This window comes from Capnocytophaga sp. oral taxon 326 str. F0382, from assembly GCF_000318295.1.
In the GTDB taxonomy this organism is placed as follows: Bacteria; Bacteroidota; Bacteroidia; order Flavobacteriales; family Flavobacteriaceae; genus Capnocytophaga; species Capnocytophaga periodontitidis.
Genome location: NZ_KB291394.1, coordinates 1 through 43,562 on the forward strand (window position 1 = coordinate 1; position 43,562 = coordinate 43,562).

The 43,562-nt window shown below is 39.0% G+C and carries 36 protein-coding genes, 1 tRNA gene and 1 pseudogene; 11 read left to right on the forward strand and 27 right to left on the reverse strand.

Translation table 11 applies throughout. From position 1 onward, the window contains the following. The first annotated feature begins 162 nt into the window (after positions 1 to 162). The 3 genes from HMPREF9073_RS04945 (at position 163) to HMPREF9073_RS04955 (ending at position 5,386) form a co-directional block, all read left to right on the forward strand. The gene (locus HMPREF9073_RS04945; RefSeq protein WP_009412902.1) at positions 163 to 1,806 is read left to right on the forward strand and encodes a von Willebrand factor type A domain-containing protein; all 1,644 of its coding nucleotides are present in this window, start codon (positions 163 to 165) and stop codon (positions 1,804 to 1,806) included. A gap of 185 nt (positions 1,807 to 1,991) precedes the next feature. Next, positions 1,992 to 3,995 (forward strand): hypothetical protein, encoded by a 2,004-nt coding sequence (locus tag HMPREF9073_RS04950; RefSeq protein ID WP_009412904.1) that lies wholly within the window; start codon positions 1,992 to 1,994, stop codon positions 3,993 to 3,995. Positions 3,996 to 4,075: 80 nt separating this feature from the next. Beyond that, positions 4,076 to 5,386, forward strand: coding sequence for a phenylacetate--CoA ligase family protein (locus HMPREF9073_RS04955; RefSeq protein WP_009412905.1), 1,311 nt, complete (start codon positions 4,076 to 4,078; stop codon positions 5,384 to 5,386). A 42-nt stretch (positions 5,387 to 5,428) separates the two neighbouring features. Here the strand turns inward: HMPREF9073_RS04955 and HMPREF9073_RS04960 are convergent, their stop codons facing one another. Then, positions 5,429 to 5,878 (reverse strand): thioesterase family protein, encoded by a 450-nt coding sequence (locus HMPREF9073_RS04960; protein ID WP_009412906.1) that lies wholly within the window; start codon positions 5,876 to 5,878, stop codon positions 5,429 to 5,431. Next, a complete protein-coding gene (locus HMPREF9073_RS04965; protein ID WP_009412907.1) occupies positions 5,853 to 7,109 on the reverse strand; it encodes an ABC transporter permease in 1,257 nt (418 codons plus the stop codon). Before HMPREF9073_RS04965 ends, HMPREF9073_RS04960 begins: the two co-directional genes overlap by 26 nt. Before the next feature lie 145 nt (positions 7,110 to 7,254). On the opposite strand from HMPREF9073_RS04965, the gene HMPREF9073_RS04970 reads away from it, so the two are divergent. Then, on the forward strand, positions 7,255 to 7,953 hold the full coding sequence (locus HMPREF9073_RS04970; protein WP_009412908.1) for a hypothetical protein: 699 nt from the start codon (positions 7,255 to 7,257) through the stop codon (positions 7,951 to 7,953). 137 nt (positions 7,954 to 8,090) lie between these two features. After that, positions 8,091 to 9,329 (forward strand): annotated as a pseudogene (gene mraY, locus HMPREF9073_RS04975) (phospho-N-acetylmuramoyl-pentapeptide-transferase). Positions 9,330 to 9,332: 3 nt separating this feature from the next. On the opposite strand, the gene HMPREF9073_RS04980 reads toward mraY, so the two are convergent. Continuing rightward, positions 9,333 to 10,004, reverse strand: coding sequence for an alpha/beta fold hydrolase (locus HMPREF9073_RS04980; RefSeq protein ID WP_009412911.1), 672 nt, complete (start codon positions 10,002 to 10,004; stop codon positions 9,333 to 9,335). A gap of 152 nt (positions 10,005 to 10,156) precedes the next feature. On the opposite strand from HMPREF9073_RS04980, the gene HMPREF9073_RS04985 reads away from it, so the two are divergent. The 3 genes from HMPREF9073_RS04985 to serC are packed head-to-tail and all read left to right on the forward strand — an operon-like array spanning position 10,157 to position 12,479. Further along, positions 10,157 to 10,438, forward strand: a complete 282-nt coding sequence (locus tag HMPREF9073_RS04985) for a GNAT family N-acetyltransferase (RefSeq protein WP_009412912.1) — start codon at positions 10,157 to 10,159, stop codon at positions 10,436 to 10,438. 27 nt (positions 10,439 to 10,465) lie between these two features. Further along, positions 10,466 to 11,431 carry a D-2-hydroxyacid dehydrogenase gene (locus HMPREF9073_RS04990; protein ID WP_009412913.1) on the forward strand — a complete coding sequence of 322 codons (966 nt, stop codon included), beginning with the start codon at positions 10,466 to 10,468 and terminating at the stop codon, positions 11,429 to 11,431. Further along, positions 11,418 to 12,479: a 3-phosphoserine/phosphohydroxythreonine transaminase gene (gene serC / locus HMPREF9073_RS04995; protein WP_009412914.1), complete on the forward strand. Its 1,062-nt coding sequence runs from the start codon at positions 11,418 to 11,420 to the stop codon at positions 12,477 to 12,479. Before HMPREF9073_RS04990 ends, serC begins: the two co-directional genes overlap by 14 nt. Positions 12,480 to 12,551: 72 nt before the next feature. Here the strand turns inward: serC and metG are convergent, their stop codons facing one another. The 24 genes from metG to dgt form a co-directional block, all read right to left on the reverse strand. Next, positions 12,552 to 14,618 carry a methionine--tRNA ligase gene (gene metG, locus HMPREF9073_RS05000; RefSeq protein ID WP_009412915.1) on the reverse strand — a complete coding sequence of 689 codons (2,067 nt, stop codon included), beginning with the start codon at positions 14,616 to 14,618 and terminating at the stop codon, positions 12,552 to 12,554. A gap of 75 nt (positions 14,619 to 14,693) precedes the next feature. Continuing rightward, positions 14,694 to 17,423 (reverse strand): PD-(D/E)XK nuclease family protein, encoded by a 2,730-nt coding sequence (locus tag HMPREF9073_RS05005; protein WP_009412916.1) that lies wholly within the window; start codon positions 17,421 to 17,423, stop codon positions 14,694 to 14,696. Positions 17,424 to 17,560: 137 nt separating this feature from the next. Next, the gene (locus HMPREF9073_RS05010) at positions 17,561 to 18,376 is read right to left on the reverse strand and encodes a hypothetical protein (RefSeq protein WP_009412917.1); all 816 of its coding nucleotides are present in this window, start codon (positions 18,374 to 18,376) and stop codon (positions 17,561 to 17,563) included. 31 nt (positions 18,377 to 18,407) lie between these two features. Next, positions 18,408 to 19,034 carry a rhomboid family intramembrane serine protease gene (locus tag HMPREF9073_RS05015; protein ID WP_009412918.1) on the reverse strand — a complete coding sequence of 209 codons (627 nt, stop codon included), beginning with the start codon at positions 19,032 to 19,034 and terminating at the stop codon, positions 18,408 to 18,410. Positions 19,035 to 19,285: 251 nt separating this feature from the next. Continuing rightward, entirely contained in the window at positions 19,286 to 20,764 is a 1,479-nt protein-coding gene (locus HMPREF9073_RS05020) for a YfcC family protein (protein ID WP_009412919.1), read from the reverse strand. Continuing rightward, the gene (locus HMPREF9073_RS05025; RefSeq protein WP_034555441.1) at positions 20,761 to 21,876 is read right to left on the reverse strand and encodes a hypothetical protein; all 1,116 of its coding nucleotides are present in this window, start codon (positions 21,874 to 21,876) and stop codon (positions 20,761 to 20,763) included. Before HMPREF9073_RS05025 ends, HMPREF9073_RS05020 begins: the two co-directional genes overlap by 4 nt. 10 nt (positions 21,877 to 21,886) lie before the next feature. Continuing rightward, on the reverse strand, positions 21,887 to 22,822 hold the full coding sequence (locus tag HMPREF9073_RS05030) for a hypothetical protein (RefSeq protein ID WP_009412921.1): 936 nt from the start codon (positions 22,820 to 22,822) through the stop codon (positions 21,887 to 21,889). Positions 22,823 to 22,883: 61 nt separating this feature from the next. Continuing rightward, positions 22,884 to 23,414 (reverse strand): hypothetical protein, encoded by a 531-nt coding sequence (locus HMPREF9073_RS05035; protein ID WP_009412922.1) that lies wholly within the window; start codon positions 23,412 to 23,414, stop codon positions 22,884 to 22,886. Positions 23,415 to 23,448: 34 nt separating this feature from the next. Further along, positions 23,449 to 24,474, reverse strand: coding sequence for an endolytic transglycosylase MltG (mltG, locus tag HMPREF9073_RS05040; protein ID WP_009412923.1), 1,026 nt, complete (start codon positions 24,472 to 24,474; stop codon positions 23,449 to 23,451). 75 nt (positions 24,475 to 24,549) lie between these two features. Continuing rightward, positions 24,550 to 25,038 (reverse strand): DUF4240 domain-containing protein, encoded by a 489-nt coding sequence (locus HMPREF9073_RS05045; RefSeq protein ID WP_009412924.1) that lies wholly within the window; start codon positions 25,036 to 25,038, stop codon positions 24,550 to 24,552. Between the two features lie 36 nt (positions 25,039 to 25,074). Then, positions 25,075 to 25,869 (reverse strand): Fic family protein, encoded by a 795-nt coding sequence (locus HMPREF9073_RS05050; protein WP_009412925.1) that lies wholly within the window; start codon positions 25,867 to 25,869, stop codon positions 25,075 to 25,077. 6 nt (positions 25,870 to 25,875) lie between these two features. Beyond that, the gene (locus HMPREF9073_RS05055) at positions 25,876 to 26,295 is read right to left on the reverse strand and encodes an HXXEE domain-containing protein (protein WP_009412926.1); all 420 of its coding nucleotides are present in this window, start codon (positions 26,293 to 26,295) and stop codon (positions 25,876 to 25,878) included. Continuing rightward, positions 26,282 to 26,695: an SRPBCC family protein gene (locus tag HMPREF9073_RS05060; protein ID WP_009412927.1), complete on the reverse strand. Its 414-nt coding sequence runs from the start codon at positions 26,693 to 26,695 to the stop codon at positions 26,282 to 26,284. Before HMPREF9073_RS05060 ends, HMPREF9073_RS05055 begins: the two co-directional genes overlap by 14 nt. Positions 26,696 to 26,853: 158 nt before the next feature. Continuing rightward, complete coding sequence (locus tag HMPREF9073_RS05065; RefSeq protein WP_009412928.1) at positions 26,854 to 29,088, reverse strand: polyribonucleotide nucleotidyltransferase; 2,235 nt, start codon at positions 29,086 to 29,088, stop codon at positions 26,854 to 26,856. 111 nt (positions 29,089 to 29,199) lie between these two features. Next, a complete protein-coding gene (gene rpsO, locus HMPREF9073_RS05070; protein WP_002677173.1) occupies positions 29,200 to 29,469 on the reverse strand; it encodes a 30S ribosomal protein S15 in 270 nt (89 codons plus the stop codon). Positions 29,470 to 29,569: 100 nt separating this feature from the next. Further along, positions 29,570 to 30,010, reverse strand: coding sequence for a dCMP deaminase family protein (locus HMPREF9073_RS05075; protein ID WP_034555433.1), 441 nt, complete (start codon positions 30,008 to 30,010; stop codon positions 29,570 to 29,572). Continuing rightward, positions 29,973 to 30,899 (reverse strand): bifunctional riboflavin kinase/FAD synthetase, encoded by a 927-nt coding sequence (locus HMPREF9073_RS05080; protein WP_009412930.1) that lies wholly within the window; start codon positions 30,897 to 30,899, stop codon positions 29,973 to 29,975. The genes HMPREF9073_RS05075 and HMPREF9073_RS05080 overlap by 38 nt, the downstream gene beginning before the upstream one ends. Beyond that, a complete protein-coding gene (locus tag HMPREF9073_RS05085; RefSeq protein ID WP_009412931.1) occupies positions 30,896 to 32,668 on the reverse strand; it encodes a long-chain fatty acid--CoA ligase in 1,773 nt (590 codons plus the stop codon). Before HMPREF9073_RS05085 ends, HMPREF9073_RS05080 begins: the two co-directional genes overlap by 4 nt. A 4-nt stretch (positions 32,669 to 32,672) precedes the next feature. Then, entirely contained in the window at positions 32,673 to 34,184 is a 1,512-nt protein-coding gene (locus HMPREF9073_RS05090; protein ID WP_369699433.1) for a beta-N-acetylhexosaminidase, read from the reverse strand. Positions 34,185 to 34,210: 26 nt separating this feature from the next. Then, positions 34,211 to 35,851 carry a hypothetical protein gene (locus HMPREF9073_RS05095; protein WP_009412933.1) on the reverse strand — a complete coding sequence of 547 codons (1,641 nt, stop codon included), beginning with the start codon at positions 35,849 to 35,851 and terminating at the stop codon, positions 34,211 to 34,213. 15 nt (positions 35,852 to 35,866) lie between these two features. Then, entirely contained in the window at positions 35,867 to 36,631 is a 765-nt protein-coding gene (locus HMPREF9073_RS05100; RefSeq protein ID WP_009412934.1) for an acyl-[acyl-carrier-protein] thioesterase, read from the reverse strand. A gap of 18 nt (positions 36,632 to 36,649) precedes the next feature. After that, positions 36,650 to 37,438: a Cof-type HAD-IIB family hydrolase gene (locus HMPREF9073_RS05105; protein WP_009412935.1), complete on the reverse strand. Its 789-nt coding sequence runs from the start codon at positions 37,436 to 37,438 to the stop codon at positions 36,650 to 36,652. 176 nt (positions 37,439 to 37,614) lie between these two features. Further along, positions 37,615 to 37,688: transfer RNA gene (locus HMPREF9073_RS05110), tRNA-Asp, on the reverse strand. A 145-nt stretch (positions 37,689 to 37,833) separates the two neighbouring features. After that, positions 37,834 to 39,177 (reverse strand): dGTP triphosphohydrolase, encoded by a 1,344-nt coding sequence (gene dgt / locus HMPREF9073_RS05115; RefSeq protein WP_009412936.1) that lies wholly within the window; start codon positions 39,175 to 39,177, stop codon positions 37,834 to 37,836. Positions 39,178 to 39,312: 135 nt separating this feature from the next. On the opposite strand from dgt, the gene HMPREF9073_RS05120 reads away from it, so the two are divergent. From HMPREF9073_RS05120 to HMPREF9073_RS05130, 3 genes are all read left to right on the forward strand, one after another. Continuing rightward, positions 39,313 to 41,460 carry a S46 family peptidase gene (locus HMPREF9073_RS05120; protein ID WP_009412937.1) on the forward strand — a complete coding sequence of 716 codons (2,148 nt, stop codon included), beginning with the start codon at positions 39,313 to 39,315 and terminating at the stop codon, positions 41,458 to 41,460. Between the two features lie 44 nt (positions 41,461 to 41,504). Then, a complete protein-coding gene (locus HMPREF9073_RS05125; protein ID WP_034555435.1) occupies positions 41,505 to 42,533 on the forward strand; it encodes a hypothetical protein in 1,029 nt (342 codons plus the stop codon). 162 nt (positions 42,534 to 42,695) lie between these two features. Continuing rightward, positions 42,696 to 43,556: a hypothetical protein gene (locus HMPREF9073_RS05130; protein ID WP_034555437.1), complete on the forward strand. Its 861-nt coding sequence runs from the start codon at positions 42,696 to 42,698 to the stop codon at positions 43,554 to 43,556. The last annotated feature ends 6 nt before the right edge of the window (positions 43,557 to 43,562 follow it).

Here is a 43,562-nt window from a genome sequence, read left to right on the forward strand (position 1 = left end):
ACTTTATTATAGGAAAAAGTTTAAACAGCTTCAAAATAATTCACTGTCAGGTGAAAATTTGTGATATAATAAAAAAATAAAGACTTTTATACACTCTCAAATTCGTGAAAATTCGTGGGAGATTTAATTACTTACGGCAACTCAGTTAAATAATACCTAAATATGAAAAAAAATATCACTCTTTGCCTTTTATCAACCTTGCTTTTAGCCAGCTGTTTCAATAGAAATAAATACTCTGAGAGTAGTGGAGAGCTCATAGGTCGTAGCCCAAGTCATCCAGCTGATAAACCTAAAATGGTTCGTAGCGATCAAGCGATGTCTGCAAAAGATATTAATTTAAATTCTAGAGTGAATGTTACTGAAGAAACTCCTTATTACTTCCCCGAATACCAAAAAGGAGAAACCTATAAAGAAATTAAAGAAAATGGTTTTGTAGAAGTGGTAAATCAGCCAGTTTCTACCTTTTCAGCCGATGTTGATAGAGCTTCGTATACCAATGTACGCCGAATGATAGGATATGGACAATTCCCTCAAAAAGATGCCGTGCGCATCGAGGAAATGATCAATTATTTTGATTATAATTATCCTCAACCTACTGCCGAAACAAAATCGCCTTTGCGTGCGTCAAGCGAATTAGCACCAGCTCCTTGGAACGACAAAAATCTCTTGTTGCGCATTGGCTTACAAGCTAAAAAATTGGATTTATCACAAGCACCTCCTTCTAATATCGTCTTTTTGATTGACGTATCGGGCTCAATGAGCGACCCTAACAAGTTGCCGCTGCTCAAATCGTCTTTCAAACTCTTGTTAGGTCAGTTAAAACCTACCGATAAAGTAGCTATAGTTACTTATGCCAGTGGTACAAAAGTAGCCTTGCCTTCTACAGCTGTAAAAAACAGAGAAAAAATAGTAAAAGTATTAGATGAGTTGGTGGCAATGGGCTCAACTTCAGGCGAAAAAGGAATACAACTCGCTTATGAAGAAGCCAAAAAATCTTTTATTAAAAAAGGAAATAACCGCGTGATTCTCGCTACCGATGGCGATTTCAATGTGGGGATTAACAACACTGAAGAACTGACTAAATTCATCGAAGAACAACGCGAAAGTGGTATTTATATGTCAGTTTTAGGTTTTGGTATGGGTAATTATCGCGATGATATGGCTGAAACCATAGCCGATAAAGGCAATGGTAACTACGCTTATATTGATGATCTCACCGAAGCTAAAAAAGTATTGGTAAATGAGTTTGGTGGTACGCTTTTCACAGTGGCTAAAGATGTAAAACTACAAGTAGAATTCAATCCTAAGTATGTGAAAGCTTACCGATTGATAGGCTATGAAAATCGTATGCTTGCTAAAGAAGATTTTACTAACGACAAAAAAGATGCTGGTGAAATAGGAGCAGGACATACTGTAACTGCTCTCTATGAATTAGTACCTTCTGATGGTAAAATAGCTCAAGATCTCCGTTACCAACATAAAACCCTTAACGATCAAGCAAATAGTGGCGAGGTAGCTTTCCTCAAAATACGTTATAAAGACCCTAAAGAAAAGGATGCTAAAAGTGTAGAAGTAACCGAACCACTGCCTTTCAACAACAAAAAACTCTCTGATACTTCTGTTGATTTTCGCTTTGCAGCTAGTGTAGCCGAGTTCGGAATGCTGTTGCGCGAAAGCGATAACAAGGCCAATGCTTCCTATGAACAAGTAGTAAAATTAGCTGAAGGAGCTACAGGTAACGACCCCGAAGGTTACCGCAAAGAGTTCGTGCGTTTAGTAAAAAGTGCACAACTATTAGCAAAATAATCAAAAAAGTATTACCTTTGCACCCTATTAGCTTTAAATACTGCAATGGAATAGTTTATCTTTATAAATATTCACTTTTGCAGCTTGTCCCCTTCGGGATTGTCGGCAATTGCCGAGTAAGTGAGTCGGGGGCTTTCTCTCTCTTATATAATTAAAATACAAATTTTTAAACTCTAAACAAAAAAGTGCAAACAGAAGAAAAAGAACTATACAGCTTCGCCGAAGCAGGCGATTGGACAAATTCCCTTTCTGATAACGAAATGGTACAACTTTTAGTAGAAACCGACTTCTCCCGCGAACAAACCGATGAGGGGCGCGACTACTGCTATTTCCTACATAAATACAGCAAAGTAGACGATAATAGTACTTCTGACTATACGTTGATGGCTTATACCCTTACCCAACCCGAAAACTTGGAACGCGCTTCAATGTACGATATGATACTCGAAGAAAATGAGTACTTTAGCATCCATCGCATCAGTGTGTATCGCAACGGTCAGCTTATTGACAAAACAGCCGATACCACTATAAAAGTATTGGACAACGAAGGGCAAAGTGGTCGTGGTATTATCAGCAGTTCTAAAAAGCTGAACTTCTCTATCAAAGACCTTCACCTCGACGATATCCTCATTTTGGAAGACACTAAAGAAAAAGTGTTTACTGAAAAAGAGTTTTTGCGCCGTGACTTTATGAAGTATGTATATGTAACTCCCGATACTTATTGGGCGTACGGCAAATACCACTTCAAGCTCATCAACAATCGCAACAAACGCGTGGCTTATAAAGATGTATTCTTCCGCGACGAGCAGGGTAACGTAATCCCAAGTCAGGTGAAATACTTAGCACAGGGTGAAGCATTTGAGATAGTACAAGAAAACTACATCAACCCAGTAGACCCTAACCGTGAAATCTTCCCTTTTATAGATTTCGCTACCGATAGTACTTGGAAAGACTTGTCTAACTATATCTATCCGCTTTACGAAGAGGTATTCAAAGCACAACCCGCTGATTTCGCTCCCGATTTGGTAGAGAAACTCAACGGTATGGCTACCCTCGACGAGAAATTGCAATACGCTATAGAGTTCGTACAAAATAACATCTACTACGTGTACAACGCCGATGAGATGAACGGACACAAACCACAAGCGCCTGCACTTACTTACCAAAATAAACAAGGAGACTGTAAAGCGAAATGCGTATTGTTAAAATCTATACTCAACTACCTTGGTGTAGAGGCTTCAGTGGTATTGGTGAACTACAATTCCGATTATTATATGCAGTTCTACCTCCCTTCATTGCTCTCGTTCAACCACGTGATAGTGAAAATCAACTATAAAGGGAAAGAGTACTTTGTGGACGCTACTGCTCGTAATGAGTTTGGTAGATTGGAGAAACGCGCTGTGATTTCTTTCTGTCACTTTATGGAAATCTTGCCTAACCAAGAGCTACAAGTACGTAAACCTACTTATTTCGATGATTTTTGTATAGATGAACGCATTACCTTAGAAGCCAAAGGCAATATAGGTAAAATTCAACTGCTTACTACTTATCGTTATAATCGCGCTAATTCTATGCGTAGTTACTTCAAGTCGAGCAATAAAAACGAACGTTTGGACAGCTGGAACAACTCTTTGTTCTACGCACTCAACTATGTAAATGACCGCAAAGGCAAAGATTTCCGCGAGATTTTCAAAGATGCTACCTTGCAAATAGTAAAGGATGACAAGGTGGAAAACGAATTTGTCGTGAAGTACGAAGCAACTATTGAGCAACCTTACTTCGTTGATAGTGAAGGTCGTCGTTTCTTGATGTACTACGATGGTAGTGTGTTGAAAAACAGCATTCGTGAACACCAGCACAGCGATGCGAGTTTCTGGCACAACTTCGATAGCGAGCGTTATGAAATTGAACTCAAAACCGATGAAAATATCGATACTAAGGAAAAATACACCGTACAAGAGTGTGATATCAAAAATGAGTATTTTACTCATAAAACCCAAAAATTCATCACTAAAAACTCTGGTAAGGTAATTGTAGAGTACAATCCGCTCACAAATATCGAATTGCCATTGCATAAGTTAGAACCTATCCGTGAAGATTATCACACTATGGCTGATAGTAATTTTGGTATCGGTATCGATGTGGTAGAAAAAGGATTCTTAAATTCCTTAAAACGACTTTTTAAATAAGGAAATTTACATACAACTTTGCCAAAGGTGTGAGCCACACGGGCATTAGAACCTTTGGCAAAGTTTTATTAACAAAAATAATGAGTGCACTTATTCCAACCATAGAAACCCAATCGGAAGCCGAGATTATCGCTTTTCAGGAAGAAAAACTGAGAGAACTATTGCAATATCTCAATGAAAAATCGGTTTTTTATCAAAATCTCTTCCGTAAACACCATATCCGTATAGAGGATATCCGCACCCTTGCCGATTTACAAAAAATACCCACTACTCATAAAGACGATTTGCAACGCGAGAACGACGCTTTTCTCTGCGTGCCTAAAACTGCTATTGTAGACTATGCTTCTACCTCAGGCACTATGGGAACGCCCGTTACTTTTGGTCTCACTGATAAGGATTTAGACCGTTTGGCGTACAACGAAGCTATTTCATTGGCTTGTGCAGGCATTCAAAAAGGCGATGTAATCCAACTGATGACCACTATCGACCGCCGTTTTATGGCAGGATTGGCTTATTTCTTAGGTATACGCAAAATGGGAGCGAGCATCATTAGGGTAGGGGCAGGAATACCCGAATTGCAATGGGATTCTATCCGATTGTACGAACCTAAATACCTTATTGCAGTACCTTCTTTTGTGCTAAAAATGATAGAATATGCCGAGAAGAATGGTATCGACTATCGCGCTTCTTCCGTAAAAGGAGTGGTGTGTATAGGTGAGGCATTGCGCAATCAGGATTTTAGCCCTACACTCTTAGCGAAAAAAATTACCGAAAAATGGCAAGGATTGCAACTTTACTCCACTTATGCTTCTACCGAGATGAGCACTACTTTCACCGAGTGTGAGTACCAACACGGAGGGCATCACCACCCTGAGCTCATCATTACTGAGGTATTAGACGACGAAGGACACCCCGTACCCGATGGCGAGAGTGGAGAGCTAACGATTACTACCTTGGGAGTGGAAGGTATGCCATTGTTGCGTTTTCGCACAGGCGATATAGTAGCGATGCACAGTACCCCTTGTAAGTGTGGGCGACATACGGTACGAGTGAGTCCTGTACTGGGTCGCAAACAGCAGATGATTAAATACAAAGGAACTACTCTTTACCCGCCAGCCCTAATGGATTTACTTACAGGCTTTGAGGCTATAGAGAATTACATTATAGAAATCAATACCAATGATATCCTCACCGATGAAATTCTTATCAAAATAGGAACAAAAACTCCTACCGAAGCCCTTCGCGAGCAAATAAGTCATCACTTCCGTGCTAAACTCAGGGTCGTCCCTAAGATTGAGTTCTGCGATATAGCCCTTATTGAGCAGCAGCTCTACCCGTTGGGCAGTCGCAAACCGATGAAATTTGTAGATAAACGCAAACCGTTAAATTAAATTGTATATGAAAACAAAAAAACTATTAGCAGTAGTATATTGTTACCTGTTACTTGTTATTTGTTTCTCCCATTCTTCAAAAAACTTAGGTTTATACAGCGATAAGCTATTATCTTTTAGAGAAGTAAATACCTGTACAGTTTCTCCCGTACAAACCAATTCATTGGCTTCATTGTAGATAAAATACTGAAAGATGAGTTTCGCTACATTGGAGGGAATATAGTGAGTTTCTATGCGCAAGCGTTCGCCATAGCGCACCATTTTCTTGTGTTCACATACACTCTTCACAATAGGAGTTGCATAGCCTTCGCGCTCTACATCAAGGTAAGAAATACCGTACTTTCTCCCAAAGGCTTCTCGTCCGTCTTCAAAGTATTTGATGTAGTTGCCGTGCCATACAATACCAAGTGGGTCGGTTTCGCTAAAGCGTACCGTAATAATAAGACTCTCAGATAAATTCGCAGGTTTATACGTTTCTTTTGGCTTTGTCATAATAAATAGAGATAAGAATACAAGTGATGAAAAAGAGCAGTAAAGCGCCTATTTTAGGCAACAAACTACTCGCAGAACCGCCTCTTAGCAATACCTCGTAGAAGGCTTGTAATCCCCAGTTCATAGGCGAAATATTAGAAAGCAATTGCATAATGTGGGGCATTGCAAAGGTAGGTATCCACACGCCTCCAATGGCTGCAAAAAGCACCGTGAGGGTAGCTCCCAAGGGCGCTGATTGTTCTTGGGTTTTTGCTAAAGTCCCTAAGAGCACCCCCAAGCCTATTGCCGAAAGCCCTGACACTATGGCGACTAACAGCAAGGATAAAAGTTTACCTCCCACGTCTAACATCGGTAAGCCTAAGTAAGGAAATACAAACACGCCCATTACTACCATCAAAGCGAATTGTAGTAAGCTAATCATCAAAAAAACAATGATTTTAGCAGTGAGTAATGCCCAGTAGGGTAGGGGACTCGTGAAGAGTCGGAGTCCTGTGCCTTGTGTTTTTTCTTTTACAATACTCGCCGATAGCGGTATGGTAATGAAGAAGATAGCAAAGAGAGCCCACGCGGGTACATTGTGCTGGGTAGCGTTGGGGATAGTTACAGTAGCTGTATTAGGATTGATTTCTCTAAAACTTACTAAAGCTTCAGTTTTTGGTAAACTTACCCCATCCTCTAACTGACTCTCAAAGGCTTTATAAATATACTGATTTTCTATTTGGTATAGCAATTTGTCAATGCCACTCTTCACACTTTCTTTAAACGAAGTCTGCAAAGTAGGGTCAAAATAAAGGCGTATTTCTTTGGTAGTATAAGCCGTTTCAGTAGGTGTTACAGTCTCACCTGCAAAAGTGCTGATAATCGTCTCCACATTCTGTTGCACTTTAGTTTGCAAGGTGGAGGAGAGTTCAGCAGGAATTACAATAGCGAGCAGATAGTTACCTTTCAGCACCTGCTCACGCGCCATAGCTTCGTCAATAGGTTTGCCGTCCAACGTTTTCACCATTTCGAAAGCACTTCTTTCTAAACTCTTACTGATATTTTTGGCAATTTCACCGCCATCGTTGTCCACTAACAGAACGACTGTTTTCTGCTCACTGATATTCTTAAAAGCTCCGTCCTGCAAAAGCGTAATGGTTACCACCAATAGCAAAGGCATCGCAAAGAGAATGATAAGTGCCCCCACATCGCGCAACAGCAATAAGGCTTCTTTTTTTATAGATTGAAACATAATGGTTTGAATAGGGGGCAAAGATACAGATATTTTGCCAATTATTTCCTAATTTCTAAATCCTAATTCCTAAAATTTTTCGTCATTCATAATTATTTTGTACATTTGCGCCTTGATTTGTTGCTTTCTTAAACTTATATAACAAATGAAGAAATTTATTCTATTAGCTATAGCGTTCATCACCTTGCAGTCTTGCAGTGTAACCAATGTATTTACCTTTCATAACGATGGAACTATTTCCACTGATATGACTTTAGATATGAGCGAAATGCTCGCTATGGAAGCTAAAGCAAAACAAGGTGAAAATAGTCTGAAGAATGTCAATATGCCTAAGTTTCCTAAAGAATGGCAATCGGTATATGATTTTCGAAAAACTATAGGCAGTAAGGATTCTATCTCAGAAGAAGAGGCTACTTTGCTTAAACGTTCTATGATTAAAGGACTGTTTAAAGACGATAAAGAGGTGGGTTTCCAACTTCGTTTTAGTCATTTTCCTCCCGAACAGTTTGCTTCTATAACTACCCTTTTAGACAAAGCAAAGCAGAAAAATACCCCCTTACTATTGCCATCTTTTAAATGGGAAGGTAAAGAATTGCATATTGATATGAATGTTTTCGACTCCAAAAACGATGATGAACAAGCAGAGTGTCTTGCTCAAATGAAAAAAATGTTCAGCATAGAGCTCAATAATACCCTTGTTTTTGAAAATAAAATAAAGAAAATAAAAGGCAAACATCCTTTTATTCAAAAAATAGATGCACACACTATAAAAATAGATGTAAATGCTCCAGAAGGCAAGAAGAAAAAGAAACGTGACAGTGAAATTGTGATTATAACAAAATAATTGTTATTTTCGTTTTTGGGCAAAAAGTAAAATAAGAAGATGCGTTATTTTCGTTTTTGACGAAAAAGTAAAATAAGGAGTGTACTATTTTACGTTAAAAAATAACCCCATTTTAATTGTTAATTGTTAATTGAAAAATGTTATACCATTTACTAGAAAATCTTGAAAAATATTACGACTTTCCAGGGTCGGGATTATATAAATACTTGTCGTTTCGTGCAGGTTTAGCTTTGATGATCTCTCTGCTCATTTCCACTATTTATGGGAAACGCATTATCAGTTTCTTACAACGCAAACAGATAGGCGAAACGGTACGCGATTTAGGTCTTAGCGGTCAGAATGAAAAAGCAGGAACACCTACAATGGGGGGAATTATCATCATCCTTGCAACTCTCATTCCCGTATTGCTCCTCGCAAAGTTAGATAATGTCTATACCTTGCTCCTCATCATCACAACTGTATGAATGGGAACTATTGGCTTTATCGACGACTATATCAAAACTTTCCGCAAAAATAAAGAGGGTCTTAAAGGGCGTTTCAAAGTATTAGGACAAGTAGGCTTGGGAATTATCGTAGGGGCAACCCTTTATTTCAATAGCAATGTAACTATTAAAAATGAAAAAACGGGTATTGGTCGTGCACGTACTGAAGTAGTTGCCCAAAATAATACCGATAATGTAGTAGTCCCTGAAGTAAAATCTACTAAAACTACCATTCCATTTGTAAAAAATAACGAGTTCGACTATGCCGACCTTATTGCGTGGACGGGTGATAACTATCACCACTATGTGTGGCTCATCTTTATCCCTATCGTCATCCTCATTGTTACTGCTGTTTCTAACGGTGCAAACCTTACCGATGGTATCGACGGACTGGCGGCGGGAAGCTCGGCAATTATAGTCCTGACTTTGGGGATTTTTGCTTGGATTTCAGGTAATATCATCTTCTCAGAATACCTCAATATTATGTATATTCCAAGAGTAGGAGAAATGACGGTGTTCATTGCTGCTTTTGCAGGGGCTTTGGTAGGTTTCTTATGGTACAACACCTATCCTGCTCAAGTGTTTATGGGCGATACGGGTAGTTTGACCATAGGAGGCATCATCGCTGTAATTGCTATCGCTGTACGCAAAGAATTGCTCATTCCTGTACTTTGCGGCATTTTCCTAATTGAAAACTTATCGGTGATACTACAAGTAGCCTATTTTAAATATACGAAGAAAAAATATGGCGAGGGCAAACGCATCTTTTTGATGTCGCCTTTGCATCACCATTATCAAAAAAGAGGCTATCACGAAAGCAAAATTGTAATGCGTTTCCTTATTGTAGGTATCTTTTTAGCAGTTATCAGTATAGTAACACTGAAAATTAGATAATCTTCAATCCTCAATTGCTAATTGTGGAATTAGATTCTCGTTAAACCATTTATACCGATTGATAATCATAATATGAGTGCCGTTCTTTACTACAACCGCATTTTTTATATACTGAATAGGAAAAACAGGGTCTTTATCACCGTGAATGTGAATCGTGCGAGGTAAAGGCTCTTTTTGTTGCCAATTCACAATGCGATCTATCGACCAATCAAGGTAAGCAGGCGAACGCATCCCGATGTACTTTTCGTATAAGGCTATGCGCTTGCTCAGCACCTCAGAAAATGAAAATCGCTTCCAAAATTCTAAATTGCTAATAGTGCGTGTAGGTAATAACTTATGCAAATTTGTATAGCGCGCTAAAAGCATTTTCTTAGGTAGTTCGTATTGTGTTTTTACGCTCGATATAACTACTAACTTCCTATAATTGTTGCGTTGTTTAGCAATTTCTTGTACGATAATCCCTCCAAACGATACCCCCAATAGCACTGGCGACGGCTCAGTAATTTCTTCAGCAATACGTCCTGCATAGTGCGCCAAACTCTCGTTTTTTTCAGGCGTAATCCAGTCTAATAAATGCACGCGATAGTTGCTCGGGAATTGTAAATGCTCAAAAATCTTAGGGCTGGCAGCCATCCCAGGCATTAAATAAATAGAAAGATTATCTTTTATATTCATTTGATATTGTTTTTTTACGAAAAATTAGTAACTTTGCAGCGAAATAATTTGGTAAGAACCTTACCTCTTATCTCTTTCCTAACAAAAGCAAAGTTACAACTTTTTGTTGAATAATACATATTACTAATTGAAAAACTAAAAAACGCAATACAATGGAAGTAATAGACAGTGAATTCTCACGCCAGTACCAAGCCAAAATCAATGGTGAACTTGCCTTTGTAGACTACGCTATACAAGAGCGCAAAATATTCTTTACCAAAACCTTATTGCCCGAAGCAACCGATGAAGCCCTTATCGATGAGTTCTTCAAAGGGGTCTTAGCGCTGGTAGCTCAAAAAAAATATAGGGTTGTGCCTGTATGTCCTGTAGCTATAGCTTTTTTTAAACGCAATAAGGAATATAAAGATGTATTACCCGCTGGCATCCGAATATAAAGTTGTTAATCATTAATTGTCAATTATATGAAAGCCGTATTTTTAGACCGCAATACGCTCTCCGAGCGTATAGATGTGGATATTCCTAAAGGGGTAGTACAATGGGTCGCATTCCAAAAAACTGCCCCCGACGAAATTGTTCAACGCCTTAAACCTGCAGATATAGCTATCGTAAACAAGGTGAAACTCGATGAGAGTATCCTCAGGCAGCTGCCTAACCTCAAGCTCATTCACCTCACCGCTACTGGTATGGATAATATCGATAAAGAAGCAGCCAAAGCATTGGGCATAGAAGTGAAAAATGTAGCTGGCTACTCTACCGAGAGTGTTACCGAGCACTTTTTTATGATGTTGCTTTCAGCTATGCGCTCTCTCAAAACCTATCACGCAAATGTAAGCGATGGCACTTGGCAAAAAGATGGTCGCTTTTGTCTTACTGAACCTCCAGTGTTTGAACTGCACGGCAAAACCTTAGGAATCATAGGCGTAGGTAATATCGGTAAAGCTATTAGCAAAGTAGCTGAAGCCTTTGGTATGAAAGTGCTATGGGCTGAACGACAAGGCAGAGTACCACGCAGCAAAGAATATACTGATTTTGATAAGGTATTAGCACAGAGTGATATTATTTCCCTCAACTGCCCGCTTACCCCTGAAACTAAAAATTTAGTAAATGAAGAGTTTGTGTCTAAACTTCGCAAAAAACCGTTGCTCATCAATATGGCACGTGGGGCAATAGTCGATCCTCAAGCAGTATACGAAGCTATCGAAAGTAACCGTATTATGGGCTTTGCTACCGATGTGTTTGAAAGTGAACCTCCTTTGGCTACTGATCCTCTTCTAAAAATAACCGACCACCCTCGTGTGATTTATACTCCTCACGTAGCTTGGGCAAGTGAGTATGCACAAGATAAATTGTGGCGCATCCTCAAACGCCAAGTTGAAGAATTTATTGTAAAATACAAAGCAGAACACAAACAAAATGAAAAAGCATAATTTTAGTGCAGGTCCCTCTATCTTAGCTCCCGAGGTATTCCAAAAAGCCTCTCAGGCCTTGTTAGACTTTGAAGGAACTGGCTTATCAGTAGTAGAAATATCTCACCGCAGTCCAGAGTTTGTACGTGTGATAGAACGCGCGCGTGCCTTGGCATTGGAAATCGCTGGTTTAGATGATTCGTACACCACACTCTTCTTACAAGGGGGAGCAAGTATGCAATTCCTAATGGTGCCTTACAATCTGCTCGAAACCAAAGCTGCTTATATAGATACAGGAACTTGGGCTAACAAAGCTCAAAAAGAAGCTGCGCTCTTTGGTAATGCCGAAGTAATTGCTTCCTCTAAAGCCGATGGTTATAAGTACATTCCAAAAAATGTGACTGTCCCTACAGATGCTAACTATCTGCACATCACTACCAATAATACAATTTATGGCACCGAATTTCACAGCTTGCCACAAACTGATATTCCTTTGGTAGCCGATATGAGTTCCGATATTTTCTCACGTCCGTTAGACTACAAGCAATTCAGTTTAATTTATGCAGGTTCACAGAAGAATTTAGGCGCTTCAGGGTCTACTTTGGTGATTGTGAAGAAGGATATATTGGGGAAGGTAAGCCGTAAACTACCTTCAATGATGGACTATCAGTTGCATATCAAAAACGATAGTATGTACAATACACCTTCTACTTTTGCAGTATATGTAAACCTATTGGTACTCGAGTGGATACAAGCACAAGGTGGATTGCAAGCTTTAGGCAAACGCAACCAAGCTAAAGCCGATTTGCTTTATGGAGAAATCGACCGCAATCCATTAGTAGTAGGCTATGCTAACAAAGAAGACCGCTCTCTAATGAATGTAGTGTTCAACCTCACTGACGAAAACACCAAAGAACGCTTTGATACTTTGTGTAAAGAAGCGAATATCAGTGGGATAAAAGGGCACCGCAGCGTAGGAGGCTATCGTGCTTCTATCTACAATGCTTTGCCTTTAGAAAGTGTACAAGTATTAGTAGATGTACTCAAAGAATTTGAACGAACAGCGTAATAATAAATTAGTTAAAAATAAAAATCCCCCAAGAGTATTCGCTCTTGGGGGATTTTTATTTAATGAAAAAACTTATTTCACTTCAGTACCATTGGCAATGCCCTCGGTATCAGGGTTGATGAAGGTGTATTTGCCTTCACTATTCTCTACCATTAGTATCATTCCTTGACTTTCTACACCGCGTAGTTTGCGAGGGGCAAGGTTTACTAATACGGTTACTTTTTTGCCAATAATCTCTTCAGGAGCAAAACTTTGCGCAATTCCTGAGACGATAGTGCGCTGGTCGATGCCTGTATCTACTTTTAAGATAAGGAGTTTATCGGCTTTAGGCATCTTTTCAGCTTCCAAAATAGTACCAATACGAATGTCCATTTTTGCAAAATCGTCGTAACTGATGAGTTCTTTTTGGGGAGCTACAGTTACTTCGGTATTGGCTTGGGCTTCTTGTTTGTTAGCTAATTTGGTATTTTCTAAACGCTGTAATTGCTTTTCGATAGCAGTATCTTCAATTTTTTCAAAAAGAAGTTCCGCAGTACCAATGCGATGTCCTGCTTTTAGCAATTCGGTGGCATTTGTTTTTAGGTTCTCCCAAGTGATAGCCCCCAATTGCAACATACGTTTCAGTTTCTCGGATGTGAAAGGCAAGAAAGGTTCGCTGGCAACTGCCAAAGCAGTGGCAATTTGCAAAGCGACGTACATTACTGTTTTTACGCGTTCAGGGTCAGTTTTGATGAGTTTCCAAGGTTCTTCATCGGCTAAATATTTATTGCCTAAGCGCGCCATATTCATCAGTTCTTGTTGAGCTTCACGGAAACGGTAGCGCTCTAACGATTGTTCTATTTTCTCGGTAAGTTCTGTGATTTGGCGAAGCGTTTCGGTGTCTATATCGTTGAATTCTCCTGCAGCAGGTATAACTCCTTCGTAATATTTCTGCGTTAGCACAGCCACGCGATTGATGAAATTTCCAAAGATAGCCACAAGCTCGTTGTTGTTGCGCGCTTGGAAGTCTTTCCACGTAAAGTCGTTGTCTTTGGTTTCAGGAGCGTTGGCGGTAAGGGCATAGCGCAATACATCTTGCTGATTAGGAAAATCTTGCAAGTACTCGTGTAACCACACTGCCCAGTTTTTGGAGGTAGAGAGTTTGTTGCCTTCTAAGTTGAGAAACTCATTGGCAGGAACGTTAGTAGGCAATATATAGCTGCCTTCGGCTTTGAGCATTGCAGGGAAGATAATGCAGTGGAATACGATGTTATCTTTTCCAATAAAGTGTACTAATTCAGTGTTTTTATCTTGCCAATAAGGACGCCAATCTTTGCCTTCGCGTTCAGCCCATTCTTTAGTAGATGAGATATAACCGATAGGCGCATCAAACCACACATAGAGCACTTTACCTTCAGCACCTTCTACAGGTACAGGAATTCCCCAATCGAGGTCGCGGGTTACAGCACGTGGTTTGAGTTCGTCGTCGAGCCAACTTTTCACTTGCCCATATACATTGGGTTTCCAATCGGATTTATGACCTTCTAATATCCATTTTTCCAAAAACTCTTGGTAGCGATTGAGGGGCAAAAACCAGTGTTTGGTAGCTTTTAGCGTAGGTTTGCTACCTGTGATTGACGATTTAGGGTCGATGAGGTCGGTAGCGTTGAGTGAACTACCACAACGCTCACATTGGTCGCCATAAGCCTCAGGGTTGCCACATTTTGGGCAAGTACCAATCACAAAGCGGTCGGCAAGGAATTGGTGCGCTTCTTCGTCGTAGAGTTGTTCGGATATTTCTTCGATAAAATCACCTTGTTCATATAGTTTTTTGAAGAAATCAGAAGCTGTTTGGTGATGAATAGGGGCAGAAGTGCGCGAATAATTATCGAATGAAATGCCAAAATCGGCAAATGATTGCTTGATAATCGCGTGGTATTTATCAATAATAGCCTGAGGGGTAGTACCTTCTTTTTTAGCTTTGATAGAGATGGCTACTCCGTGTTCATCGCTCCCGCAAATAAAGGCTACATCGTTGTTTTTCAATCGTTGATAGCGTGCAAAAATATCGGCTGGCACATATACTCCCGCCAAGTGACCAATATGGATAGGCCCGTTCGTATAGGGTAAAGCCGCTGTAATGGTATAACGTTTAGACATTTTTTGAGTTTTGAATTACAAGTCGCAAAATTACGAATAATTTGTCAATTAGCCAATTTGTCAATTTGTCAATTGTTAGGATTTTTCATAGAAAGGGGTGTCGATATCAAAGATTTCGCGCAATAGTTCTTCAGTGTATTCACTGTACAAAGCGAGAGTTTTAGCGGTTATATCGTAATCTTTCTCCTTGTCGATATAGGTGTGGAAAGGCAAAAGACCTTTTTGCAAACGCTTGAACGATAGGTTAGCAACTATCATTTTTTCATTGATATTTAAGTGTTTAGTAATCATATAAGCATAAGTGAGCAGCTGGAAAGCTTTGCCGTACTTAATATCGGTAATGAGGCTATTCCAATCTTTAATGCGCACATCGGTTTCTTCTACAATACCCGTTTTGTAGTCGATAATGTGCAACACCCCATTGCGTCTATCAACACGGTCGATAATTCCCTTGAAATAGATAGGGAAGGGGAGGTGAGGAGCTTGGAAAGGTATTTTTATTTTCTGTTCCAAATAGAGAGGAATAATTTCGGTACCACTCTTTATTTCGTTGAGTTCTAAGGCTAAAAAACTGCGTATGTACTTTTCTATCACATTGAAGATAAGCCAGTTTTTGCCCGTTCTGAAATCAGTACTTCGGTACTCTTCTTCAAAGCGTTTTTCGATAGTAGGGAGTACCAAAAGTTGCATTTTTTTGATGTGCTCTTCAGTGAGTATTTCGTTTAAGAAAGGTGTGTACAAATCTTCCAAAGTACCGTGAACGATATTTCCAAAAGTACGAGCTTCAACAGTTTCTTCTACCTCTTTTTCTTCGTATATATGCAGTACTTGTTGCTCGTAGAAAGTGAGTGGATTGCGGATGTAAGTAGTTAGTGCTGAAGGTGAAATGCCTTTCTCGGCAAGGACTTTTAGCGCATCGATTACAGCGGTTGTTTTTTCGATGGTAAGCGGTCGCAATATGGCAGGATATACTTCAGGAGCTTTGATTTGGTGTATGACTTTGTGGGTGGGGATTTTCTCAGCTAACAATTGGAGGATAAACCTACTTTTTTCTTTGCTTTTCAGGCTGTCCATCTCAGTGTCATAAAACAAGTGTACTTGCTTGGCACGCTGCAAAATACGGTAGAAGTTATAGCTATACACGGCATCTCGTTCCTTAAAAGTAGGCAGTTCTAACACGTGTTTCACATCATAAGGAATAAGCGAATCACCACTTTTGCCTAACGGAAGTACCCCTTCGTTTACTGAGGTGATAATCACGCGGTCAAAATCCAAACTACGGCTTTCCAGCACCCCCATTACTTGCAAGCCTTCCAAAGGCTCACCGCGGAAATTGAGTGAACTCTTCTGTAAGACATTTAAATAGAAATGATAAAGCGTTTTCACCGAATCGATATAGCCGTATTGCTCTTGCAACTGCTTCAACTGATTGAATAACTGAAAGAAGCGATAAGCATACTCTTGAGTGAGTAGGTGAGTATTGCTCTCAGGGTCGATTTGTGCTTTTAGGCGATAGATAAGCGTAATAGCATTGTCGATAAGGGTAGTGATGAGTGCTTCGCCTTTGGCATCGGGGAATAGTAAAGTAAGCATTTCGTGTTCGGTTTCATCTACCGACTCGAATAGCTTTTTACGAGTGATATAGGTGAGGTTGTGCGTTTTGATATACTGCGAAATATGGCGTACCACTTCTTCTTTCAGCAAGGTGTGCAAGAAAGGTTGAGAGAGCAAGTTCAGTATATCTTTATGGTAAAAACTCTTGGAGAGATGCAAGCGGAAATAGGCGACAAAAAGGTCGTTGAGAGGAGTTTGCTGCAAAGGGTAACCCATAGTGATGTTCACACTTGTTTTGGGTTGTACAGCTTGCAGTACGGGGATGAGCAGATTTTCATCGGCGATGATGAGGGCGGTTTTTTCCAATGCTTTGGTAGGCGTATTTTTGAGCAGTTCGGCTACACTATGCGCCTGATTGATGCTTTTGGGTACTCCCGTGAGATAGAGTTCTTTTTCTTTTTCGTAATTGCTTTGTATGAACTTAGGTTTATGAGTTTGGTAATAGCGCCAACTGTTAGTATATTTGCGCAAGAAGAACCCTGCATCGTGAGTAGGGTTGTTCAAAAAATAAGTATCGCCATCCCAATAAATTTCACCGCCTATATCCATTAATATAGATTGAATCACGTGCTGTTCGGCTTTGGAAAGGGCGTTGAAACCGACGAATATATGAATGCTATTGCTGTGTGTTTGCAGGTATTCGGGGAGTTTTTCAACAGCTTTTTTAGCGATGAAACCGCCATAACCTTTACCCATTTCGGTGAGTTTGCTGTTGAGAGCGAAATAGTAATCGCCGAGGCTATTCCAGAAAGCTAAGTGCTTTTTCTGCATCTCGCTAAGCTCGTCCATACCCGACCAGTGTTCAGCTTCTTTGAGGGCGTGGATATAAGGAAAAATCTTATCGGGGTTTACTAAATACTGGTCGATTTCGCTAAAATCTTTGAGAGCTGTTTGTCCCCAACTTAGGAACTCTTCAAAACTATCGGGAGTTGTTTTGCAAGTTTTTACATAACAGTCGTAAAACTCAAAAAGCAAAGGCAAATTGCTGATAGGCTGTACCCCTGAAATACGCGTAAATAGGTCGGCTATACCGATGAACTCAGGGGCAATAGTAGCGTGCTTTACCTGCTCGGCAAAGTGTTTTTTGAGGAAGAGCGCAGGGCGTTTTCCCGTAGTAACGAACACAAGGCGGTCTATCTTATCAGGATAGTTTTCTAAAACATCGGTAATAACTTCTTGTAGATAACTCATAATCAATTAACAATTGACAATTAACAATTAACAATTTGTCCTCCAAATATCTAATAGTGAGCACTCGTTAGCTTTCCAGAAGAGGGACAATTTGTAAATATAGTTGTAAATCAGCTTTGTATAAAGTTTTTTATATTTTAATTTCTGAATTCTAAAAAAGATGGATGAGAGCGTTGGTTGTTTTGAGGGGTGTTGCTGTTTCTCTTTCTATTTCTCTTTTTGTTTTTAGAGGTGGACAGTATTATTAAACCTATAGAAGTTAATAAAAGGAGTACTCCAAAACCAATACAAGCTATTTTGGCAAGTAAGGACATATCTCTTTGTTCATAGGCAGCAAGCAAAAGGATTGCCGCAAAGCCAAGTATTGCCATTGGAATAGTGATACGAAAAACTACAATCCCCAGCATTTGCTTGTAACGCGTCATATCTTTACCCAAGGCGTAAAGCACAATTCCTACGAGGAGAAAATCAAAAAATAAGGCAAAGAAAACCATTACTGATAGCATTTTATAGAATCCTCTTTTATCTGCTATAAAGACATTTCCTGTAGAGGAATTGTAGTTTACTTTGCAATACATTGCTTTCCCCTTGTAGGAATATAAACTATTGTAATGCACAACTTCCTTTGTAATCGTATCTCCTTGAGTTGTGACCAACTGAACAATAGGGAGTTTTACGGTTATTTCGTAATGGTTACCATCGTCGTCATTCCTCTCTCTCGTTTCGTAGGTGAAATCTACTATTTTAGCGTTGTAAGTTTCACTTTGGTATAGGTCTTTAACATATTCAAAAACAGTTATAGGGAGCAATATTCCAGCCAAAGTAATGGAGGATATTATTGCAAAAGTGATAAGATAAGTAAAAATACCTGATTGAGGGCGAAATCGCTTTACAAAGTAATAAGTGAGAATAATTGCTATTAAAAGAAGTATGTAGATAATAGAAGAGCCCATAATTTTCTAATTTTCACATTTTCTAATTTCCTCATTTTTTCAACAACCGCACTCCCATATAGCCTAAAGGCAATGCCATAACTCCTAAATAGAAAGCGTGGTGTATCACTACTTCAGGGGCATAAACTACTACGACCGCTAAGCCAAAGAGTGCACCTCCTAAATGAGCTGCGTGCCCTAAGTTGTCGCCTTGTTGTGGGTTGAACATCATAAATACCGAATAGCCAAAGTATAACGCTCCAAAGAGCCAACCCGGTAAGAAGTTTACACTTAACGCTTTAGGATATAGAGCAATAGCGGCAAAGATAATCCCCGATACAGCTCCCGAAGCTCCTATGGCAGAGTAATAGGGTTGATGTTTATAGATACGCAAACTAAAGATACTCCCCAGTAGCATTGAGCCAAAATAGATGAGCAAGAATAGTAGGTTACCCATAGAACCGATAATCACATCTTGAAAGAAATAGAGTGAAACCATATTAAAAATGAGATGTTGCCAATCGGCGTGGAGAAAACCAGAAGATAACAGGCGCACATAATCGCCTTTTTGCACCGCTCCTACATTGAACTTGTAGCGGTTGAAGAAAGTAGGGTTGTTGAAACCGTGATAACTTATTGCAATTGTAGCAACAAGAATAATGATAAAAGTGATATTCATAAGTTCTGTATTTTTATTTTAAATAAAAAAACTACCTCAAATAAAGATATTCAAGGTAGTGTTTGATTTTAAGTTTTTTAAAGGCGAAAACTCGGCTTAACAACTATCAATTGCTTATAGTATCGCATTCCCATTTTCTGGTGGGCAAAGCCCTTACCTTTAAAAAACTTAATGAAACTTTTTGCAAAGGTATAACTTTATCTTGAATAAAAAAAATATTTATAATAGTTTGGTTAGATAAATATATTTAGTTAGAGCAGCAATAAAATAGTGAGTACTATTATAAGAATGAGTGCCAATGGCGAGATGAAACGCAACCATTGTTTGTAGTTGATATTTACCATTGTTAGTGAAGGCAATATGAGTCCGGTAGGGGTGATAAAAGCCATTATCCCCATTCCAAAAAGGTAGGCACTCACCACACTATGCCCTTCTACTCCTACAACCGAAGCCAATGACCCTATAATAGGCATCGTGAGCACTGCCATTCCAGAGGAGGAGGATATAAACAAACTGAGTAGCCCAAAAATAAGCATTAGCATTGGCAGAAAGACCATTGGCGACATTCCTTGCACAAGGCTGGTAGCGTAATGCAAAATAGTACCCGATATTTGTCCGTCGTTTAATATAAACGATACCCCTCTGGCTATTCCAATGATAAAAGCAACGCCCAATAAATCACGAGCTCCTGCCATAAATTGAGTGATGAATTGCTGTTCGCCACAACGTTGCAAGAATGCAATAGCAATAGCAGCTACCAAAAACAGTGCAGTCATATCCATAAAATCCCATTCCCATTGCGATACACCTATGATCATAATCACAAATGAGAACGCAAATACTAAGAGCTCTATTTTGGTAGAAAGTTTGAGTGAAGTGGTAGGTTCGGAGCTGTTAGAAGTGTATATTTCGGGGATGGCTACTCCATATACAATTGATTTTTCGGGATGTTTGCGTACTTTTTCGGCATAGTGGATAATATAAATAATGCTTATCACAATACACAAAACCAAAGCGATAATGCGAATACTCAATCCTGATGTCCAATCTACTCCAGCGGCATCGGAAGCGATAATCACTGCAAACGGATTGGTAGTTGATGCCAATGTGCCTATGTTAGCACCTATGTAGATTACTGCCAGCGGTACCATTAGGTCGTAGCCTGCTGCCAAGAAAATAGGAACTAACATAGGGTAGAATACAAAAGTTTCTTCGCCTAAGCCAAAAGATGTACCTCCTAATGCCAAAAGTGTAGTGAGCAGAATGATGAGGAGCCCCTCACGCCCTTTGAGTTTGTGAGCTAAATAGCCAACCCCCATATTTAGAGCTCCCGAACTGTTGAATACCCCTATAAAGCCCCCTAATACTAACACGAACAATATAATATCAATAGTGTCGTAAATCCCTTTGATAGGGGCAAAGAGCACGGATTTAACGCCTTGATGATGTGGTTTGCTCTGTACATACGTATTGGGGATTGAGATAGGTTTGCGTATTTTCTCCTCTTTGAATTTGCTCAATTGAATATTGATACCCAGATGATTGAGCTGTTCTTGTGTAGCAGGTAGCACATAAGTACTATCGGAAGTGTGAATTACAAAAGTATTGTTTGCTTTGTTATACTGTAAGGTGTTATAAGTTCCTGAAGGCAATAAAAAAGTAAGGCTGGCAGCTAAAATAATTACCAACATTAGTACCGTATAGGGAGTAGGGAATTTTAGTTTTTTCATTGGTTTGTTACATTGATTACTTCTTCAATGAAGTGTAATACAAAATCGCTGTTTTTCAGTTCGTAACTGAGACTTATAGGAGTGATAGTTCCTGTTATTAGTTGCCAATTTTCGTCACGTGTTCTAACTACATCAGTAGAAGTAATGGTTACTACTCCATTTTGTATGGCAATATGCTGAAGTTCATAAAGTCGCCATTCTTCTTCACGAGCATCCCTAAAAAATGTCTTTTCGAACAAAATCTTTGTATCGGCAATTTCATTGCGACTTTGTAGTTTGTTCTCTTCATTGATTCCCGTAGTAAATACACTAAAACCACCACCTTCTTCAGCAGAGGGAATTATATGCCCTTCGTTATCATATTGAGTAGCATCTAAGTCATACAGCTTTCCCTTTTCTGTTGCAAATGTAATACTACTCCAGTGTTTTTCTCGTCTATGTAAGAGTACTTGCTTAGTATGCAAATTGTAAATAGTTTTAATCCACACCTTATCCGATGGATATTGCGCCAAGAAGCAGAAGTGTTGAAGTTTATCCCTTGAAAGCACTTCAAAAGATAGTTCACTATAGTCAGGTTTTACTTGTACATTGTAAAGAGGTAGGGGATAAGGATCACCATAAGGGTTTTCGTCATAATAGAATTGATGTGCCTTAGGATCATATTCCAAACGCGCAAAATTTTCCTCTTCTATACTTCCTAATACTACTGAAAAACAATCAAAATCGGCAAGTCTCAAGTAACAGCTACTGATTTTTATTTCATTAGAAATAGGTTTAACTCCATACGCTAAAGCTGCTTCACGAATAAAGTTAGAAATCTCTACCGTATAGCCATTGTAAAGAAAACCCCAAAGGAATTCAGGCATTTCTTCTTCCTCTGGGTTATTAAAAGTAGAGAGTTGCTCGCAGAGGGTTTGTATAGCTTCTGCGAGGTAGGACTGTTTATCAGTGGCTTGATTAGATTTTTTCAATTGCGCTAAGAAAGCCTCCAAATGTGCGTTACAATCGGTTATATTTTCTTCAGTATAGTAACGGTCTTCCTCAATAGTTGTTGAGAGTTCTGCACGCATTTGCGCGATGATTTGGTCTTTTTGAGTAATGAGTGAGGTCATTTCTTTTATTTTACGATTGTTTGGCATAACAACTATAACACAAAGGCGTTGCTACAGTTACTTTTTTCTCTTCACCACAACAATGGCAGTATTTTTCCTCATAAAAACGGTTGCCGTACTTCGCCCACTCTTGATAACAGCTCTCGCATAAAGGCATCAATGGGTTAAAAGGAATCTCGGTATGACAATGAATACAATGTCCTTTTTTTTCTAGTGAAGCAGCTTGAGCAATGGGTTGTACTGTTTCTTGTGGAGTAGCTTGTGGTGCTTCCTCTTGTACTGCTTTTTCAGGAGTAGGTTCAGGGTCTACAGGCAGTCTGTTATCGGTATTTGTATAGTTTTCGGGTACAAAAGAAGAGTAACGGATAGGTTTTACGGCTCTGTTAGACAATACATCATTTACTAAATCCAAATGTACGGTAGAGCCTACGTAGTCTTTTGCCAAACCTAAAAACTTCTTGTTGTAGTTAGGGCGTTTAGCAAAGACAGTGTAACCGCTATCGAGTACACTCATAATGGTATTTTTGGAAGTCTCGAAGAAGTTGTTTTTGTTTACAAGGTCGGTGAGGGCTTTTTCGGCAAGTACGCCAAACTCTACCTTATTTTCCAGCGAGTAATCCAACAAGTTCATAGAGGTAATCACCGATTGTTTCTCGTTAGCATAATATTGTCCGTGTAACTGTGGAATATACACCATTGTGATATTCGGGAAGTTCAAGAAGTACTCAATATCTTCACGCTTAAAGTTATCATCTCCGTTGGAAGAAGTTTTTCCAAACCCAATAAGTATATGCAGTTTGGAGTTGTTTAAAAGCTGTTTAAAGATATTGTCTTTGAGGTAATCACCTAACTGAATATAAGGTGAAATGATGATAAGCTCCTTTTCTGCCTTAAAAAGAGTGTCGTAAATAGTATCCGATAGCGGTTTTCCTGTTAAAAAATCCATAGTATATTTTTTTATTATTATGAGGCAAAGGTAATGGTTAATTAGCAAATTAGCAAATTTGTTAGTTGTTAGTGATTGATTGGAATAATTTATATCCTATATATTTTTTGAAATTAGGATGTGCATTTCTATAGAAACAGTCCCAATAACTGGCAATACGGCTTTCTATACGCTTTTGGTAGAGAGAATTTGCACGAAAGAAGACCTTCAATCTATCACGAGTGTTATTAGGAAGTTCGCGTTGAAGCACTTCTAATATTTCTATGACATAATCACCAAAAAGTTTGGCTATAAAGGGCAAAGCAAAATCTTTTTTTACTGCTAACAACAATTCTCTTAAATAATACTCTCTTAGATGTCCATTGTGATGACACAAATACAAACAATTAAGCATTTGCTCTTGGACTAAAGTCAGGTTTTGAGTGTTGAACTCCCCAAAATAGACTCTTTGAGGTAACTCTAAAACTTCCCTATTGAGGCAAACGACTTCCGTTCCTATAGTTTTGAAGCTTTTAGGGTCATTTTGCTGTAGGAAATCTGCAATTTTAGTAGCATTTTTGCGTAAATAAGAGGGGAAGGCTTTTTGTATCATTATTTATCTTTGGTTATTTCCCTTGAGGCTTACACTATTTAACGCCTTTTTCATCAGCCCATTTGTGATATTTTTTAGCTTCTTGAGAGTGTTGCAAAAAGGTGCGTGAGAACTTGTGATAACCAAAGTTTTCGGTATCGGCAGCAAAGAAGAAATAATCGTGTTGTTCGGGATTGAGTACCGCCTCGATAGACGAAATATCGGGCATAGTGATCAAACCTATAGGTAAACCGTAATTTTGATAGGTATTATAAGGATTTTCCAAACTTGTATGCAGTCCTGTAACGCGTTTGATAACGAGTGTGTAGTCTCCCAGATGGTTTTTGTAACCAAAAATAGCAGTAGGGTCGGCTTGCAACATCATATTGCTATGCAAGCGGTTGAGGTAAACTCCGGCAATGCGTGGGCGCTCATCAACTTTAGCAGTTTCTTTTTGTACGATAGAAGCCAATATACTGACCCCTATAGGCGTAAGGTCTTGCTTTTGTGCTTGAGCTTTGCGTTCAGGCGTCCAAAAACGTTCATACTCTTTGAGCATACGGTCGCGAAATTCTTCTGCCGAGGTATTCCAATAAAACTCATAGGTATTAGGAATGTACATCGCCAATGCAGTAGCATCGGTGAAACCGTTTTCTTTGAGGAAGTTAGGGTTTAAGAAAGCGCGCATTAGAGTAGCGCTATCGGGTTCTATTTGAGCAGCAATGCGCCCAGCAAAGTCTTCTAATCGCTCCTGATTGTTAAATTTGAGTTTTACAGGAGTATTGCGATTGCGAAGTGTGCGTACGATATCTATATTGGTAGCCCCTTTTTTGATGATGTATTTACCTGCTTTAACTTTATCGGCATAGCCCATACGTTTGGCTACTTGAGTAAAAGAGGTAGGGTCTTTCAGTAGTGGACTTATCAGGTGTAATACCTCGCTAAAATCAGCTCCTGTAGGGATATATACTATTTCTTCTTGGGTTTGAAAAGCTGTATTGCCTACCAATACAGCGCGATAAATAAAGAAGCCTACAGCGGCTACAGCGGCTATGACCGCTCCTATAATCCATTTTTTCATAGTTGTTTTTCTATTTTTCGTTATCTTTTTTATCTATTATTATCTAAAATCACAAATCAAGAGTTGAACCTATTATCAATAAATACCTGTTACATCATTATATTTGTCTAAACATACTTCATCGGCAATTCCATAAAGAATAGTATCACTATCATTTCCTTTTATACTATAGGGTATTAGCTCAGGATGTTTGAGTATTTTCTCATAATATGTTCTACCTTTGCTCACTACCCAATGTGACACATCTTCCACACCATCTTCAGATTCTTCAATATAATTGGTAAAGGGTTCACATTGCAATTCAGCTGCCAAATCTACAAAAATTTCTTGAAATGCAACGATATTATCCTTGCTAAATTCCATAAGAATAGTTCGCAATAGCTCTCTATCTTCTTTAGCATTAGCTATAATATTCCAAAACCATTGTTCTTTATCTGTATTGTTCATATATTTTCTATTTTGTTGAGGAGAGACTTCAAGAAGTGATGTGTTATCCACCATAGCACCATATATTAGCAGAGCAAGTGTTGTTTGTTCTCTCTTAAAGGTTGCAGAGCTTGCCATTGCTCATATAGTTTATCAATTTTCTTCATATTTATTTTAAAATTTCCATTCTATGGTTTTGTCTTCTTTTTCTCGAAATTCCTTTTCTTTAGCAATCTCATTTTGCAAATGTTTAGCGTACTGACTGAACATAAAAGCATTATATGCCTCAAAGTTTTCGTTCGTTCGCACAGAGTTCAAAGCCTCGTAATAAGCAGCTTTATCTTCTGCGAATACAATCCCCAAAGGCAAACCATACCACTGCTGAATAAAGTTCATCAGTAGGCGGGAGGTTCTGCCATTGCCGTCGAGAAAAGGGTGAATATTCACTAACTCATAATGAGCATAAAATGACAGTGCTAATTGAGCTTCTTCGGTAGTTTGCTTAGGGAGTAGTTCATTTAGTTTTTTTACTAACTGCTCTAATGCTGCCGGTACTTTTTCAAAACTCATAAACGATACACCTCCTGCGGTTACTCTCACCTTACGCAATTCACCTTTGCTGGCATCTACAGTACCTAAGGCATTAGTAAGCACTTCTCCTGTAGTTTTCATCACTTTGGCAGCTATTTCCTGAATAAAAGTTACTGATAGAAGTCGTTGTTGTGTAGCTTCTTTTAGTACAAAATTCAATGCCTCATAATGATCTTTAGTTTGATTGGCAAACAATAGAGGCTTACCATTAGGAGTGTTGCCTTCTTCAATCAGTACGCGAGTTTCGTTTAAAGTTAAAGTAGAGCCTTCTATACGGGTAGAGTGACTGGTAATAAGAATCTTGTTGAATTCATTATAATTCAACGAGGATTCTAAACCAAGTACTCTGTAAGTTTGTATAATTTCTGAAATAGTCATTGGTTTCTATCTTTTAAACAACATATACCCCCATTTTGGAATGAGATAAACCCCTATGAGGCAGCTTACCATTACGGGAGAATAAGAATGGGTGAAATAGCTTACCAAGATATGCCATACCAAGAAGAAAGTCAATCCTGCGAGGTATATCCCAAGAGCAATTCTTGTAGCTTTTTCGTTCTTTCGACATAAAAAAGCAATGACCACTACCAAAACGAGTTGTCCTATAGAAGCTCCTATAAAATATTCAGGGTGTTCATTAGCTAAATGAGCATTCTCAGCAATTCTGGGGAGTTGCAACCATTGGGGTATCTTATCTACAAAGTCAATATACCATTGCCAGAATGAAATACTCTCTTCTACTTGATGTAAAGCGTGTAGTCCCATTATAGGTAACCACAAATGTATATATTTATTTGTTTCCATATACTTCTGCTTTTAATGCGGTAATATAGTTTTGTTGTGTCCGTTTTAAATTCCAAAAGAGAGGCGCTATGAGTCTTAAAAAGAAGTTTTTGATATGTATTTTCTCTTGAAAGCAAACTTTAGTACCTCCGTTATACGATTCAAACTTTCCTTCCCATTCTCCATAGAAAAGTTTGTGTTGCATTGTAAAGGCATAATACTCATTTTCTTTCTTTTGAATATTGTTAAAAAGTGTGTGTCCTCCGCCTTTGTAATATTCAATAAATCCGTCTTCTAATAACTCAATATTCTCCACTTCCTTTCGCCACTGAAAGTTATTGTTATCAGTAACAATATTATATACCAATGTTATAGGCGCATCAATCACATCAGTTATTATTGAAATTAGAAAGGGTTTCATTTTTGAAATCTTTTATCTGAAGGCAAAGATACTAAAAAAAAGAAAAACCGAAAACTTTATACTATAAAAGTACCAAATCTTCGGTTTAAAAAATATTATGAATACAAAAATTCTATGATAGGCTTTGTTAAATTTTGAGACTTTGACAAAGTTTTTTGCTATTCTTGACGTGGTTTTTGGTTATTATTGTGTCCTTTAGGGCGGTCGTTGCGAGGTTTACCGTTGTAAGGTTTATCTGATTTTGGGCGGTCTTCTCTCGCTGGACGGTCAGGGCGCTCTTCGCGTGGTGGACGTGGCAACAAGGCTTTGCGTGATACTCTTGTTTTCTTGGTTTTAGGGTCGATGCCAAGGTATTTCACTTCTATGATATCACCTTCTTTAAGAGCATCTTCTATTTTGTCGATTCTATCCCAAGATACTTCAGAGATGTGGAGCAAAGAGTCTTTACCAGGAACAAACTCTACAAAAGCCCCAAATTCTACCAAGCGCACTACTTTTACAGTGTAAGTTTCTCCTTCTACAGGTTCAAATTTCACTGCGTTTACTGCCTCAATAGCTTCTTGAATACCAGCTTCGTCGGTACCTAAGATTTCTATGATGCCCAATTCGCCCACTTCTTCTACCACAATAGTAGTATTTGTGCGCGCTTGCAAATCTTGAATGTTCTTACCACCCGTACCGATAAATGCTCCGATGTATTCCTTAGGCATATCCATCTTAACAATTTTAGGTGCGTGAGGTTTCACTGTTGGGTTAGGTTTGGCAATAGTATCAGTGATTTTGCCTAAGATGTGCATACGTCCTTCGCGGGCTTGGTTCAAAGCTTTTTCGAGTATTTCGTAAGAAAGACCTTTGATTTTGATGTCCATTTGGCAAGCGGTAATACCATCGGCTGTACCGGTTACTTTGAAGTCCATATCCCCTAAGTGGTCTTCATCACCTAAGATATCGGAAAGTACTGCATAACGCTCGCCATCGGTGATGAGTCCCATAGCAATACCCGATACAGGTTTTACCATTTGTACCCCTGAATCCATCAAGGCTAAAGTACCTGCACACACAGTTGCCATTGAAGAAGAACCGTTAGATTCCAAGATTTCAGAAACTACACGAACGGTATAAGGGCAATCTTCAGGGATCATACGTTTGAGGGCGCGTTGTGCTAAGTTACCGTGACCTATCTCACGGCGTGATGTTCCGCGCAATGGGCGTGCTTCACCTGTTGAGAAAGGAGGGAAGTTGTAATGCAAGTAGAAACGTTCTTCACCTTGTTCTGAAGGTAAATCGATTACGTTTGCTTCGCGTGAAGTTCCTAAGGTAACGGTAGTAAGAGACTGGGTTTCACCACGTGTAAAGATAGATGAACCGTGTGCTGACGGCAAGTAGCCTACTTCACACCAAATAGGACGTATTTGAGTAGTGTTACGACCATCTAAACGGATATTTTCGTTTAAGATAAGGTTACGAACAGCTTCTTTTTCAGCATCTCCGAAATAACGAGTGATGATAGGAGTAAGCTCTTCTAATTCCTCTTCAGTAAAGAGCGCCAAACACTCTTCTTTTACTGCGGCGAACTTTTCACCGCGTTCTTGTTTAGTAGTGTTTTCTTTGGCTATAGCATAACATTTATTGTAAGCAAAATCGTAAACTTTTGCTTTTACTTCTTCGTTTTCTACTTCAGGATCGTAGGTGCGTTTTTCAGTTTTACCTACTTTTTCAGCCAAACGCAATTGCGCTTCGATATGAGGTTTGATAGCTTCGTGTGCAAATTTGATAGCTTCAGCCATATCTTTTTCGCTCACCTCGTCCATTTCACCTTCTACCATTGCCACAAAATCTTTAGAAGCACCTACCATAATATCGATGTCAGAAGCTTCTAATTGTTCACGACTTGGGTTTACGATAAATTGACCGTTCACACGACCTACGCGTACTTCGGAAATAGGACCATCAAACGGAATGTCAGACACAGCCAAACAAGCAGAAGCAGCAAGACCTGCTAAAGCATCGGGCATTACATTCTCATCGTGAGAGATAAGCTGGATCATCACTTGTGTTTCAGCGTGATAATCTTTGGGGAATAGCGGGCGCAATACGCGGTCAACCAAGCGCATTGTCAAGATTTCTTGATCGCTAGGGCGTGCTTCGCGTTTGAAGAAGCCCCCAGGGAAACGACCTGCCGCTGCAAACTTCTCACGATAGTCTACTGTAAGAGGTAAAAAGTCAGTTTCAGGATTGATTTCTTTAGCCGATACTACGGTTGCCAATAGCATCGCATTGCCCATTTGCACCACAACAGCGCCGTCGGCTTGTTTAGCCAACTTGCCAGTTTCGATAGAGATGGTACGACCATCGCCTAAATCGATGATTTCTTTTTTAACTTCTGGAATCATTCTTTTTGTGAATTAATAAATTAATAATTGTTGTGTTGAGGGCTTTAGGGATTAACCAATGAAAAACTGCTGTAATAAACAAAAGGAGGCACAAAGCCTCCTTAGTATTGCTTATTTTCTGATGTTTAGTTCTTTGATAATCGCACGGTATCTCTCGATATCGTTATTTTTCAAATAATCGAGCAAACTTCTGCGTTTACCTACCAATTTCACCAATGAACGCTCGGTATTGAAATCTTTGCGATTTACCTTTAAGTGTTCTGTAAGGTGATTGATTCTAAGGGTAAAAAGAGCGATTTGCCCTTCTGCTGAACCAGTGTTGGTTTCTGAACCTGCGTACTTTTTAAAAATTTCCGCTTTTACTTCTTTAGTTAAATACATTCCAATATTAATTTAATGATTATTATGTACGAATTTTTTCGGGCGCAAAGGTAGTAAATATTTTCTAACTACCAAAGAAATAGCACTTATTTTTATTTTTTTATTCACTTATATCTTCTAAATGGACGACTTCTACACCTGCTTTTTCGAGAAAAGCTAAGCCCTCGTTGTCGCGATAGCCTTCCTTATACACCACGCGCTTGATACCCGATTGGTAGATGAGTTTACTGCACTCTTTACAAGGTGACATTGTGATATAGAGCGTTGCTCCTTCTGACGATTGTGTAGACGAGGCGACTTTCATTATTGCATTGGCTTCGGCGTGCAATACATACCAGTGAGTATTGCCTTCCTCATCTTCACAACAGTTATCAAAACCGGTGGGTGTACCATTATAACCGTCAGAAATAATCATACGGTCTTTTACCATTATAGCACCTACTTGCTTGCGTTGTGAATAGGAGAGTTTAGCCCATTCCATTGCCATACGCATATAGGCTTTGTCATACCGCAATTGCTTTGCGCGCTGCTGTTTCGTCATCTTGTAATTGTTTTTTAAGGAGGTCGATAGTATCGAATTTCTGTTCTTCACGTAGGTATTGTACAAACTCAATGGTGAGTTTTTGGTCGTAAAGGTCGCCGTTGAAGTCAAAGAAATACACCTCGATAGACGCTCCTTTTCCTTTGATAGTAGGGTTCTTGCCAATGCTCATCATTCCATAGACTTTACGACCGCCAATGTAGCTATACACGGCATATACGCCATCTTTGGGAATGAGTTTGTAGTCTTCGGTTACTTGTATATTAGCAGTAGGGTAGCCTAAGGTGCGCCCCAATTTAAATCCGTGTACTACCGTGCCTGTGAGGCTGTAAGGAGTCCCGAGGTAATGCTCGGCAGTGGTAACATCGCCTTTATTCAACGCTTCTCGGATTTTGGTGGAACTTACCGATACTTCATCTACTTCTTGCACCGATATTTCTTCTACAGCAAATCCATACTTTTCACCAAATAAACGCATATCGTCTATATTGGCTGTGCGATTGCGCCCAAAACGGTGGTCGTAACCGATAATCACTTTCTTTACGTTGAGGCGTTGTACTAAGATAGTACTTACGAACTCTTCGGCAGTAAGTTGGGCAAAAGCCTCATTAAAAGGTTGCACGACGAGCAAATCGACCCCTAATTGCTGGAGTAGTTGCTTTTTCTCTTCCAAAGTGTGAATGAGTTTTAAGCCTTTGTCGTGTTGCACTACCATTCGCGGATGCGGAAAAAAAGTGAATACAGTAGCCAAAAGCCCTTCTTGGTGTGCGGTTGTTACAACTCTTTCAACAATTTTTTGATGTCCTAAATGCACACCATCAAATGTACCTATGGTGAGCACCGTAGGCTGCTGGGTAGTAAAAGTAGTAATATCGGTTATTTCTCTCACTTGTTGTAGAACTTGTTGTAAATGTCTATATATTTTTCTTTAATAACACGTCGTTTAAGTTTGAGGGTAGGGGTGAGGTGACCACCATCTATTGTCCATTCATCGGGGGTGAAATCAAAAAGTTTTACTTGTTCCCACTTTCCGAGATGGCTGTTTACTTTTTCGACTTCTTGGGCAATACGATTGTGAACGGCTTGATTTTGTATAATCTCTTCGTTGGTTTTACCTAATTGTACTTTGTGGCGGCGTGCCCATTCTTTTACAAATGGGAAGTTGAGCTGAATAATAGCAGCAGGCATCTTTTCACCTTCGCCTACTACCATTGCATTCTCGATGAAACGAGAGAGTTTCAATTGGTTTTCTATTAGCTGAGGTGATACGTACTTACCGCCTGAAGTTTTGAAGATTTCCTTCTTGCGGTCGGTGATTTTAAGGAAGCCATCAGCGTCAAGCTCGCCTATATCGCCTGTGTGGAAGAATCCATCGGTGATGTTTTCAGCTGTTTGCTCAGGGTCTTTATAGTAGCCTAACATTACGTTTTCGCCTTTCACAAGTATTTCACCGTCTTCGGCAATTTTTACATCTATATTGACAATAGGTTTCCCTACGGTGCCTATTTTCCAGAATCTTCCCGATTCGCGGTTTACTGCAATAACGGGAGCGGTTTCGGTAAGACCATAACCTTCCATAATTTTGAGTCCTGCGGCAGAGAACACCTTAGCCAAACGCGGTGAGAGGGCAGCGCTACCAGAGACAATCATTTGTATGCGTCCACCTAAGGCTTCGCGCCATTTGCTAAAGATGAGTTTGCGTGCAATTTTCAGTTTGAACTCATACCAAGCACCATTAGCGCCATAAGGTTCGTATTGGAAGCCCAAATCGAGTGCCCAAAAGAAGAGTTTGCGTTTAATCCCTTTAAGTTCTGCCCCTTTTGCGAAGATTTTGTCGTAAATCTTCTCTATGAGTCGGGGTACTACTGTAATGATATGCGGTTTTACTTCGCGTAAGTTATCACTGATTTTATCGAGAGATTCGGCAAAATAAACATTTAGGCAATCGTACTGATACAAGTAGGTGAGCATACGTTCAAACACGTGGCACACAGGCAAAAAGCTGAGCGCTGTAGAGCCTTCACTAATAGGCAAACGGTCTTGGCAGTTCAGTATGTTAGAGATGATATTCCAATGAGAGAGCATTACCCCTTTTGGGCGGCTGGTAGTGCCGGAAGTGTAGATGATAGTCGCTAAATCGTCTTTTTGAATACTATCTTTGCGTGTTTCCACTTCAGATTGATTACTCTCATCGGCGCCTAAATCGAGGATTTCTTGCCAATGGTGAGCATAAGGTACTTCGTTGAAGGTAAAGATAGTTTTTAGATGAGGTAATTTATCTTGGATAGAAGAGATTTTTTCCCATAGTTCTTTATCGGAAACGACACAGTATTTACATTCCGAATGGTTGAGAATATACTCGAAATCCTCTAAGTTGATTGTGGGATAGATAGGTACATTCTGTGCGCCTACTTGTAAAATCCCGATGTCGAGCACGTGCCATTCGGTGCGATTAGTGCTTGAAATGACCGCTATTTTATCATTTTTTTCAATGCCTAAGCGCAATAAGCCTCGGCTTACGGTATTCACTTTTTGGATATATTCAGCGGTAGAGGTTTTTGCCCACTCACCGTTGTATTTGGTAGCAAAAGCGACCTCTAAAGGGTGTTTAGATTGTTGATAATAAGGTATATCGAATAAACGATTTACGGTATTCATTGGTTTAAATTTTTGTTACAGAGGGCAAAAGTAATAAATAATTACGAAATACGAAATACGAATGACGAAAAAAAGGAGATAACTCCACAGGAGGTCTGTAATTGACTCCTTGTTGCAATAAATAACTCAATTGACCTTCTAACCTATTGGTAAACGACTTCCAAGAACGCTGTTGCATTTTTGTCCAACCTACTTCGGAGAGGGCGAGGGCGCGCGGATAGGTCATATAAAAAGCTCTAAAAAGGTCTTTTACACTTTCGCCCCATAGGGTAGCTTCTACTCCTAAAATATGCTGTTTTTCTTCTTGTGGAGTGAGAGAAAAAGCGGGGTTAAATTCATATACTTGTTGTAGCGTGAGGGTAGGCATCCAGTCTACATTAGGCAAATCGTCTTTAGCCTGTGGATAATCAAAATAAGCATACTCTCCCGGTGAACATATTACTTTGAAATTATCTTTTTTAGCGCGTTCTAACACCTGAGGGGTAGTGTGCATCCGCCACAAATACATAGCACTATTTTGAGGATAAGTAGGCACTTCGAGTTCCATCCAAATGAGAGGTTGCTTGCCATTTTTCACTAAGAACTCATTTACCCTTTTGAAAAACTCACTCATCAGTTGCTGGTCGTTCGTAATTTGTACTTCTTTTTTAAGCTGTTGCACTTTCGGATTTTCAAGCCATTTATCCAAAGGAGCTTCATCGCCACCTATATGAAAATATTTACAAGGAAATACCTCTGATAACTCACTGATAACATCGTCTATAAAAGTAAAAACTTCTTCTTTGGATACACATAACAAATTCTTAGAAACCCCAGCAGTAGTGCGTACTCCTATAATTGTATCGTTACAACTGAGAAATGGATAAGCTGCCACTGCGGCATCATTATGCCCTGGCACATCAAACTCAGGGATGAGTTGCACATTGCGTTCTAAAGCATACCGCACCAAGTCTTTCATTTCTTCTTGGGTATAAAAGCCTTCATTATTGCGCTTGCTTCCTTCAAAATCTGTTCGCTTAGCCCCTATTTCTGTCAGCTTGGGATATTTTTTAATCTCTATGCGCCAGCCTTGGTCGTCGTTGAGATGCAAATGTAAGTAGTTGAATTTGTATTGCGACATCACATCGATATACTTTTTCAAATCCTCTATTTTCCAATAGTGACGCGCGGGGTCTACCATTAGGGCGCGATAGGCAAAACGAGGGGCATCGGTAATGGTGAGACAAAGCAAGGATTCTTTGTGTTCTTTTTTTGCCTGAAATATCAATTGCCTAAGTGTTTGTGTTGCATAGTACTTTCCAGCTTCAGTGCTGTACTTAATGATAATTTTTCGAGGTTGAATAACTAACTGATAGCCTTCGGGATTGGCAATAGTAGGTTCTGTTATATAAGTAATGGGGGTATTCACCTTACAACTGCCTTTATAGTAATGCACTTCATTAGGCTGTGGCACTACATTTATTTGTGCTGAAAGAGGAAAAGCTAAAAGCAGTAGTACATAATATAGTTTCATAATAATAGATTTGTTAATTTTCTAATTCTCTAATCCTGTATCTTTACATTTTTAACACGTTCCAACTTAAAGCGCTCTTTATTCCAATGAAACGGTTTGAACTCCTCATTTTTGATAATCTTATTATTGCGATAGATAAGATTTTTTACTGATTTGGCGTAAAGAATGGGTTCGTCAAAAGTTTCAAAAACATTATCCTCAATGCATATATTAGAGTGAAAATATTTTTGTTGAGCCTCTAAGTTAGGGATTTCGGGGTAGATAGAGATAATAGCATTCGTGAACTGATAGTTGGCAGTAAGTGCATTTATAAAACGATTGTTTTTGATGCTCACATTGCGGCAAGCGCCCGTTTCGTACCAACCATTGCAATCGCCACAGAGCAAGATAGCAGCCCCGTGAGTATGGTCGAATAGATTGTTACAGCACACCACTTTTTTAGGGGTACTAAAAAGTGCCCCTCGTGCCCGATTGTTGCGCACAATGTTGTTTTTGAAAAGCACTTTAGGCGTCCAAGTAAGATTTTCTACCCCACAAGGCGTATCGGGGTTTACCTCAGCAGGTAAAGGTTTATCGAAAGTGATTTCAAATATTTTAGCCCCTACTTCAGTAGGTTTATCAACAGATTTTATTTGGTGAATTTTATAAGTTTTATCACCTATAGTTTCCATTGTTTTAGCAGCGACAAATTGCACTTGGTCACCCACTTCTCCCCAAAGGAATCCCCACGACTGAGGGTGCATATATTGCGCTTTGATGGTATAATCATTTTCACGAGTAATGACTTTCAAGTAAGTGCCGTGCACATTGATAGCATCATCAGCCATACCTTCATACAAACCATTTACTGAGCGTATTTTTCCTTTACAAGCTGAAAAATGCGTAGCATCGGCTTGGGTGGGAAAAAAACGTTCACTCCCTTCCTCTATCGCTACTCGAAACTTATCAAGAGTCATATTTTCAGTGAGTTGAGCCAACAGCCCCATCCCTTGCACATTGTGTACTGTGATATTCTCAAGAGTTATATTTTTGCTTTCGGTTACAAAAATAGCAGGTGTGGGACGGGAATAAGTGCGCAACACAAAGCGCTCGTCTACTTGTAGAAAAGGCGATTTGCCCATTCCCTCTATATAAAATTCGTTAGGAGCAAGTTCAACAATTTTGGTAGGAGAAAAAGGGACATCGGCACGGCGATAAGCCAAGTGTTTATTTGAGGCAAAAACCATTCCTCCAAAAGGTTTTTCTTCATAGTCTTCGCCTGTGAAAGAGAGTTTATTATCGTGAATTTTATAATTGCCTTCGGGGTATAAACGCGCCTTTACACTATTGTGGAGGCTATCTACCTCGGTAATTTGTAACTGTCGGAGGTAAGGGGTCGCAAAATCTATTGAGAAGTTACGAAGAGTGAGATTGCTACAGTTTTTCACTACAAAAGGCAAAATTGTACCGTGAAACACTAGATTCTGTCCTTTGCCATCGATTACTATATTGTGTAGATTTTCGTAGTAGAACGCCACTTTTTTAGGGTTAGTTTGGTCGTGATTGGAGATGTACAATTCCTTATCAACAGTTTGATTGATTGTGTATTGAGTAGTTGTAGGGAGGTACTGAGTGCTTTGACAAGCACCCAAAAGTAGAGCAGTGAGGGTGATGATAATAGCTGGTTTCATATTTGTTGTTTTTTGTTAAATTCTTTCAGCTATCCAATGTGAGATAAAAGCAGGTTTAGAAGCTCCTACTTTTTGAGCATAGTGATAAAGTTCTACTAAATTATGAGCATCATCTAAATACCTACCTTTGCTCTTAAAGCCTTGCATCTCATCGCCCATAAAAGTTTCGGAAAGGAAGTTGATATCGTACTCTTTGATTGTAAACTCACGGTGGTTGCGTTCAGTCATCATATCCAATGCCCACTGAGTGTATTTCACATTGTTCACGTGAGCATTCATATCAAGGTCACTCACACGTACCTTGAATTGATTAACTTGTTGCATATCATCGGGTAACGCAATGCGTTCAGTGCGAAAATTAAGACCTCCATCGGTACGCGGGTGGAAAATTTCTTGTTGTTCAGTAAGTTCTATAGGGCGGCGGGTGGCTATGTCCATTGTAATCCAAGTGCTAGCACATTCGCCTATTTTTTGGTCGTTGTAATAGAGTTCAAACTCGCGGAAAGCATAGACTCCTTGCACTGGTAACGACCAAGTTTTCACAGTGATACGCTCATTCCACTGAGGCCAGTAGTTCATTTTGAGTTTTTGCTGAATCAGTGCCCAGAAGAAGCCTTTTTGCACTAATTGTTTGTAACCGAATCCTAAATAAGCAGCGTGCTCGGCAGCGATATCTTGGAGCATTCCTAATAGCCCATATAGTCCTAACTGATTGTTTAAATTCACTTGAGTGCTACGCACTTTATAGGTTTCGATGAAAATTGTTTTATTGTGGTCCATTGTAATATATTTTTAGGTTTATGATTGCAATAATTTTTCGAGGGTACGCACTACACCTGCGTGATTGTTGTCATATTCGGTTACATAGTTTGCAAGTGCTTTGAGTTCCTCTTGCGCATTGAGCATTGCATAACTATAAGTAGCGCACTGAATGAGCTCTACATCGTTTAAATGGTCACCAAATACTACAGTTTCATCAGGAGTGATGTTCAGTTGTGATTGCAAGTGCGCAATAGCATCACCTTTATTCACATCTTTACCCGTGATATCCAGCCATATCTCACCCGATACCACTACATTAAACTCATTAGCATATTTTTTAAGATACTGAAAGGAATTGAGGCGAGAAATACCTCTGTCACAGACGGTTATTTTAAAAATTTCGTCATCGATAGCTACAAAATCGGTTACACGAGTATGGGCAGGATAATGACGAGCAATCTCATCAAAAATCCACTCATCATCGGTTTTTATATAAGCACTCTTCTTGCCGCAAAGGGCTACGCCTATCTGCTGAATTTCGTTACAAGTGCGCAAGATAGGAAAGAAAGAAGTAAAAGCGATAGGTCGCTCAAAAAGCGTTTTTCCCTGATAGATGAGCGATGCGCCATTATCGGGAGCATAGGCAATGCGCTCTTTGATAGGCGCAAAGAGTTCGTGCAAACTCTGCAACTGTCTGCCACTTGCTGCACAAAAAAGAATACCTTTCTGTTCAATAGTTTTGAACACATCCCAAAAACTATTAGGGATTTCCTTTTGGTTATTCACCAAAGTACCATCTATGTCGGAAACAATGAGCTTGATCATATTATAATTTGGTGCGATCCGCACCGGCTGTTTTTCAAATTTCTAATTTGCTAATTTTTGATGTATTGATGTTAAAATAAGAAAAGCTCTCCTTGGAGAAAGGAAAGCTTTCATTGGTTTACTATAAACCCGTGTAAAAATATTTACACAAAACAACACAACTAAATCTTATGAAGCGGTCTGGACGGGACTCGAACCCGCGACCCCATGCGTGACAGGCATGTATTCTAACCAGCTGAACTACCAGACCATTTATCAATAAATTGTGCAATTCATTTCTTCATTGCGGTTGCAAAAGTACAACTATTTTCAATACCTGCAAATTTTTTGAAGACTTTTTTTTATTTTTTTTAAAACTTTTTTCAAATATTACTGATAATGAACGTTTTGTATTATTACATATTTGAGGTGCGACTGGCAGTTTTTAAGTGCAATTCGAGTGCATTGCTATCGGTAAGGCTTGCTACATAGCAGGTAATACCCATCACTTTGTCGTATATCGACCCCTCTTTGCGGTATTTTTCAGGTAGTTTTTTGAGCAAAAGTTTATCAAATGAGGTTTCTCGTCCATTCTCACGATTGATAATTGCTGTAAAAAAGATGTCTAATAGATGTTGTAAAATCACATAACCCGATACTTCTTTCTCTACTACTTCATCCGATTGATAGATGTGTTCTACACTGCAATCGATTACATCGGTGATTTGGTGACGGTATTTACTATTGTATAATAAGGATTGATGAAAATCACCTGCGAGAATTGCCTCTTCATTCTGTAAGAAAATATCGGTAGCATCTTGCACCAATGCTCCGATGGAGACCGCACGTAAATAGGCAATGCGCTCTTCTTTTGTTTGCAACTTGCTGTATTTTTGAGTGTTGATACGATTATCAATAATCGCTCCCAAGTATTCTAAAGCTACTTCTTCGCTGATGAGCCCCAAGTTGATACCATCTTCAAAATCGATAATAGTATAGCAAATATCATCGGCAGCCTCTACCAAGAAAGCCAATGGATGGCGCGCATAACGCAATTCACCCGCCTCACTATTCGATTTGAGCCCTAAAGTATCTGCTACTTCTTTAAAGAAAGCCTTATCACCTTGAAAGAATCCATATTTTTTATCAGCGATTCTATTGGTTGGGCGTATAGGCAATGATTCTTTAGGATATTTAGTGAAAGCCCCCAAAGTAGCATACGTAAGGCGCAAACCACCCTCTACTCCTAAGCGCGTTTCGTTGAGGATTCTAAAACCATTGGCATTTCCCTCGAAGTTACACAAATCGGCATACTCGGCATCACTGAGCAGGTGCTTGATAGCTGTTCCCTTTTTAAACTGAAAGAACTCACCTATTGCTTTTTCACCACTATGCCCAAAAGGTGGGTTGCCAATATCGTGAGCTACGGCTGCCGCTGCAATAATAGCCCCAAAATCATTGGTTTGATACCCTAATTCACGCAAGTGAGGGTATTTGTTGAGCAGATGTTTACCAACCGAACGCCCCAAACTGCGCCCTACCACCGACACTTCTATACTATGAGTGAGGCGGGTATGCACAAAACCTGTTTTAGAAAGCGGAATTACCTGTGTTTTATCTTGCAGACTACGAAAAGCACTTGAGAAGACCACACGATCGTAGTCCATATCAAAACTGAGACGTGTTTCGTCCTCTTTGAGACGAGGTCGTGGAGTAATATCCCCGTATTTATTTAATGAAAGTAAATTTTCCCAATTCATATTTTTTCAATTAACAATTGACTATTAAAAATTAACCTATGTAGTATTCAATCCGCAAAAATACAAATAATTTGTAAATTAATGATTTATTAGAAAAATATTCCTTACATTTGCGCACTAATTTAAATCAATACTATGAAAAAAATCAACTTCATTCTACTACTTCTTACCTTTTACTTCTTACCTTTTACTTTAACAGCTCAACAAGGTGGTATGTGGATACCCTCTCTTCTCGAAGGAATGAATGCCAAGGAAATGAAATCCTTAGGTATGAAAATGTCGGTAGCCGATATCTATAACATCAACAAATCGAGTTTAAAAGATGCTGTGCCTCACTTCAATGGCGGTTGTACTGCCGAAATAATTTCTAATCAAGGACTCTTGCTCACAAACCACCACTGTGGATACGGACAAATACAAGCGCATTCTTCAGTACAAAACGACTATCTTACTAATGGTTTTTGGGCTAAAAATCTATCAGAAGAGTTGCCTAACAAGAATTTAGAAGTTACTTTCATCATTCGTATTGAAGATGTAACTAAAAAAGTACTCGCCGATACTCAAAACCTCAACGACGAAACCCTACGCAATGCCCAAATACAAAGAAATATTGCTTCTTTAGTACAAAACTCCCCTAAAGAAAGTTGGCAAGAAAACCGCATTCGCGCATTCTATGAGGGTAACCAATATATCCTTTTTGTAGTTGAAACTTTTAAAGATGTACGCTTAGTAGGCGCTCCCCCCTCCTCTATTGGCAAATTTGGTTCAGATACCGATAACTGGGTGTGGCCTCGCCATACGGGTGATTTTTCTCTCTTCCGCGTTTATGCCGACAAAAACAACCGCCCTGCCGAATACTCCAAAGACAATGTACCCTATCGCCCTAAACACTTCTTCCCCATCTCGCTCAAAGGCGTGAAAGCAGGTGATTTCACAATGGTCTTTGGCTATCCTGGTCGTACTGAAGAGTACCTTCCTGCCGTAGCTGTAGAACAAATTGTGAATGTACTCAACCCTGCTAAAATAGGCATTCGCGATGTGATTCTCAAAACCCAAGACGGATTTATGCGCGCCAATAACGAAATAAAAATTAAATATGCCTCTAAATATGCCAGTGTTGCTAACTATTGGAAAAAATGGATAGGCGAAACTCAAGGTTTGAAAAAATCGAACGCTGTGGCTATCAAGCGCGCTCAAGAACAAAAATTCATAAAAGAAGTTGAAAAACGCGGTAAAACTGCTGAATACGGACATATTCTACCTCAATTTGCTGAAAAATACACTCAAATTCAAGATTACGCTTTAGCAGCCGACCTCCACTCGGAACTCGCTATGCGCAATATCGACCTGAATGCCAATGGTTACAAAATACTCCAACTTCGCAATGCACTACGCGAAAAAGGCACTCAATCGTTCGCTAATCGCAAAAAAAACCTTTTAAACAACTTTGAAACTGTATTTAAAAACTACGACCTCAATGTAGATAAAGCTGTGTTTGAACAAGCGATTAGCTACTATGCTAAAACAATGCCTAAAGCCTTGCTATCTCCTAATCTTCAGCAATTTGACGCACACACTTTGGCTGATAAACTCTACAAAGAATCGTTTTTAGCCTCTAAAGCCGAAATGGATAAAGTGCTCAACCTCCCCGATGACGCCTTTGAAAAACGCCTCAAAAACGATGTGGGAGTGCAGTTTGTAGAGCAAATCATCTCTCATTTCTACGAAACTGTAATGCCTACTTATCAAAACTTAGATGATGAAATTACAGCACTACAACGCACCTATATGAAAGCTATTTTAGAGTTTTCTAAACCTCAAGACCGCATCTTCCCCGATGCTAACAGCACCTTGCGCATTACTTATGGCAAGGTAGCAGGCTATTCACCTTTAGATGCTGTAACTTATGATTATATGACCTATTTAGATGGGGTAATGGAAAAATATGTACCGAACGATTACGAGTTTGATGTACCTGCTAAATTGCGTGAACTCTATGAGAAAAAGGACTACGGTATCTATGGCGTTAATGGCAAAATGCCCGTGTGCTTTATAGCGACCAATCACACCACAGGAGGAAACTCAGGAAGTCCTGCTATTGATGCGCAAGGCAACCTCATCGGGCTCAATTTCGACCGCGTATGGGAAGGCACAATGAGTGATATTCACTACGATCCTAAAATATGTCGCAACATAATGGTAGATATACGCTATGTGCTTTTCATTATAGATAAATACGCTGGAGCAGGCTATCTGTTAAACGAAATGAAACTGGTGAAATAATGACGAGTTGCGAGTTACGAATGACGAGTTACGAATTACAACTAATGAAATATTTTATCTCTTTTATTTTAACACTATTGTTTGCTGGCTGTAATCTCTTTCAAGGAAAACAACCCGCAGAGGAAAGTATTGCGGTAGAGGAAAAGCAGGAAGAGGCTTTACAGATACAACAAGAGGGAGAAACTTTTGTGCCTATAAAAAAAGAAGGCTATGTAATCAATTATAAGGCACCTTTGTATAGAATTCCTGATATAAATTCTCCTACAGAAGATGCAGAAGGATATTTTGGGAATTGGCAGAGAATAACGGGAGAGTCAGAGCATTTTTATAGAATAGAAGATGAGGGGAAAACGTTCTTTTTTCTCAAGAAAGATATAGGGAAATGTGAAGAAATAGAGTTTACAAAGGAATCTTTGGAACGATGTGATAACATTTTTATCAATGGAGAGGGAGAAAAAGATCATACAGATTTCTCACAATTCTTATCAGTAACACCTATTGGTAAGGAAGAATATTTGAAAGAACAAGAAAATGGAATTGATTTATTGAAAAAAGATACCCTTTTGCACTCTAAAATCAATCAAACGCTTGTTTTTAATTGTAAAAATAAGATTGTAAAATTCAAAGATGAATTGGAGGAAGAGCAATATGATTCTAAAATATATGAATATGAAGGGTATATAGAATCATTAGGGCAATATGTGGTTTCACTATCAACTTTGGGGTGGATAAGATATATCTTAATAGATGAAATAACGGGGAAACAAATAGAAATAGATGGTTTTCCTTATGCTTCACCTGATAAAAAGCATATCATTTGCTTAATAGAGGGAATGGATATGTCAGGTTTTATAATTCTTTATGAAATAAAAGGTCTTTCACCTTTTAAAGTAGAGAAGAAATTGCATATTCTACTCTCACATTGGACACCTTATGATGATAAAGGGAAAGATATATTTTGGGATAAGGAAGAGAATCTTTATGTTTCTATCAATAAAGAAACGTGCTTTTATATAAATTATACGAAGTACAATCCTTCGCGAAAGTATATCAAGATAGGAATTAGAAATTAGTAAATAGTATTATAACTAATCTATGAAATACTTTATCTCTTTTATTTTAACACTATTATTGCTGGTTGTAATCTCTTTCAAGGGCAACAGCCAGTAGAGGAAAGTGTTGCGGTAGAGGAAAAGCAGGTAGAAACGTTTGTGCCAGAGCAGAAGGAGTTGTATGTGATAAATCCTACAACTGAAATATATTCTGCCCCTGATACAACGGCTAAACTTAACTTAAAGTGTGAGTTAGGAGAGCTTGTAGAATTAGAAGCTGAGTCGAAGCATTTCTATAAGATAAAATCACCTGCGGATTGTTATTTACTGAAAGAAAATATGGGTACATATAACGAAATCCCACTTACAAAAGAGATTTTAGAAGCAGTTCAGGAGTTAGAAGAAGGTGAAAAAGAATTTGATATATCTAAAGAAGGGAAAAATCTATCTGATTATTTTACTATTTCACTCATATCAAAGCAAGAGTACCAAAAAGAATTGAAAAATAGAGTAGATTTCAGAACTCCAATAAAAAATTTCACTTACAAAGAGGGAGTGCTTTACATCAATCATCAAGCTTATGAAGTAGAGAAAGAAAATATAGAATGGAGTAATTGTGAAAAAGTATGGTGGATAGCACCTTTACAACGTTATCTTGCCTACATAACATACCAAGGAGATGTAGCATATGGATTTTTTATTTTGATAGAGAAAGATACTAAAGAAACAATAAAATTAGGGCAAGAACCTTTTCTTTCTCCTGATTTCAAGTATTTATTTTGTACAACGAACCCCACATATATGAATTACACAAAAATATCTTTGTACAATATCCAAAAAGATAGTATTCCTCTTATTGAAATGGTAGCTCAAACAGAAATTAATTATTGGATGCCTTATCACACAAAAGAAACACCTTTGTTTTTTAGCAGTAATGGAAATATTTACGCTTCTTTTAATGTTGAAGGGCTTTTTTGGGAAGGAAAGAAAGATGTTAAACTTAATGACCAAAGAAAGTATATCAAGATAGGAATTAGAAATTAGAAATTA

Coding starts and splice junctions, on each gene's coding strand:
- HMPREF9073_RS05035 (WP_009412922.1), bottom strand. CDS start 23,414: ATGATACAAAAAGCCTTCCCCTCTTATTTACGCAAAAATGCTACTAAA.
- metG (WP_009412915.1), bottom strand. CDS start 14,618: ATGTCTAAACGTTATACCATTACAGCGGCTTTACCCTATACGAACGGG.
- HMPREF9073_RS05075 (WP_034555433.1), bottom strand. CDS start 30,010: ATGACGAAACAGCAGCGCGCAAAGCAATTGCGGTATGACAAAGCCTAT.
- HMPREF9073_RS04960 (WP_009412906.1), bottom strand. CDS start 5,878: ATGACAAAGCCAAAAGAAACGTATAAACCTGCGAATTTATCTGAGAGT.
- rpsO (WP_002677173.1), bottom strand. CDS start 29,469: ATGTATTTAACTAAAGAAGTAAAAGCGGAAATTTTTAAAAAGTACGCA.
- HMPREF9073_RS05005 (WP_009412916.1), bottom strand. CDS start 17,423: ATGAGTTATCTACAAGAAGTTATTACCGATGTTTTAGAAAACTATCCT.
- dgt (WP_009412936.1), bottom strand. CDS start 39,177: ATGAATTGGGAAAATTTACTTTCATTAAATAAATACGGGGATATTACT.
- HMPREF9073_RS05030 (WP_009412921.1), bottom strand. CDS start 22,822: ATGGATTTTTTAACAGGAAAACCGCTATCGGATACTATTTACGACACT.
- HMPREF9073_RS05120 (WP_009412937.1), top strand. CDS start 39,313: ATGAAAAAAATCAACTTCATTCTACTACTTCTTACCTTTTACTTCTTA.
- HMPREF9073_RS05050 (WP_009412925.1), bottom strand. CDS start 25,869: ATGACTATTTCAGAAATTATACAAACTTACAGAGTACTTGGTTTAGAA.
- HMPREF9073_RS05025 (WP_034555441.1), bottom strand. CDS start 21,876: ATGACCTCACTCATTACTCAAAAAGACCAAATCATCGCGCAAATGCGT.
- HMPREF9073_RS05100 (WP_009412934.1), bottom strand. CDS start 36,631: ATGGACCACAATAAAACAATTTTCATCGAAACCTATAAAGTGCGTAGC.
- HMPREF9073_RS04985 (WP_009412912.1), top strand. CDS start 10,157: ATGGAAGTAATAGACAGTGAATTCTCACGCCAGTACCAAGCCAAAATC.
- HMPREF9073_RS05020 (WP_009412919.1), bottom strand. CDS start 20,764: ATGAAAAAACTAAAATTCCCTACTCCCTATACGGTACTAATGTTGGTA.
- HMPREF9073_RS05015 (WP_009412918.1), bottom strand. CDS start 19,034: ATGAATATCACTTTTATCATTATTCTTGTTGCTACAATTGCAATAAGT.
- HMPREF9073_RS05010 (WP_009412917.1), bottom strand. CDS start 18,376: ATGGGCTCTTCTATTATCTACATACTTCTTTTAATAGCAATTATTCTC.
- HMPREF9073_RS05060 (WP_009412927.1), bottom strand. CDS start 26,695: ATGAAACCCTTTCTAATTTCAATAATAACTGATGTGATTGATGCGCCT.
- mltG (WP_009412923.1), bottom strand. CDS start 24,474: ATGAAAAAATGGATTATAGGAGCGGTCATAGCCGCTGTAGCCGCTGTA.
- HMPREF9073_RS04970 (WP_009412908.1), top strand. CDS start 7,255: ATGAAGAAATTTATTCTATTAGCTATAGCGTTCATCACCTTGCAGTCT.
- HMPREF9073_RS05065 (WP_009412928.1), bottom strand. CDS start 29,088: ATGATTCCAGAAGTTAAAAAAGAAATCATCGATTTAGGCGATGGTCGT.
- HMPREF9073_RS05085 (WP_009412931.1), bottom strand. CDS start 32,668: ATGAATACCGTAAATCGTTTATTCGATATACCTTATTATCAACAATCT.
- HMPREF9073_RS05125 (WP_034555435.1), top strand. CDS start 41,505: ATGAAATATTTTATCTCTTTTATTTTAACACTATTGTTTGCTGGCTGT.
- serC (WP_009412914.1), top strand. CDS start 11,418: ATGAAAAAGCATAATTTTAGTGCAGGTCCCTCTATCTTAGCTCCCGAG.
- HMPREF9073_RS04955 (WP_009412905.1), top strand. CDS start 4,076: ATGAGTGCACTTATTCCAACCATAGAAACCCAATCGGAAGCCGAGATT.
- HMPREF9073_RS04990 (WP_009412913.1), top strand. CDS start 10,466: ATGAAAGCCGTATTTTTAGACCGCAATACGCTCTCCGAGCGTATAGAT.
- HMPREF9073_RS04980 (WP_009412911.1), bottom strand. CDS start 10,004: ATGAATATAAAAGATAATCTTTCTATTTATTTAATGCCTGGGATGGCT.
- HMPREF9073_RS05055 (WP_009412926.1), bottom strand. CDS start 26,295: ATGGAAACAAATAAATATATACATTTGTGGTTACCTATAATGGGACTA.
- HMPREF9073_RS05095 (WP_009412933.1), bottom strand. CDS start 35,851: ATGAAACCAGCTATTATCATCACCCTCACTGCTCTACTTTTGGGTGCT.
- HMPREF9073_RS05045 (WP_009412924.1), bottom strand. CDS start 25,038: ATGGCAAGCTCTGCAACCTTTAAGAGAGAACAAACAACACTTGCTCTG.
- HMPREF9073_RS05105 (WP_009412935.1), bottom strand. CDS start 37,438: ATGATCAAGCTCATTGTTTCCGACATAGATGGTACTTTGGTGAATAAC.
- HMPREF9073_RS04945 (WP_009412902.1), top strand. CDS start 163: ATGAAAAAAAATATCACTCTTTGCCTTTTATCAACCTTGCTTTTAGCC.
- HMPREF9073_RS04965 (WP_009412907.1), bottom strand. CDS start 7,109: ATGTTTCAATCTATAAAAAAAGAAGCCTTATTGCTGTTGCGCGATGTG.